A 57,671-nucleotide genomic window follows, 5' to 3' on the forward strand; every position below is an offset into this window, starting at 1 on the left:
TCAGCTTGCTTCAAGATACTCATGATCAAGCTGTCTGAATACTTAGATGTTTTCATAGAAAATCTCCTTAAATCAAGGTTATTCGATTTTCTACTTTTAAACTCAATTATTTTTAGGGAGGATTACCATTGCTTTTGAGTTATGCGCTTACGATCTCTTTTATAAACAAAAAAAACATTCATTAAAATTCAAATGAATGTTTTTCATATCTTGAAGCGATTATAGGTGTGCTGTTATTCAAAAACTGTTTAGAACTTATCTAAATTCACCACAACAGCCACGCCGATACAAAATAAAGCTACATACACGGTAAACCAAATAATCATGTGCTTAAATGCTTTGTCTGAAATACTGCTATCGGCATATTTCTGTGGTTTGCGTGAGTTATCTTCTTGCATATCGACTCCAATCTAGCCAGATTATGGGGATATACAGATTATGTAAAATTCTAAAGCATTGCTGTAGATACAAAATATTTATTAAAAACTATAACAGTTGATTTTAGATACATGCCAATCTGTTATAAAAAAAGAAATTATTTAATGTTTTAAACCTAAAAATAGATCAAAATAAGTAACAGCTGCAAAAAATGCTTGAGTCATACCATGTATAAATCTGAACAATTGGCGTTGAACATTCGGCAACTCATTGAAAATGGTGCATGGAAAGCACATAGCAAGTTACCTTCGTTAAGAGAACAATCACAAATCAGTGGTTATAGCTTAATGACCGTGCTAAACGCTTATCAAGAACTTGAAGCTCAGGGATTGGTTTACGCTAAACAAAAGTCGGGGTTTTATGTCGCAGAACGTCTCAATCAAACTGAACGACCTGTACCAAGCAGTTTGAGTTTAAATGCACATATTCAAATGAACTCTTTGGTCTTTGGCTATTTAAAATCAATTCAGTCTGCAGATGTCAGTCCTTTAGGCTCTGCCTTTCCCAATGCAGAATTACTGTTTAACCCAAAGTTAATGCAAATTTTAGCGCAGCACGCCAAGCGAAAAAGCAGTTATTTTAGCCACGACCACATGCCACCGGGCAATTATGAATTAAGAACCATAATTGCAAATCGCTACTGTTTACAAGGCATACCCACCCATGCAAATGACATTGTCATTACATCTGGCGCATTAGATGCGCTCAATTTGTCATTACAAGCTTTGACCAAACCTGGAGATTTTATTCTATTACAAGAAACTATTTTTTATGGTGCATGGCAAGCGGCTGAACGTCTTGGTTTACAGGTGATTACCATTCCAGAACACCCTGTTTCAGGTTTCGATTTAGACTCATTTGAACAAGCCTTAAAACAATACCCAATTAAAGTCTGCTGGTTGATGTTGAATATTCATAACCCTATTGGCTTTAGTGTCAGAGATGAAATTAAGCAACGTATTGCGAGTTTGCTTGAAGAATATCAAGTGTATTTAATTGAAGATGATGTCTATCAAGAATTGTATTACGGTACGCAAAAACCACTGCCCATGAAGTATTTTGACCGACAACAACGCGTACTGCATTGCGCTTCTTTTTCTAAAACTTTGGGTTCTGCTGTGCGGGTCGGTTGGGTTTATGCAGGTCAATTTTCCAATGCTATTCAGCATTTGCAACTCATGAGCACGGTTTCTGCAAGTCCCTTACTGCAAAATACTTTGGTGGATTTTCTTTCGCATCATCATTATGAAAAACATTTGCGTCAATTACGCAAACAATTGGAAAAACATAAAAAAGTGTTTTATCAGCAATTGAAACAGCGCTTAAACCCAGCTTGTAAAATTCACTACTATTCTAGTGGTTACTTTTTATGGATTGAACTGCCTGCATATATAGATGGCTATACGATTTATCAGCAATTGATTCAAAATAAGATTGGCATTGCGCCAAGTCAGTTGTTCCGTTCTGAACAGGTCAGCCAGAACTTTATTCGTTTAAACTGTTCTTTTGCTTGGAACAGTGATATTGCGACTGCACTGGATGTTTTGTCTGCGGTAATACAGCAACACATCACCCAATATACTCATGCCTAAAATTACAGAGCCGATCACCCGACAATAAAAAAGAGCTGAGTTTTGGCTCAGCTCTTTTGTGATTGACAGGGCTATTTTAGAAGTTATAAATTGCGACTGCATTGATTCGGTTATCTTCACCTGTTTTACTACCATTAACAGCTTCTAAAGCAGTACGTTCACCATAGACATACTCTAGACCAAAGCTTAATGGTTTACGCGGGCTATAGAAAATATTTGCCCAGCCTTGCCATAATTCTTTGTTAGCACGAGTCGCATCAGATTGCGTTGAATCTTTTGGAAAAGAGTTTTTCAAAATATTAGTATAACTTTGATTTTCATCAAAACTCATATAACCATAGCCAAGTGTGCCGTGTATTTTATCGCTGAATTTTTGAGTTATACCCACCATAATTGAATCAAATTCACTTTGAATAAGATCACCATTTGCTTGAGCAACTACGCCTCTGTTTGTAAATGACACAAAGCTGCTATCACCTTTAACATGGTAATAATCTGCTTTAAGGGTTGTGCCAGGGACAACTTCATATTTTACACCTACGCCCACACCCCATGCCATTTCTTCTTCAGAATTAACACGTTTTTCATGGCCCATAGCACGAACACTAACATTTAAATTATCTGCAAATTGATGATTTAAACGTGCTGTTAATGCAGGTAAACGCTGGCTAATTGTGGCATCTTTAGGGTCTTCAGCAGCCACCACCAAATTAGTTTGTGGACTAAATTTTGTAGTATGACGTACCTGAGGTGTACGTTTTACTGCACCACCTACAAATGCCAAAGCATCAATGGTTTCTGGCATATAGTCTGGAATGGCAAAGTTTGACCAAGTTTGACCAATTAACCAGTTGCCATAATTTAAGTAAGCATGACGAATACGTAAATTATCAAAATTTGAACCGCCCAAGAAATCGACTTCAATTTTACCTTTTAGATCTTGATCGCCCACTGGGCTTTTAAAATCCAAACCTAAACGTGTAGCAGAAAGCGTTGATCTTAAACGATCACTACTTTCATTATTGCCTTCTAACGCCACTGCATTAATGTGGTTATATGGCAAATCTCGGCTACTGCCCTCAACCTGATAAGACGCATCTAAACGCACATTACCATATAAGTTGAACTCAGCACCTTTGGCTGTTTTCAGAATTGGACTCGGGCTTGCTGAACTGCGTTGTACATTGGCAATTGCACTTGCTGTTTGCGCATTTTGTACTTTTTGCTGTTCTATCAGACCACGTAAAGCTTGAACTTCCTGTCTTAGTTGCTCAATTTCCGTTTGCTGTTGGGTCTGCGCCTGAGCTGCAACACTCATACCACCCATACTCAATGCAATCATGCTCATCATGAGCGTGCGCTGCATTGTTGGTCGAACCGTTGTAGATTGAAAATTAAAAGATTGGGTTAATGTTTTCGCGTTCATCCTAAACTCGCTTGTTATTGTGCCATCAAATTCTAGCAACAGATCACCATCGCTTACGATGGCGATCTATATCATTGATGACTGTAGATTAATGGAAAGGTAAAGAAATTATTGGGTTGCTTTTTGTGCGACTGGATTGCTTTCTACAGCAGGCTCCGCAGCGGCTTTAGCTTCTACAGACGTTTTTAAATTCACCATGAAGATTGCTAAGGCAGCAATTACACCTGGAATCGCAATAGCAAAGAAGTTCATTTGGTGCGGTAAATTCATGGTTAATAGTGCACCTGTGAGTACTGGCCCAACGATTGCACCGATGCGACCAATACCTGACGCCCAGCCCATACCTGTAGAACGTACAGTAGATGGGTAATATTGTGCGACGAAAGTATAAAGTAAGATTTGTGAACCAATGGTTGCTGCCCCAGCAACTGCAATTAAGGTGTACAACACAATTTGTGGACTGTTAAAGCCAAGCAGAATTAATGCTGCTGCACCACAGATAAACATAATGGTGAGTACTTTTTTGATATGGAAGCGGTCAGCCAATGCACCACCACCAATTGCGCCAATCATGCCACCAATATTCAGTGCGAATAAGAAGATCATACTTGCACCCAATGAATAACCCGCTTGGATCATTAATTTTGGTAACCAGCTGCCCAAAGCATAAACCATTAACAAGCACATGAAGAATGCGATCCAGAACATGAACGTACTGAACATACGGCCTTGCTGGAACAATGCTTTTACAGGTGCTTCATCGCCTTTAGTCACTTCATTCAGTACAAACTCAGTGTCACCATTTAATTGTTGGCTTGGTGAAATTTTTTGCACAATACTACGGGTTTGCTCAATTTCTTTCTTGTTGGTCAAATACATGAGTGACTCAGGCAAGAATTTCCAAATTAATGGTAAAGCCACCAATGGAATAATTGCGATGTAAAACATGATTTTCCAACCAAACTCTGGCACTAACCATGCACCCAACAATGCTGAAGTCATACCGCCAATGGCATAACCACTAAACATCAGCGCAACCAAAGTACTACGAATACGCTTTGGCGCATATTCTGTCATAAGGGCCACAACGTTTGGCATTACACCGCCAATACCAAGCCCAGCAAGGAAACGTAAAATACCAAATTCAACTGGATTACTTGCAAACGCACCTAAGAATGTAAAGCCACTGAAAATAGCCACACAGATCATGATGGTCTTTTTACGACCTAACTTGTCCGATAAGGTACCGAAGGTCATGGCACCAAACATCATGCCAAACAATGCCGTACTGGCCAGTAAACCTGCTTGTACTGCACTGAGCGCCCACTCTTGCATCAGTAGTGGTAATGCAACCCCATAAATGACCAAGTCGTAACCGTCAAAAATAATGATCATCAAACACCAAAACAATACGCCCCAATGGAATGGCGTGAACTTGGCCTCGTCAATCAAGGTATTAATATTAATTTTATTGCTTTGCATCTTGCTTCACCTCCTAATTGTGAAGTCCGTTACTCCAACTCAGATGCACACAATGAATAATAAGTTAAAATTTGTCCAAAACTGAATAGGCATAGATACATACCTAAAAAGTCTATAGTTTTGTAAGATATTGATTTTAAAATAGATAAAAATAACAAGGCGAAAAAAATACTGTAATGTGATGCTTAAAAAAGTTTTTTCAGGCAATTCACATAACAGTATTTTGTTAAAAATATCTGTGCTTTTATATAAAAAATATAGTTATAAATATTTGTTTTATATGGCTTTACTAGAATACATTGCGATCATAAGCAAATGCTTCCAAATCATAAACTTGATAAATGCAGTCAAACAAAGATCGAATGTCTTCACTTTCATCCATATTACGAATTGCCATAAACACAGGACTTACAGCCGAGTCATCTAATAAAGGTATAAAGTGCAAATGTGCCAAATGAATATTTTGTGCGCTTTCTGGCACGATACACAAGCCCTCACCTGCAGCAACAAAACCCAACGCCAATTGTAATTCACGCACTTCACGAATTTTGCGAGGTTCTAAACCATACTCAGAAAACACGCCACGAATTTGGGTAGAGAAGTTTGGCTTGTTGTGATTTGGATATAAAAATAGTTGTTGATCAACAACATCCGCCAAATATACACCTTCTTTTTGTGCCGCAAATGGGTGGCTCGAATGTACTGCAACCATCAAGCGTTCTTCACGTAATAAGATACGTTTAACTGCAGGATCAGAAATTCTTAAGCGTCCAAATCCAACATCTATGCGCCCTTCTTTAAGTGCCTGAATTTGGTCATTGGTGGTCATTTCCACCATTTCTATTTTTAAATGCGGATGCTGCTGCTTAAACAAATACACAATTCTTGACAATAATCCGAACAATAAAGAACCAACGAAGCCAATAGTCACAGTACGACCAGCAATACCGACACGTTTTGTCATCGACTTGATTTCTTCCGCATTAGACAAAAGTTTAACGGCATGTTGGTAAAAGAATTGGCCTGCTTCGGTGGTCTTAAGCGGTCTACTTCCACGCTCAAATAGTTGAATTCCAAGCTCTTGTTCTAAATTTTGGATCTGTCTGCTCAAAGGTGGTTGAGCAATAAAGAGTTTTTCTGCTGCCTTGGTGAAACTTTGCTCTTCTACAACAGCAACAAAATAACGTAAATGTCTGAGTTCCATAGCTCAAAATACCTTTTAAGTATAAAAAAATGCATATTTGATCTTCGACCAATGCAATTTATTCTTTTAAGGTATATCACATAACTGTAATAAAGCAATGATATGAAGGGCAAACCATGTATAAGTCAGTAGAAACTTTGCTGGTGGAAATACCAACCATCCGTCCACACAAGATGGCGGTTGCAACCATGCAAACCCAAACCCTTGTATTAGTCAAAATCACCACTGAAGATGGTTTTGTTGGCTGGGGCGAAGCAACCACGATTGGCGGCTTGGGCTATGGTGAAGAAAGCCCAGAAAGCGTAAAAACCAATATCGAAACATATTTCGCATCATTGCTAAAAACTTTAGCTGGCTTGAATGTTGCGCAAACTTTACAGGTCATTAAAAAGAATATCAATGGCAACCGTTTCGCGAAATGTGCCATTCAAACTGCTTTATTAGATATTCAAGCGCAGCGCTTAAACCAACCTTTAAGTGAAATTTTAGATGGTCGCCTACGCAACTCGGTTCCTGTGTTATGGGTACTTGCATCTGGCGATACAGAAAAAGACATCGCTGAAGCACAAAAAATGATTGCGGCTAAACGCCACAACACATTCAAGCTCAAAATCGGTTCACGCCCAGTAGAGCAAGATGTAGAACACGTATTGGCAATCAAACAAGCATTGGGTAAAGACGTTTCTATTCGTGTAGACGTAAACCGTGCTTGGTCAGAACTTGAAGCAATTAAAGGCATCCAGCTTTTACAAGATGGTGGTGTCGATTTAATTGAACAACCATGTGCAATTGACAACATTGATGCCATGGAGCGTTTAACACGTAAATTTGATATTGCCATCATGGCAGATGAATCATTGATGGGCCCACAAAGCGCTTATCAATTGGCAAAACGTAATGCTGCATCTGTATTTGCAGTTAAAGTTGCCCAATCTGCGGGTCTAATCGAAGGTTGTGAAGTTGCAACAATTGCACAGTTGGCAGGCATCGACCTATATGGCGGCACAATGCTTGAAGGCCCTGTCGGCACGATTGCATCTGCGCATGTGTTCTCGACCTTCCAGAATTTAGCTTATGGCACAGAATTATTTGGTCCGTTATTGCTGACCGAAGAAATTTTAAAAACTCCACTTCAGTACCAAGACTTTGAATTACACCTTCCAACAGGTGCAGGTTTAGGTATTGAGTTGGATGAAGACAAAATTGACAACTTGCGTCGTCAGTAATTAGGAGAAACCCATGCTTTTCCACGTACGTATGGATGTAAACATTCCATTGGATATGCCAGCAGAAACTGCTAACGAAATTAAAGCCGTTGAAAAAGCATATTCGCAGGAATTACAGCGTCAAGGTAAATGGCGTCATATTTGGCGTATTACTGGCCAGTATTCAAACATCAGTATTTTTGATGTTGAGAGCAATGAAGAACTGCACAACATTCTGCAAGGTCTTCCGCTCTACCCTTACATGAATATTGAAGTGATGGCATTGAACCGCCACCCTTCATCAATTCGTGAAGATGACACCTGATTTAATTCGGAAACTGGAGTAAGCACCTTACTCCAGCACCAAAGTAAACATTTAGCAAACCAAGTAAACAAGGAAAGTGGCAGCCAATTATCTCGTTTTTAGTCCAGAGATATTCGCCACCAAAGCACACCTCCAAGGAGAATGAAAATGAATCGCCAAGAAATTGATGCATTAGTTAAGCAAATGAACGTTGATACAGCGACAGGCCCTGTAGATGAACGTGTACAACAAGTTGTTGTGCGTTTATTGGGTGACCTTTTCCAAGCGATCGAAGATCTTGATATTTCTCAGTCAGAACTGTGGAAAGGTCTGGAATACTTTACTGATGCCGGTCAAGCGAACGAATTAGGTTTATTGGCTGCAGGTTTGGGTCTGGAACACTACCTAGACTTACGTGCTGATGAAGCGGATGCTAAAGCAGGCATTACTGGCGGTACGCCACGTACGATTGAAGGTCCACTTTATGTCTCTGGCGCACCTGAAACAGTAAGCTTTGCGCGTATGGACGATGGTTCTGAAGAAGGCAAAATCCCGACGCTGATCATTGAAGGTACAGTGACTGATACTGACGGCAACCGTGTTGAAGGTGCTAAAGTTGAAATCTGGCATGCCAACAGCCTGGGCAACTACTCATTCTTTGACAAGTCACAGTCTGACTTTAACCTGCGTCGCAGCATCATTACCGCTGCCGATGGTCAATATACTGCATTGACGACAATGCCAGTGGGTTATGGCTGCCCTCCAGAAGGTACAACTCAGTTTGTACTGGACAAGCTAGGCCGTCACGGTAACCGTCCATCGCACGTACATTACTTCGTATCTGCACCGGGTTACCGCAAGCTGACTACTCAATTCAATATTGAAGGCGACCAATACCTGTGGGATGACTTTGCATTCGCGACTCGTGAAGGTCTGGTGGCAACTGCGGTTGACGTGACTGATGAAGCTGAAATTGCAAAACGTGGTCTGAAAGGTCCTTTCAAACACATCCAGTTCAACATTGTTCTTCAGAAAGATCAAGCTGGCGTTCCTTCTACTGAAGTTGAACGTCGCCGCGCAAGCGCATAATTTGAAATGGAATCGGGATGTGGTCGTTGCCCCATCCCGATGACTGCCCTCCTTGGAAAGTCGGAGAAAGGACATGCCTCGTATTCCTGTTATCAATACTAGCCACTTAGACCGTATTGACGAATTATTGGTTGATGATTTTGAATCTGGTGAATTTAAATTACACCGTTCAGTATTCACAGACCAAGCCCTGTTTGACCTAGAAATGAAATACATTTTTGAAGGCAACTGGGTTTATTTGGCACATGAAAGCCAAATTCCAAACAACAATGACTACTACACCACTTACATTGGTCGTCAGCCAATCATCATTGCGCGTAACCGCAATGGCGAATTGAATGCCATGATCAACTCGTGTTCACACCGTGGTGCACAATTATGTCGTTACAAGCGTGGTAACAAAGCAACTTATACTTGCCCATTCCACGGTTGGACTTTCAACAACTCTGGTAAGTTGTTAAAAGTTAAAGACCCAGCAGATGCAGGTTATTCAGATTGCTTTAACAAAGACGGTTCACACGACTTGAAAAAAGTTGCCCGCTTTGAAAGCTATAAAGGTTTCTTGTTTGGTAGCTTAAACCCAGATGTTCCTTCTTTAGAAGAATACCTAGGCGAAGCGACTAAAATCATTGACATGATTGTGGGTCAATCTCAACAAGGTCTTGAAGTTTTACGTGGTTCTTCGACTTACACCTATGAAGGTAACTGGAAGTTAACTGCTGAAAACGGTGCCGATGGTTACCACGTGTCTGCAGTACACTGGAACTACGCTGCAACAACTCAGCAACGTAAAGAAAAAGAAGCTGGCGATAACATCCGTGCAATGAGCGCAGGTTCATGGGGCAAACAAGGCGGTGGTTCTTACGGCTTTGAAAATGGTCACATGCTCCTTTGGACTCAATGGGCTAACCCAGAAGACCGTCCTAACTTTGCCAAGAAAGATGAATACACCGAGCAATTCGGTGAAGCAATGGCGAAATGGATGATCGAGCGTTCACGTAACTTGTGTATCTATCCAAACGTGTACTTCATGGATCAGTTCGGTTCACAAATTCGTGTGTTACGTCCTCTTTCTGTCGATAAGACTGAAGTGACGATTTACTGTATCGCACCTGTAGGTGAAGAGCCAGAAGCACGCGCACGCCGTATTCGTCAGTACGAAGACTTCTTTAACGCATCAGGTATGGCTACACCAGACGATCTTGAAGAATTCCGTGCATGTCAAGTTGGCTACGCAGGTATCGCACTTGAGTGGAACGATATGTGCCGTGGTTCTAAGCATTGGATCCAAGGTCCAGACGATGCTGCAAACGAAATCGGTTTAAAACCAAAACTTTCAGGTATTAAAACTGAAGACGAAGGTTTATATCTTTCACAGCACCAACATTGGTTAGATCTAATCAAAAAAGGTATTGCGACTGAAAAAGAAATTGCTGCATCTACTGAAGGAGAAAACGCATGAGCGCGATTACTTTAGAAAATATTGCTCAATTCCTTTATCAAGAAGCTCGCTTCTTAGATGATGAGCAATGGGATGAGTGGTTACAGTGCTACGCTCCTACTGCTTCTTTCTGGATGCCAGCTTGGGATGACGATGACCGTTTAACTCAAGATCCACAGTCTGAAATCTCTTTGATTTACTATCCAGACCGTCAAGGTTTAGAAGACCGTGTGTTCCGTATCAAAACTGAGCGTTCATCTGCAACCATGCCAGATACACGCACAAGCCACAACATCAGCAACATTGAAATTGTTGAACGTGATGGCGATAAAGTCACTGTACGTTTTAACTGGAACACTTTAAGTTTCCGTTACAAAACTAACTACAGCTACTTTGGTATGTCACGCTATGAAATCGATTTTTCTGGCGACAAACCGCAAATTTTAAGCAAGTACGTGGTGCTGAAAAACGATTACATCAACCAAGTAATCGATATCTACCACCTCTAAGACTGTATTCATTTACAGCAAGGTAAAAACCTTTCAGCCAGATGGAATCTTGGCTGAAAGGTCTAGTTTCAAAGATTTATATAGGATATTCAGCCATGTCAAACCACAATGTTGCACTTCAATTTGAAGATGGCGTTACACGTTTTATTTCTGTTACAGATGGTGAAACACTGTCAGACGCAGCTTACCGTCAAAAGATCAATATTCCTTTGGACTGCCGTGACGGTGCATGTGGAACGTGCCGTGCGTTTTGTGAATCAGGTTCGTATGACATGCCTGAAGAAACTTATATTGAAGATGCATTGACACCAGAAGAAGCTGAACAAGGCTACATTCTTGCATGCCAATGTAAACCAACTTCTGACGCAGTATTCCAAATTCAAGCAACTTCTGATGTATGTAAAACTGAAATTCATGCATTTGAAGGTACTTTGGCTCGTGTCGAAAACTTATCTGACTCGACGATTACCTTTGATATTCAGTTAGATGAAGGTCAACCAGACATTCACTTCCTTGCAGGTCAATACGTGAATGTGGGTATTCCTGGTACAACAGAAACCCGTTCATATTCTTTCAGCTCTAAGCCTGGTAACCGCTTAACTGGTTTTGTAGTACGTAACGTACCAAACGGCAAAATGAGCGAATTCTTAAGCCAAAATGCCAAAGCTGGCGACAAAATGACCTTTACGGGTCCATTTGGTAGCTTCTACTTACGTAACGTTGCTCGTCCAGTAGTGATGTTAGCAGGCGGTACAGGTATTGCACCATTCATGTCTATGCTGCAAGTGCTTGAAGAAAAAGGTTCAGAACATCCAATACGTTTAGTATTTGGTGTAACCAATGATTTTGACTTGGTTGCAATTGAAAAATTAAACGAACTTCAAGACAAATTCTCTTGGTTCGAATATCGCACTGTAGTCGCTAACCCAGAATCTGCACATGAGCGTAAGGGTTATGTTACAGGTCATATCGAAAACGAATGGCTTAACGGTGGTGATGTAGACATCTACTTATGTGGTCCAGTACCAATGGTAGAAGCGGTACGCGGTTGGTTAGATGCTGAAGGCGTTAAACCTGCTAGCTTCTTATTTGAAAAATTCTCTGCCAACTAAGTTTGTTAGACATTCAATAAACGCAGTCGGAGAATACAATGAATCGCACAAAAAGATTTGAAAACAAAGTTGTAATCGTGACTGGTGCCGCTCAAGGCATTGGTCGCGGTGTGGCTTTACAAGTGGCGAGTGAAGGTGCCCAAGTGGTTATGGCAGACCTTTCTCCCTATGTAGAAGAAGTGTTGGCCGAAATTGAAGAACACGGTGGCGATGCAGTAACCGTAAAAGCCAACCTTGAAACTTTTGCAGGTGCAGAATCTGTGGTTGCTAAAGCACTTGAAACCTATGGTCGTGTTGATGTGCTCATCAACAACGTAGGCGGTGCAATTTGGATGAAACCTTTTGAAGAATTTTCTGAAGAAGAAATTATCAAAGAAGTGAATCGTTCATTGTTCCCTACTATGTGGTGCTGCCGCGCAGTATTGCCTGAAATGGTGAAAAACCAGAAAGGTACCATTGTAAACGTATCTTCAATTGCAACACGTGGTATTAACCGCGTGCCATATTCGGCGTCTAAAGGTGGTGTAAACGGTTTAACTGCTTCCCTCGCCTTTGAACATGCCAAAGATGGTATTCGTGTCAATGCCATTGCAACTGGCGGTACAGAAGCGCCACCACGTAAAGTGCCACGTAATGCCAACCCACTTTCAGAATCTGAAAAAGAGTGGATGCAACAAGTGGTCGATCAAACCATTGATCGTACCTTCTTGGGTCGCTATGGCACCATTCAGGAACAAGTGAATGCGATTCTGTTCCTTGCTTCTGATGAGTCATCGTACATGACAGGTACCGTTGTACCTGTAGGTGGTGGTGATCAGGGCTAAGCCAAGATCATGACCAACTTCAACAGGATCATTGCTTGACGCAAGGAGGCAAATCGTCAATGAGTCACCTGTTCCAAACTTTAAAAAATGACTGGTCAATTTCAGCCACTGTTGCAGGATTCTTAGCAGTGCTGATCTCCTATTCAGGGCCATTGATCATCTATTTCCAAGCGGCACAGCAAGCCCAAGTTTCCCCAGACATGATGATTTCATGGATTTGGGGAATTTCTATTGGTGCTGCTGTCGCAGGTATCTTTTTGTCCATTAAATACAAAGTGCCTGTGGTCACCGCTTGGTCTGCACCCGGTACCGCATTGCTGGTCACACTGTTTCCCGATATTACCCTGAATGAAGCAGTTGCAGCCTACATCACCTCTGCTGTGGTGATTTTTTTGATTGGAATCACAGGTTATTTTGACAAACTCCTGTCTTGGATTCCGCAAGAAGTCGCAGCAGGCATGATGGCAGGTATTTTGGTTCAATTTGGCTTAGGCTTATTTACTGCAACCGATACCCTGCCATACATTGTATTTGGGATGCTAGCGGTATTTTTATTGGCAAAGCGTTTTAGTCCACGTTATGCCATGATTTGGGTGCTTGCTGCAGGCATTATACTCAGCTTAATGCTCGGTAAAATTAACCCTGTCACCACCAATTTTAGTTTGGCAATTCCACAGTTTATTGCACCTGAATGGACGTGGAATTCAACCTTAAACTTGGCATTACCTTTAATTTTAGTCAGCTTGTCTGGGCAGTTTTTACCGGGTATGGCAATTATTAAAATTAGCGGTTATGACATGCCTGCTAAGCCTATTATTAGTGCGACCAGTATCGCTTCTCTTGCCGTTGCGTGTGTGGGAGGAATTACCATTGTACTTGCCTCTATTACTGCAGCATTATGCTTAGGTAAAGATGCGCACGAACTGAAAGAAAAGCGATATATTGCAGGTGTTGCAAACGGTATTTTCTATATTTTAGGTGGGTTATTTGCGGGTAGCATCGTCATGCTATTTAGCCTATTGCCCAAAGAACTGATTGCAGCTTTGGCTGGACTTGCACTTTTGGGTGCAATTGCCACCAATATTTCAGTTGCAATGAGTAAAGAATCACAGCGTGATGCAGCCCTCATCACCTTTTTAGCAACTGCCTCTGGCATGCAGTTTTTAGGGCTAAGTTCTGTATTTTGGGGCATCTGTATTGGTTTGATCGCACATTGGGTATTAACCAAACGCGACAACTCAGCAGCACCCCTACCTTCAACTCAAAGTTCCAAAAGTTAATGGACAGGCAATTGTCTAGGACACATTATGATTGATAAAAGTCAAACTTCTTTAACAGAAGTCCTTTCGCAAATTAAAGATGGTTCAACCATCATGATTGGTGGTTTTGGTACCGCAGGTCAGCCAGCGGAACTCATTGATGGTTTGATTGAACTTGGCATCAAAGATTTAATTATTGTAAACAACAACGCAGGTAATGGTGACTACGGTTTAGCGAAACTGCTAAAAGCTGGCGCGGTACGTAAAATTATCTGTTCATTCCCACGTCAGTCTGACTCTTGGGTATTTGATGAACTTTACCGCGCAGGCAAAATCGAGCTTGAACTGGTGCCGCAAGGTAACTTGGCATGCCGTATTCAGGCTGCAGGTATGGGTCTAGGTCCAATCTATACCCCTACAGGTTTTGGTACTTTACTTGCAGAAGGCAAACCAACCTTAAATTATGAAGGTAAAGACTACGTACTAGAAAACCCAATCCGCGCAGACTTTGCTTTAATTAAAGCACAGCAAGGCGACCGTTGGGGTAACTTGGTGTACCGTAAATCTGCACGTAACTTTGGCCCAATCATGGCGATGGCTGCCGATGTGACAATTGCACAGGTTTCTGAAGTGGTTGAGTTAGGCGCGTTAGATCCTGAACACATCATCACTCCGGGTATTTTCGTTCAGCACGTTGTTGCCGTTGGCGCAAAACAACCTGAACAATCTGCATAACTGTCACGTGAAGGAGAACATCATGAGCTATACCAAATTAACACGTGATCAAATCGCTGAACGTGTGGCACAAGACATTCCAGACGGTGCTTATGTCAACCTCGGCATTGGCTTACCAACTAAAATTTCAAACTACCTGCCTTCAGACAAAGACGTATTCTTACACTCTGAAAACGGTTTATTGGCTTTCGGTCCACCACCTCCTGCAGGTGAAGAAGACCCTGAGTTAATCAACGCAGGTAAAGAATTCGTGACCATGCTAACAGGCGGCTCATTCTTCCATCATGGTGACTCTTTTGCCATGATGCGTGGCGGTCACTTAGACATCGCAGTATTGGGTGCATTCCAAGTGGCTGAAAATGGCGACTTGGCAAACTGGCACACAGGTGCGCCAGATGCGATTCCTGCTGTTGGTGGCGCAATGGACTTAGCCGTTGGTGCGAAAAAAGTCTTTATCACAACCGATCACGTCACCAAAAAAGGTGAACCAAAAATCGTGGCTGAATTGACTTACCCAGCAACTGGCTTGAAATGTGTAGACCGCATTTACACTGACTTATGTGTGATTGACGTAACTCCTGAAGACATGAAAGTTCTTGAAAAAGTTGAAGGCTTGAGCTTTGAAGAATTACAGTCATTGACTGGTGCAAAGCTGATTGATGCGACTCAGGCTTAATCGTCTTTAAATATAATTTTTAATCCCCCTAAATCCCCCTTTTTCAAAGGGGGACTTCCATCAAGTAATTTTGGGTGGGAATCTCCTCCCTTTTTTAAAGGGAGGTTGGGAGAGATTAAGATATTTGGAAAATAAAATATGAAAAACGCATATATCGTCGATGCCATCCGTACCCCATTTGGTCGTTATGCAGGTGGTTTAGCTCCAGTCCGTGCTGATGACTTAGGCGCATTACCGATCAAAGCACTTATGCAACGCAATCCATCTGTAAACTGGGAACAAGTTGATGACGTGATTTACGGCTGTGCCAACCAAGCAGGTGAAGACAACCGTAACGTGGGTCGTATGTCTGCACTTTTAGCAGGTTTACCGTACCAAGTGCCAGCAACCACTGTAAACCGTTTATGTGGTTCATCGCTAGACGCAATTGCAATGGCCGCACGTGCAATTAAAGCAGGTGAAGCAAACCTGATTATTGCAGGTGGTGTTGAATCAATGAGCCGCGCTCCATTTGTGATGGGTAAATCAGAATCTGCTTATGGTCGTAGTCAAAAAATTGAAGACACCACAATGGGCTGGCGTTTCATTAACCCGAAACTCAAAGAAATGTACGGCGTAGAAACTATGCCGCAAACTGCTGAAAATGTAGCGGAACAGTTCAATATTAACCGTGCCGATCAAGACTTGTTTGCTCTAACCAGCCAACAACGTACTGCTGCTGCACAAGCACGCGGTTTCTTTGACAAAGAAATTATTGCAGTAGAAATTCCACAACGTAAAGGCGAGCCTGTCGTTGTTGCTGCAGACGAACATCCACGTGCATCAACCACAGCCGAAGCATTGGCAAAATTAAAGCCAGTGGTAAAAGCAGACGGTACTGTGACTGCAGGTAACGCGTCAGGTATTAACGATGGTGCGGCTGCCCTACTGATTGCTTCTGAAGAAGCGGTTGCACAACACGGCTTAAAACCACGTGCCAAAATCATTGCTTCAACTGTTGTTGGTGTTGAACCACGTATTATGGGCTTTGGTCCTGCGCCTGCAATCAAAAAATTGTTGGCACAAACAGGTTTGACCATTGAACAAATGGACGTGATTGAACTGAACGAAGCCTTTGCTGCACAAGCATTAGCATGTACTCGTGACTTAGGCATTGAAGATGGTTCAGAGAAAGTCAATCCAAACGGTGGTGCAATTGCTTTAGGTCACCCACTTGGTGCATCTGGTGCGCGTTTAGTCACTACAGCACTGAACCAACTTGAACAAACTGGCGGTAAATACGGTTTATGTTCAATGTGTATTGGTGTTGGTCAAGGTATTGCTTTGATTATTGAACGTGTTTAATCCTCATTAAAAGTTCCCCTTTCATAAAGGGGGATTTAGGGGGATTTATAAGATTAAGGATTTAAAAAAAAATGCCAACTTTTACCTCAAATGATGCGCAAATCAATTACCAAACTTTTGGTGATGCTACAAAACCTGCACTGATTTTTTCAAACTCGCTGGGTACAAACTTCAAAATGTGGCAAGCACAGATTGATTTTTTCCAGCAAGACTTTTTTGTAATTTGCTACGACACACGTGGTCACGGTGCATCATCAGCTCCGCAAGGTCCATATAGCATTGATCAATTGGGTCAAGATGTTGTAAATCTACTCGATCACTTAAATGTTGAAAAAGCGGCATTCTGTGGTATTTCTATGGGCGGTTTAACAGGTCAATGGTTAGCGATTCATCGCCCTGAACGTTTTAATCAGGTGGTGGTGTGTAATACTGCGGCAAAAATTGGTCAAGAACAGGCTTGGAATGACCGTGCCGCATTGGTACGTGAACAAGGTTTACAACCGATTGCTTCGACTGCAGCATCACGCTGGTTTACTGAACCCTTTATCCAAAGCAACGCGACAGTGGTCAACAATCTTCAAAACGACTTGGCAGCTGGCAGCGCCGAAGGTTATGCGAGCTGTTGCGAAGCTTTGGCTAAAGCGGATGTACGTGAACAACTTAAAGACATCACTGTGCCTGTTTTAGTGGTTGCAGGTCAGCAAGACCCTGTGACAACAGTTGTCGATGGTCAATTTATGGTTGAACGTATTGCCAATAGCCAATTGTTTGAAATCAATGCATCGCACATTTCTAACGTAGAATTGCCAAATGAATTTAACCAAGCAGTGAAGCAGTTTATCCAAGCATAAAACTTCATTGTTATTGTTAATAAGTTAAAAGTTAAAAAAATAGAGTTCTTTCGAGAACTCTATTTTTTATAGATGAATCTGCAGTTAGACGAGCTGGACTTAAACTAACTCCACCGCAATCGCTGTGGCTTCACCACCGCCAATACATAAAGATGCCACGCCTTTTTTCGCGCCTATACGTTGCAATGCATGAATGAGCGTCACAATAATACGTGAACCTGAAGAACCTAGAGGATGCCCCAAAGCACATGCACCACCCTGAATATTCACTTTGGCAGGGTCTAAATCAAAAGCATCTATCGCAAGCATGGTTACCATGGCAAAGGCTTCATTAATTTCCCACAAATCTACATCGGCAACCGACCACCCTGCTTTATCTAGCACTTTTTGAATCGCCCCTACAGGAGCAAGAGTAAACTCAGAAGGATGTTGTGAATGTGTCGCGTATGCCACAACTTTTGCAAGCGGTTTTAAGCCACGCTCTGCCGCAACCACATCTGATGTAATCACCAGAGCAGATGCGCCATCTGAAATAGAGCTGGCATTGGCGGCTGTAATCGTGCCATCTTTTTTAAATGCGGGACGCAAACTGCTAATTTTATCGACTTTGGCATTTAACGGTTGTTCATCCTGATCGACAATCACATCACCTTTACGTGAATGAACAGTGACAGGCACGATTTCATTTTTAAAATAACCGTTTTGAATGGCTTCTACCGCGCGGTTTAAAGAGCGAATTGCGTATTCATCCTGCTGCTCACGGGTATAGTTTTTCTTGTCTGCCATGTCTTGCGCCAGCACGCCCATCGACAAGCCTGTTTCAGCATCTTCTAAACCTTCCTGAAACATGTGGTCTGTGACTTTGCCGTGTCCCATACGGAAACCTGCACGTGCTTTATCTAGCAAATACGGCGCATTCGACATAGATTCCATACCGCCAGCGACCACAATCTGCGCTGAACCTGCCTGAATAGCATCGGCTGCCTGCATAACAGCTTTCATGCCAGAGCCACAAATTTTATTGATGGTGGTTGCACCTGTACTATCGGGTAAACCCGCTTGACGCATCGCCTGACGTGCAGGGCCTTGCTTCAAACCTGCAGGCAATACACAACCAAAAATTACTTCATCAATGTCAGTCCCACTTAAACCTGCACGTGCAACTGCGTGTTGAATTGCAACCGCGCCTAAATCGGGTGCTGTACAACTTGCCAGTGAACCTTGAAAGCCGCCCATTGCGGTACGTACAGCATCTACAATTACAATCATTTTTAGTCCCTTATTACCGTCTTTTTAAAGTGATTACCGTAAAAGCCATGCTTTTTAAAATTACAAATAACATCCCTGTGAGTTAGCAAGTAATTCACGTTAAATGTAAATCAAAAGATGAGCATTGCAATCTCGCAAAGTGCTGAATTGCTATGCTTGATTGATCTTAGACTTTTAGGCCTTGCTTATGAAAAATAGAATAAAAGTTTTAGAAATCCAATTTTATTTCACTAAAATGACCTGTTTGGTTCAGTTTTATTGACAACCGATTTGGCTTATGGATTGTGCTATTTTTCACATGATATTTTTTAAATTCATTGGTTCACTGATGAACATACGTTAAAACTTACCTTTTCAAGACCTTGGTGCTATTTTCAAGTTGCTCAAACTGCACTAGACTCCAACATGCTTAATTGGTTGTAATTGGAATATTGATTGATGACGACTCTACGCCAAGAAAATTTCCGACGTCGTAAAGAGAAAATTTTGGCAATGGCTGAGGTTTTATTACTGGAAAATCATAATGATATTACATTAAGTGAGTTGGCTGCAGAGTTAGATATTGCCAAAGGCACAATTTATAAATATTTCAAAAGTAAAAATCAGCTCTATTTAGAGTTAATTATTTTAAATGAACAGCGTTTATTGGATATTTCCAAACAGTATCACCATAACTTTCAAACTTATGTTTCGCAGTACATGCTGTATAACATGCTTAATTCCAACCGTACGATTTTGCTGCACTCGATTGAAGAACGCTTAACCAATAATGAACGTAAACTAAATGAATTGTTTGAACAGTTATACGATATTCGTGAGCAGCGTATTTTAGAAATTAAGGACATCACCCAAGCCTATTTAGAGTCCTTTAACAGCGCGATGTCGATCCGTGATTATCTGTCTTATATTTGGACAGTAACTTATGGTGCGTCGTTATTACTCAATTCTACCCATTATCAAAAAGCTATTGGGTCACGTGAACGCTTAATCAAGCTATATATTAATCAAGCACTGATGACGCCAGATAAAGTATCTGCGATTGTTTGATTTTTACATAGTTAGCTTCGTTGGATTCATTGCTGATCCCGCTAAATATTAGCGTCTAAGTAGAAAGAAATTTGCTTTTCAGAACGTATTAACTCACCTCATAAATTTATTCTCTAAATAAAAAATCCCAAAGTTCAAACTTTGGGATTTTTCAAATTCTTTTGACTGTCTAAAGACACATCATTCTGCACTAATATCTTCAAATAATACTGAAGATAAATAACGCTCACCACTGTCAGGTAAAATCACCACAATATTTTTACCTGCATTTTCAGGACGTGCCGCCAATTTTGCAGCAGCAGCCATTGCTGCACCACTTGAAATACCGACTAAAATACCTTCTTGGGTTGCTGTTTTACGCGCCCAGTCAATTGCTTCAGCACTTTCAATCGCAATCACTTCATCCACCAAATCTAAATCTAGGTTTTTTGGAATAAAGTTAGCGCCAATCCCCTGAATTTTATGTGGTGCAGGCGTAATGGCTTCACCACGCTTGGCCTGAGCGATAATTGGAGATTCAGCAGGCTCGACTGCAACAGTATGCAATGCCTGACCTTTTACCTTTTTGAAATAACGCGAAATACCAGAAATCGTACCGCCTGTACCTACACCTGCAACAAGAATATCGACCTTGCCGCCTGTTGCTGCCCAAATTTCTGGGCCTGTGGTTTCTTCATGAATTTGCGGATTGGCAGGGTTATTAAACTGCTGCGGCAAATAATAAGTTTCAGGATGTTCGGTTGCCAAACGCTCTGCTTCATCCACCGCGCCTTTCATACCTTTTGCAGGCTCAGTCAGCACCAAATTTGCACCCAACGCTTTCAACACCTTACGGCGCTCAATACTCATGCTTGCAGGCATCGTTAGTGTAATCTCATAACCTTTTGCTGCAGCTACAAATGCCAAAGCGATTCCTGTATTACCGCTGGTCGGTTCTACAATATGCATACCTGCTTTTAACACGCCACGTCTTTCAGCATCGGCAATTAAAGCAGCACCAATACGGCATTTCACAGAAAATGCAGGGTTACGGCTTTCCACTTTGGCTAAAACCGTTGCATCGCCAGAAATTAAACGGTTAATGCGTACCAATGGCGTGTTACCAATCGCTTCTGCATTATTGCTATATACGGCAATCCCTAAATTTGCTGGTGTTGAAAAAGCTGCATCTGTGGTCATGATTATTCCCTAAGTTATATCTATATAAACAAAATTTAAATTATCATACCTTTTTATAAAATTTTTGCCGATGTTTCACGAAAATTGTTTTATACAAAAATATGATTAGCTTTCAACAAAATGCGAATTAGAATAAAGAGATGACGACCTCAGTTTAATTGTCGATTTTCTCGGCACTTGGGTTTGAAATTCGCTATTTATTTTTTGACAATAGCAACACATAACAAAATGTAGGGAATGCAATGTCTAATAAACGTTACAGTCAGCTTTATCGTAATTTCACTAAAAAAATCTTAGATAAGATTGTGACGCCACAAGTATTAGGCACGACTGCAGAATTAGAACATCGTGTTGCACAAAGCTCTGAAAAAACACAATTTTGTTATGTGCTGCAAGATGCCTCTCTCAGCAATACCGTATTGATTGATCAGCAGACGCAATCTCGTGGTTTACCTTCTGTGTATGCGCCTTTAAACATTGCCGAGCATCAGGAAGACGATTCCATTTTGGTCTTGCGTGAGAAAAACCCACAGCACAGTGCTTATCACTACTCTGCTAAATTGATTCGACTCATTGAAACCTTAGAGCAACATCCTGAACATGATGTGTTGTTAGTTCCCGTAACTGTACTTTGGGGACGTTCACCCGAATACGAAGACTCTTGGTTTAAAGCATTATTTGCCGATGCATGGTCTACGCCAAACAAGCTTAAACAAACCATTAATATTTCGCTCTATTCACGTGATAACTACATCGAGTTTCATAAAGCAATTTCCTTACGTCAGCTTATTGAACAAGCCACACAACAACAACCACACTTATCGCCTGCGCACTTTATTGAGCAACATCTGGAACACAATTTTAATCAACACAAAGAAGCGATTTTAGGCCCAGACTTATCTGACCGCCGTAATTTGATTCATGCGTTGATGAAAAGTGAAGCAGTACAACAAGCTATTCGTAAAGAAAGTATCGAACAAAAAGTCAGTATGTTTGAAGCAGAAAACCGTGCTAAAAGCTATTTAACTGAAATTGTATCGGACTTTTCTTATTCGACTTTGCGTTTTGCTGAACTGGCACTGACCAAGCTTTGGACACAGCTCTATGATGGCATTGAAGTGCATCACTTTGACACGGTACGCGAACTCGCCAAAGACTATGAAATCGTCTATACCCCTTGTCATCGTAGCCACATCGACTATTTGTTGCTGTCTTATGTGATTTTTAATCGTGGCTTGATGGTGCCGCATATTGCAGCAGGTATTAATTTAAATTTACCAATTGTGGGTCAATTAATGCGTGGTGCAGGTGCGTATTTTATTCGCCGTACTTTCAGCGGCAATGAATTATACACCTCGGTATTTAAAGAATATATACACAGTTTATTGTCACGCAACACCCCACTCGAATACTTCATTGAAGGTGGACGCTCACGTACAGGTTTATTGTTACCGCCGAAAAAAGGCATGTTGTCGATGACCATTCAAAGCCATTTACGCGGAGCAACCAAACCAATTGCATTTATTCCAACGTATTTTGGTTATGAAAAACTGATTGAAGGCACATCTTATTTAAATGAATTAAACGGCAAACCGAAAGAAGCCGAATCTTTATGGGGTATTTTAAACTCTGCCCGTAAAATTGAAAAAGTCTTTGGTCAGGTCTATGTCAACTTTGGCGAACCTGTATTTTTAGATGATGTTTTAACTGCCAACCAAGCACGCGATGTAAAACTGAACATAAATGATGAACTACCGACCTCTGTGATTCACACGGTAGATCATACTGCGCATGCAATCTTGGAAAATATCAATAAAGCGGTGGTGATTAACCCAATCGCCCTCATCTCTCTGATTTTATTAAATGCCGATCAACATGCATTGAAACAAGATGAGCTGCTCGCCCGAATTGAACAATATCGACGTTTGCTCAAACAATTGTGCTACGACCCACGTATGATTATTACGGGTTTAAATCCACAAGAAATTATTGAATATGCGCTAAAACTTAAACAAGTTGAGCGTTATAACCAAGATGGTGTAGAACAGATTCGAGTCGCAGAAAGCCAAAAAATCTTATTGAGCTATTTTAGCAATAATATTTTGCACTGCTTTATTTTGCCTGCGTGTGTAGCATTAATTGTGCAGCAGTTTAATGAACAAAATTTAGCATTATCATGCGCAGATTTAATGCAAAAACTGCAGGCGATTTATCCATATTTGAAGCAAGAGTTTTTCTTGGCATGGACGGCGCAAGAACTTTCTCAAGAAATCGAAAAAATTGTGGCGTACTTTATTCAGCAAAATTGGGTTACAGAAGCAAATCTGCAATTACAGCCGAACCCAGCTACACAGCATGAACTCTATGCCTTAGCTGAACTGGCAAAACCAAGTTTAAATAATTTCGTATTGATTCAAGGGCTTTTGCAGCGTTATAGCGCACACATCCCTTTAAATCTGAAAGTTTTGGAAAAAATGACCAAAACCGTATTACAACGCGCTGCAGATTCTGCACAATTTAAGTCTGCATATTATTTTGATAGTGCCACCTTAAAAAGTTTTATCAGCAGTTTAGATCAGCAAGCCTTGTTGCAACACAATGCTGCGCAGATAAGCCTAGATGATACTTTTAGTGCCAAAATGTCTGAATACTTTGCTTGGTATAACCCAGAAATTCACGAGTTATTAGCTGCATCGAGTGAATTTAGTGAGAAAGAATTAAAAAGTTTTGAACAGGTGAAAAAATAGGTTTTATTGTAACTCAGCCACTTTTTTATCAATTTTTTGATTAGAATATCAGCCCATTATTTATGATTGGCTGATATCTTTTCTTAAATGATACTTGTTCTCATATATAAATAATGATTTATGTTATATAATTTATCTTCCACTCCCGCCTAATATATATTGGGTTAGCTGTAAATTAAGAGAATAAAACAATGAACGATGGTCTTGAAATCACATCAATGCGTGAATCTGCGGATACCGTTGTTGGAATTTTAAAATCTTTGGCGAATAGTGACCGTCTTTTAATTCTTTGTCATTTATCTCAACAAGAATTAAACGTATCGCAAATTGAAGAAATAACTCAAATTCATCAGCCTACTTTATCGCAACAATTAATGATGCTGCGTAAAAGTGATGTGGTGAATACCCGCCGTGATGGCAAGCAAATTTTTTATTCAATTAAAGATGAAAAAATGGTGCAGGTACTTAATACCCTCTATGCACTTTATTGCCCGCAGGTCTAAATGATAATGCCTGTATTATCAGGCATCACCATAAAACTTGAATACTCTCCTGCTATTTCAAAGACTTCTTAGCATTTTTTGTTCATAATATATCTAAATTTATGATTTAGATTTCAGTATGTCAGATTTCAATTCACGTTTGGCTCGTGTACTACCTGCTTGGCAATGGCTGCGAAAATACAATGCAGAAACATTGAAATCTGATCTGCTGTCTGCGTTTATTGTCATTGCCATGTTGGTACCTCAAGGAATGGCCTATGCCATGCTTGCAGGTTTGCCTCCTGTCATGGGTTTATACGCGAGCGTGATCCCCATGATCATGTACGCCTTGGTTGGTGGCAGCCCAACCTTGTCCATTGGCCCAGTCGCCATTATTTCCATGATGACCTTTGCGACGCTCAATCCATTATTTGAAGTCGGCTCGGCAGCTTATATTCAAGCAGCCTGTTTACTTGCTGTGATGGTCGGCATTATTTCGCTACTTTTAGGGATTTTTCGCTTCGGTTTTTTAATTCAACTCATTAGCCATCCTGTTATTAAAAGCTTCATTATTGCCTCTGCATTAATGATTGCGATTGGACAGCTTAAATTTGTGTTAGACATCCCCCTTAAAGCCAATAACTTACCTGAGTTCTTATACAGCTTTTGGAAATATGTGGGACAAACCCATTTTTATAGCGTGCTCTTGGGTGTTGCTGCCATTTTATTTCTAATTTATGCCCCTAAAATCATCAACAGTAATGCCATTCGTGAGCGTGTTCGAGGTAGCGGCTTTATCTTAAAAGCCTTGCCATTGGTATTGGTGATCGGTTCAATTGCTTTGGTTTATTCATTGCATTTGCAACAAATCGGCATTAAAACAGTCGGAGAAATTCCTTCAGGATTTCCGCCTATTCAATTCCCTGAATGGAATGCACAACTTGTTCTACAACTCCTTCCTGGCGCAGCCATGATTGCCATGATCAGTTTTGTGGAATCTCTGTCTATTGCGCAAGCCACCGCCTTACAACAACGTAGTCACTTAAATAGCAATCAGGAACTGATTGCACTCGGTTTAGCCAATTTTGGCGCAGGTGTTAGCTCCTCTTTTCCCGTCACAGGCAGTTTGTCGCGTACCGTGGTCAATGCCGATGCAGGTGCAAAAACACCAATGGCAGGTGTATTTACCTCCATCGTGATTGTTATTGTCAGTTTATACTTCACGGGATTTTTCCAAGACTTACCACTGGCTGTTTTGGCTGCAACCATTATTGTTTCAATTTGGAAACTGGTCGAGTTCCAATCTTTTAAAGAAACTTGGCGTTATTCCAAAGCCGATGGTCTGGCCATGTGGGTGACGTTCTTTGGTGTTGTATTCATTGATATTTCGACAGGTTTAATTATTGGGATTGTGTCCACCTTTATTCTAATGTTGTGGCGTATTAGCCGACCACATATTGCGGTAATTGGTTTACTTGAAGGCACACAACATTTTCGTAATATTCAGCGGCATCAAGTGCGTACCGCGCCACACGTGCTATCCATGCGAATTGATGAAAATCTAACCTTTTTAAATGCCAATACTTTAAAAGGCTTTTTTATTAATCAAGTCAGCCAAAACCCTCAGTTAAAGCATGTAGTGGTGAATTGTTCGAGTATTAGCAGTATTGATTTAAGCGCACTCGAAATGCTGGAAGATTTAAATCTTGAACTAAAAAAATTGAATATTTGTCTGCATTTTTCTGAAATTAAAGGCCCGGTAATGGACAAATTACAACACTCAAAACTTTTGCAGCATTTAAATGGAAAAGTTTTTTTTTCACATTATTTAGCCATGCAAGAGCTTGCGCCTGAACTGACTTAAAGATCAAGAAATTGATCTTTAATTTTATCTTTAAAACTGGATGTTCAACACACATACTTTTTGATCAATGAGTACTTTTATCTTGCTGAAATTTAAACAGTTTAATAAATATCACTTTTAAAAATATAGACTTAACTTTTAAATCAAAATTATTTTTAAGCACATGGATATTTCAGTATAAAATAGCCGCTTTTCTTTTACCTTATTTTCGTATGTTTTCAGCTTTTTTGCGTTTGAGTTTAGTCTCCCGAATTATGATTGCAATTGTACTCGGTGTGGCTGTTGCAATTTTATTTCCAGAATCTGCGCCTTATTTAAGCCTTTTGGGTGATTTATTTATTAAAGCCCTAAAGTCTGTTGCGCCAATTTTAGTCTTTATTTTGGTCATGGCATCCATTGCCAATTTTAAAATTGGAAGTAGCAATGCTTATATCAAACCGATTATGCTGATGTATGCGATTGGTATGTTCTTGGCTGCGCTCAGTGCGGTCATTGCAAGCTCACTTTTCCCAAGTACATTATTTTTAGATGTTGCAACACAGTCAGAATTAACCCCGCCGGGCAGTCTTGCTGAAATTTTGAATAATCTTTTACTTAGTTTTGTTGCTAACCCTGTAGTTGCCATTGCCGAAGCCAACTTTATTGGTATTTTGGCTTGGGCTGTGGCTTTAGGGATTGCCTTCCGCCATGCTACAGAGTCCACCAAAGCATTGTTGAATGATGCAGCCAATGCAGTCAATCGCGTTATTCGCTTGGTGATTAACTTTGCGCCTTTCGGTATTTTTGGCTTGGTTGCCGTGACATTTGCCGATGCAGGCTTGAGCACCTTAGCCAGTTATGCTCAATTATTGGCAGTCTTGTTAGGTACGATGTTCTTTGTCGCGTTGGTCATCAACCCAATCATGGTGGCATTTGTGACCCGCAGCAATCCTTATCCTTTAGTTTTTCAATGCTTACGCGAAAGTGGCATTACTGCTTTCTTTACCCGTAGTTCTGCAGCCAATATCCCTGTCAATTTAGACTTAGCCAAGCGTTTAGGCGTACAGGAATCAACCGCGAGTGTTGCAATTCCGTTAGGTGCAGTAATTAACATGGCAGGCGCATCGGTCACCATTACCGTTTTGACCTTAGCTGCGGTAAATACTTTAGGAATTTCTGTCGATTTTAGCACCATGCTGATTTTATCTGTGGTTGCAACGGTGTCGGCCTGTGGTGCTTCAGGCGTTGCGGGCGGCTCGTTACTGCTGATTCCTGTAGCGTGTGGCTTATTTGGTATTTCTTCAGATATTGCCATGCAAGTTGTTGCAATTGGTATGGTCATTAGCGTATTGCAAGATTCAACCGAAACTGCACTTAACTCATCTACCGATGTGCTATTTACTACTGCGGTTGACCGTGGTTTGAGTTAAGATACAATGCGTTAGGAAACTTACGCAATCATCCATTATGCCTTTTCAAACTTTACCCCTTTGGGTGCAATTTGGTGCTTTTTTTCTAGCCGTCAATGCTGGAATTATTAACGTACTCGGATTGGTGACCGTATTGCACCAGTCCGTTTCGCACATGACTGGTAACGTTAGTATCTTGGCGATGGCGCTAATCGACTGGAAACCAGAAGCCATGATTTTCTTGTTTCTGGTGATTTTGTGCTATGTGATTGGCTCATTTTATAGCGGCGTCATTTTAGGAAATAGCAATTTTCGCTTAGGGCGTCGTTATGGTTTGCCCATGAGTTTGGTGGCATTTTTTATTTTAATCTGCTGGGCATTATTGCCTTATTTCCCACGTTATGCCCTGCTTTGGGCATCGGTTGCCATGGGCATACAAAATGCCATGATCAGCTACTATAAAGGCACCATCATCCGCACCACACATTTATCTGGGGTATTGACCGATTTAGGCTTAGCTCTCGGTTATCGAGTGCGGGGCTTACAAGTTGAAAAAAGGCGTATTGTTTTACACCTACTGATTTTAATTGGTTTCTTTGTGGGTGGATTACTCGCTGCAGCCATTTATCCTACATTTAAACTGAATTCTTTTCTGGTACCTGCAGGACTCAGCCTAAGTTTGAGTTTGGTGTATTGGATTATTTATTTTCGCTATCGACATCTTCAACATTAAGTTTCGGAAATTATCATGGTTAAAAATGCACTACAGGCACAATTGCTCAAAGCGGGTTTAGTGGATAATAAAAAAGCAAAAAAACTGTCTAAACAAACCTTACACGAACAGCGCACAGGTGAAAGTAAAGATGCTGAAGTGAAAGCCAAAATTGCACAGGCACAGCAAGAAAAACTCGCCAAAGACCAAGCTATTGAGCAAGAAAAGAAAGCCGCTTTACAGGAAAAAGAACTGAAAGCAGCAATTATGCAAATGATTCAGCAGCATAAAATTCGTGATACCGATGGTGAAGTGGCTTATCAGTTTTTAGATGGCAAGATTAAAAAAGTGTATATCAATCAACAAATTTACAATGCACTCGTGGCAGGTAGTTTGGTGATTGCCAAAGAAAATGACAGTTATGCGTTCCTGCCTAAAGCTTTAGCTGAACGTATTAATAGCAAAATGGAAGGCTTTATTATTGTCAATAATGCCGAGAAAAATGAAGCCACGACAGATGAAGAAGATCCATACGCAGCCTATGTGATTCCAGATGATTTAATGTGGTAGATCACGCAAGTATTTATGCTAGGTATCTATTCAAAGCCAGTATCTGTACTGGCTTTTTTATTATGACTGCAACTTGATTGAAAACTTTCAGTAAAAACAAATAATTGAAATGTAGCAAAAAGTTACTCAGCCTTCAAATTTAAACTTTAGTCGATACACTATCTAACAATTTCATACATCAATGAAGAATTAAGGTGAATTGCAGGCCAAAATTCTAAGTGCCGTGCAGACGAAAATCAGCAACCTTAAAGCGAGGACCTTTTGCAAGAATTTAATTTTATTCAAAATATTCAGGAATGGTATAACCAATACCCTTGGTTAGAAATGCTGACCTCACTCAGTATTGTGATTCTACTGGCAATTTTAGCCAACTTTATTGCCAAGCAAATTGTAGTGCGCGGGATTCGCAAACTGATTTCTAAAATGACCTTTGCCAATAGTGAAATTATTTCACAGCATAGTGTCATCCGACGTATTGCCAACATTGTCCCAGCTGTCGTGATTATGAACGGCATCACCACCGTACCGCATTTGTCAGATAAAGTAGAAAGCTTTGTGCAAATGGGTGCGCAAGCCTTTATATTCCTGACCATTGCATTGGCAATTTCTGAATTTTTAAATATTTTTAACCTGTTCTATCAACGCAACCCTAAGTCACGCAACAAGCCAATTAAGGGCTATTTGCAGTTAGTTAAACTCATTATTTATGTGGTCTGTGCCCTCATGATTTTAGGCACTTTCCTGAAAAAAGATGTGTTTACCTTACTCGCAGGTTTTGGTGCGATGGCTGCTGTTTTGATGTTGGTTTTCCAAAATACCATTTTATCTCTAGTGGCTTCGGTACAAATTTCTTCCTACGATATGGTACGGATTGGTGACTGGATTGAAATGCCTTCTTTAAATGCCGATGGTGATGTCATTGATATGTCATTACATACAGTCACCGTGCAAAACTGGGATAAAACCCTGACCACTATTCCAACCAATAAACTCATTACCGATACCTTTAAAAACTGGCGTGGCATGCAGGAAGCTGGTGCCCGACGTATTAAACGTGCCATTTTAATTGATCAAAGTTCTGTGCACTTTATGACTGAACATGAACAAAGCAAACTTAAAGAGTTTTTGTTATTGGATCAATATTTACATAGCAAAAATGAAGAAATTGAGCAGTTTAATCAGCAGTTAGCAAATCAATCACAATACAACCAACGCCGTTTAACCAATTTAGGGACTTTCCGCGCCTATGTTGAGTTTTATCTGAAACAGCATCCTGGCATTAATCAATCTCAGTCATTGATTATTCGTCAACTACAGCCAAGCAGTGAAGGTTTACCACTAGAAATTTATGCCTTTACCAAAACCACTGCATGGAAAGAATATGAAAGTATTCAATCCGATATTTTTGATCATTTGCTGGCAATTATTCCGGAGTTTGGCTTAAAAGTGTATCAAGCCCCATCAGGTTCAGATTTAAAGCAAATTGGCGCACCATTTAAAGCAAGCTCTGCCAAAAGTCTAAATCCTTTAGAAATTGACGAGGCATAATTATGGATTTATTGCTGAGCCATGTGTCGCAAAATGCTTGCATGGCTCAGTAGCCGTTTTTATTTTCAGCAAGACGATAAAATTTTCATTAAATTAAAATGCACTCGTACACTCGTATATGAATAAGAGAAAATAAAGTCTTATTTGTAAGAGCTTTGTTGAAACAAATATCTAACACTATGTTTTAATTATATTTAAATTTCCTCAAACCTTTAAATCACAGCTTGCTCCAAATTTATGTAATAAGGTCATTGCCGGTTGAAAAAGTCTAATGATTCTAAGAATTCACCTAACTTTTCAACTCACTAAAATGTGTCGCTCTTGTTAATTGATTCTGGATTCGAAAAATGATCATCAATAATTCGTCTAATGAAAGATTGAAATTCACTACTTTTGTGCTTTAGCGCTCTAGATGATCAATACACGCGCTACAGGATGAGGGGTACGAGTTTATAAAAGATCTCTAATAGACCAAATAATGAAAAGTTTAAGGCAGGACGCGGTACAACGTCGCAAAACATTGTTCTGCTTTTTCATTACTACAGAAATTAATGGTGTGCGCATTTTTCCATTTTACAAAATATTGTGAAATGTCCCCTGTTTGGTCTTCCTGATATCCAGAACAATCCACTTCATTATTGTCATATTTAACTTGCAAAATTAAAGCCGGTAACGAATTTGCAGGGTCTTGTGAAGGTTGATAATCATATACACCTGCAGACCATTCTTGACCGCTTTTAATCACCACATCGCTATTACTTTTAAAGTTGTAATATTCAATACATTTACGATTATTTGGGATTTGCATGCCCCACAGCCCCACAATTTCTGGACGGGTCACCACACGAAATTTATTGGTCGTTTCTGCTGCTACTGGCGTTAACTTGGCTGAATCTATTGTTGTATTTTCATTCGCAATCGCGCAGACAGAACATAAGCTTAAAACTGTGGTTAGATATATTTTTTTCATACATTTATTTAAAGATATAAACCGTTTAGACAACTTAGCATATTTTTAATCCAAATCTGCAAGCAAAAACATAACACAACAATTTTATTTAACAAAAGTGTGACTCAGTTTACATTTAATCGACTTTGTAGGTAATGGTTATTTGATATGATCGCGTTTCTGTTGTGAGTGTCACACTCATTCAAGTTTTTTTCTTAATTATCAACCCATTGCAAAAGTGAGTTTAGTACTTGCAAAACTTTAGCATACCGCAAACTATATCTTCGACTCAAAAGCAAATATTTGCCTTTGGGCTGCTTGCCGTTGTGGTATTTTTTGCTTGTTTATTGGGTATTTTTACTCCCCCGCTTAGCTACTTTTCGTTTTTTTGGCCAAGCAACGCCCTCTTGTTGGGGCTACTCATTCGCTTTCCATCTTTAAAAAGTTTTGGTGGAATTTTGGGTGCTTTTTTTGGCTATATGGGCGCCGATTTGGTCACAGACAATACTTTCCTGATGACGCTAGGTTTAACGCTTTCAAACTTTGTTGCTGTTTTTAGTGGGTTGTTTTTCTTTAATTTTGCCCGCGCTAAACTTCCAGCGAGCAATAATAATGTGTCAGAGCTATATCCACATATTATTGCTGTAACTTTAGGCTGTTTCTTTGGGGCTTTATTTGCCATTCTTCTGCTGCCAAATTTGCCGCACACCTTTATGTTAAAAGAAAATCGTTGGATTGATTTTTTTACTTGGTGGTCTGGTGAAATTTTAAATGCGGTAATTGTCTTACCTTTAATTTTGGCTGCCCCAGGCTGGTCTAAATTCAAAAAACTTATAAATAATCAATATGCTAAAGAAACTCAAATTCAGGATATCTTGCCCTTTTTTGCATTACTGATCTCTATCGCCTGCACCCATATTTTTTATGGACCAGGTGCATTGTTGTATCCATTGGCTGCATTAATTTGGGCAGCTGCCAGCTATCAACTTTTTAATTTGGCACTGATTAATAGCTTGGTCTGTTTAACTCTGTATCACAGCGTCACAGGCTTGTTTATAGATCAAGTGAATTCGAGTTATTTAACCACCATTATTTCTATTCGTGTGGGTTTAATTATTTTAGGTCTTGCCACGTTAATTTTATGTGTGATTAGCCAAAACCGAAATCAGTTGTATAGAGAAGTATTGTATTTGGCAAATCATGACAGTTTAACCGAAACACTGAACCGCCGTAGTTTTACTCAGTTAAGTGAAAAAGCTTTAAAGCATAAAAACAATCATTCATTGTCTTTAATTATGTTAGATATCGACGATTTTAAAAAAATGAATGATCAATATGGGCATTATGTCGGTGACCGTGCTTTGCAACATCTCTCTAACATCGTTAAAAGCAATTTACGTGATCACGATTTATTTTGTCGCATTGGTGGTGAAGAGTTCATTATTTTGCTGAACAATAATAACTTAAATAAAACTCAACGCATTGCAGAACGTATTCGTATGTGTATTGAACATCAAGCGTTAAATTTAGAAAACCTTGAACCCATTCATTTTACAGTAAGCATGGGCGTGTCACATACACACTTACCCACCAATCTCCCTTTACAAGATTTAATTATTCAGGCAGATCAGGCGCTATATCAGGCAAAAATGCAAGGTCGTAATCGGGTCATTCTTGCTTCTTAAACAAAAATAGCATACAACATCAATTTGACAATACAGATTTTCAGGATTGAAATGAAACTTGCAGAATACCTCCAATATGATGCTTTAGGCTTGGCAGAGCTCGTTGCCAAAAAGGATGTTCAGGCCTCAGAATTATTAGATATTGCGTTACAACATGCTGAACAAACCAATCCACAATTAAATGCCATTATTATTCCTATGCATGAACATGCACGGCAGCGCACACAAACAAAATTAACAGGCCCATTTGCAGGTGTGCCCTTTTTAGTCAAAGACTTATTTCAACAATATGCAGGCTATCCGACTTCATTTGGTTGTCAGGGTTTAAAACGTGCGCATCATCTTGCAGAACAAAATGCAGAAATTGTAAATCGTTGGGAAAATAGCGGAATCGTTACCTTTGGACGTACCAACACGCCTGAATTTGGGATTAAAGGGATAACCGAGCCAGATGCTTGGGGTGCATGTAAAAATCCATGGAATTTGAAACACAATAGTGGTGGTTCTTCTGGTGGTTCTGCGTCTGCAGTTGCGGCAGGTATTGTGCCGATTGCAGGGGCAAGTGATGGCGGTGGTTCAATTCGTATTCCTGCGTCTTACTGTGGTTTGTTTGGTTTAAAACCAAGTCGTGGACGCACCCCGTGGGGGCCACAACTCAGTGAAGCCATGCATGGTGCAGCGATGCAACATATTTTAAGTAAAAGTGTACGTGACAGTGCGGCAATGCTCGATGCAACGCATGGCGCAGATGGTCATTCACTTTTCAAAATTGAAGCTCCTGAACGCAGTTATTTAGATGCAATTCAGCAAGCGCCAAAAAAATTAAGAATCGCATATTCGACCCAATCTCCGATTGGTACAGCTGTTTCACAAGATGCGATCAATGCCATTCAAAAAACCGTACAGCTTTTAGAATCTTTAGGGCATGAAGTTGTTGAAGACCGTCCGGCTATTGATGGTATGCAATTGGCCAAAGATTTTATTACCACATGGTTTAGCCAATTTGCTTATTTAATTGCTGAAATTCAAACTCGCCTGCCAAATCATTCCGATAATTTTGAGCTCGACTCTTTGGCTTTGGCTGCCTTTGGCGCAAAAACCACGTCAGTAGATTACATTCGTAATTTGAATAATTGGGGGGTATATGTCGCGCAAATGAATCAATTCTTTGAGCGTTATGATTTATACCTCATCCCTGCAACTGCCTCAGTTGCACCAAAAAATGGCGAAGTTAAAACTCCTGCATGGCAAAAACCAATTTTAAAAACACTATTACATGCAGGTAAAGCACATTGGTTAGCGCAAGGTAAATTGGTCGATCGCATTGTCAAAGAAAACCTAAAATGGGTGCCATTTACTCAACTTGCCAATATTACTGGGCTGCCAGCAATGTCTGTGCCATTGTATTGGAATAAAGATAACTTACCATTGGGTTCGCAGTTTATTGCGCCTTTTGCACGTGAAGATGTGCTTTTACAACTGGCCGCACAACTTGAAACGGCTCAACCGTGGTGGCATCAATACGCTAAAATCCGTATTTGATGTAGCAATGAGTAAGAAGCAAGCAAACTATGCTAATCCAACGTTGCTTGCTTCTATTTTTGATAAAAGAACGCTATTACCAACTAGGCTTTGGTATCACTCGACATTGACTGCGATTCTAATTGCTTTGGCAATCCCCAAATAAAACACAGACCAACGAGTGTAGATAATCCTGCAAAAATAAAAATCCATTCGCCTGAAACAATATCCCAATAATGCCCTGCCAAAATACTCCCCAGTGCAACACCTAAACCCCACATGGTACTGTAAAGTGCTTGCCCACGACCTTGTTGCCCTGCAGAAAAGTTTTGAAAAATCACCCGCATGGCAATGATATGAAATAATCCAAAACTAAAGGCATGGATGCTTTGTGCAAAAAAATGTGCAAAAAATATGGATGGAAATAAACCAACTATCACCCAACGTAAGCCTGTTAAAATTAAACATACGGCAACCAGTGAACGCCAAGACCAACGCTTTAAAAACAAACTCGCATAGGCAAACATAATGATTTCAGCAACCACCCCGACAGACCATAATAAACCGATCTGACTTGTGCTAAATCCTGCCTGACTTAAAAAATTACTATAAAAACTATAAAATGGTGCATGCGAAAACAGCAAAATCAATTCAATAATAAAAAATGAATGGACCACTGGGCGCTTTAAAATGGGCAATAAGGGTTCAAGTTGTTTTTGTGCAATGGGTGCGGTGCTTGGTTCTTGAATACTGAATGACCATAGAAATGCCAGTAAAGAAATACTGAGTAGCAACATCGGTAACATGGAGATTGGTATAATTTCTAAAATAGCACCTATGCCAAAAACCCCGACAATAAAACCTATAGAGCCCCATTTACGCACTTTGCCATAGAGTTCCGCACGTTTCTCGCCCAACCAAAACAAAGTCACGCCTTCAAATTGTGCCAAAATTGCGTTTTGGAAAAAGCTAAAAATTAGCATGAGTAATGCAACAGACTGAAAGCTATTCGGAACAATAAAAATCAGTAACCAAATACTGGCTTCCATCCAAGTTGCGATGCGCACCAAAAGCATCCGTTTGCCTGATTTATCGGCAATCCATCCCCAAATAAAAGGCGCGAAAAAGCGCGTTAAAATGGCAATGGAAGATAAAACACCAATTTCCTGATAATTAAAGCCTTGATCTTCTAAGTACAGGCTCCAAAAAGGCAAAAACGTCCCAACAATTGCATAGTAGAAAAAGTAGAATCCACCTAAACGTGTCGATATATTCAAGGCTTGCATCAATGTATATTTCCTTGATTTTTCAAACACATAAATAAGTGCATTTCTAACCTGATCTAAAATTTTAAGACAACCGATATATTAACACTGTAGTACTTTAATTTTGAGTGATTGGCTGATTAAAACGAAAAACCCTGAAAATCAGATCAAATTTTCAGGGTAATATTGAGAAAATTTCTTAAAATTGTTTAGCCGCAAGAAGCTTGTAGAATAATTTTAGTTTTCGGATCGACCACTACAGTGACGCGATTCATACGATAATCCATTGTTACAGGCTGACCTGGTGTAACCATTCTCACAATTTCAGCTCGGGTAAGCGCTTTAATTTGTGTTTCAGTCAAACCTGTTTTACCAACTAACTGCGCAGCAGATTCTGGGACACAATTTTGCATGGTCTGTGGCACCTGAGTTTGTTCATTGATAGGCTGATTACTACACGCAGCTAAAGTTGCCACACTTAAAACAGCCAAAACACTATATAACTTTTTCATGTTGATACTCGTTTTTAATTTCTTCAAACCAACTCAAAATAACATAACTGATTAAATATGCAGTAAATTTACTGAATAAAACTGTGATGATAGTTTTATTGATCAAAATAAATTAGATGTAAGTTTGGATTAAGTTTAATTCTCAATCACACTTAAACTCAGTTTCATCCAATCAATTGCATGTTGGCGACGCTCTTCTAAAGCATTCCATAGCGTATCTTGCGATAATATAGAATATTCCCCTTCGCGGCAGCTAAGTTCAGGCGCATTTTCATAGTCCTCAAGCCATTGTTCACTTTGATAATAGGCCTGTAATTCTTGCCAGAGCTTTTCTGCAGCTTGCCATTTTTGCTGCGCTTCTCGCATCTGTCGATGTAAATCATGCCATTGCTCATATTGTTGCTGTAAAACCTGAGCATCGTACATTTTATTTTTACTCATAGCTGAAATTCAAAAATTAAGATGACATGAGCGTACAATAATTCAAGATCAAGGAATGTGAGTGTATGTAGGTTTTATTTAAAGAAACATATATTGCTATATTTTTTTGCATTAATTTTTAAAGAAGACAATTCCTGATTTATTTAGTCAACTTTAGCTTCATTACTTTCAGTAAAATTTAGTATAAAAGTGTAATTCCATCTTTTTATCAAAAGTTAAAGTCATTAGTATAAGTTTGCTTCAATTTTTTAGAAAAGGTACAAAAATGAAATATATTTTAGGGGCAACATTACTTGCATTCGGTTTAATGGGATGTAACTCAAATTTAAATAATGAAGTGAGCCAAGAAAAAGTACAAAGTAATGCACCTGCAGAAACACAAGTTATTTATTTTAATGGCCCACAAGATTTAACCATTGAATTAAAATCTTCAGATAATTTTGAAACTGCAGAAATGGTAGATAATTCAGACACAGTTTATCATTTAAAACGTGCTGTATCTGGTAGCGGTATTTTACTGAGCAATGATGATGGTGTATCTATTCACTTTAAAGGTGGTGAAGGAGTACTTGAGTTAGTCAAAGATCAGCCTATTAATATTACTGAATTTAAAAAATAGATTTTTTGCTGATTTTAGGCATACATAAGGACGAAAGTAATAATACTATTGGTAATTACATAGTCGAAGGCACCAAGCCATCAACTAAAGATAAAGTTATTAATGTTGAAACACAATATTATGAAAATCCAGGACATCATGACTTGAAAGATGGAAATATGCCTTATAACTCTACTAAAGCAATAATTACTGACAATCATGTAAAATTATGGGAAAACAGTGTAAAAATTGATAGTGATCCAAAAATAGATGGGCAATTGAAAATAAAGATGGGAAGGTCATTTATCATAGGTTTCAAGATGATGGTAATGGCAATTTCCATTGGAATGGTTCGACAAAAGGTATTACGTCCTCAGGAAAGGAACGAAATATCAAGATTTCTGATGTCCCTTCTGACTTGATAAAAATGGTAGATAGCAAATGAATAGAATTGGAAACGATCAAGTTTTTATAGAGTTTGATGGAAATTATCAGAATAGTAATTTCATCCCATTGCGTTTATGTATTGAGGGGGAGTATCTAGGAACTTTAGACTCTCCTACTTATGTGACTAGCTTTATAAATTCACTAAAAAACTTACTAAATGATAATTACTATTATAGCAATGTGATAAATGATGAAAATTGTAAAAAATTTTTCTATCCTAAAGGTTTATTATCTGAGAATTACAGAATCACTTTAGAAGAAACCTTTGATGATTTCAGTAAAAGGGCAGCAAGGAATAATAATACTATTTATTTTACTTGGTTTTTATATGAAGATCATTTTTTTGAATACAAAGATAACATTGTAAATAAGGTAATTTTTTCTAAATGTAAAAGTCTAGATTTACTCAATTTAATAGATGATTTTCTTGAAGTAATTAATTAAGGGGCTGTAGTCGATAAGGCTAAATACCCACCAAAATTAGGAGATGACAACAGCACTCAATGGACTTTCAGCAGCGATTAGTACAGGGATGGTAACGGTTGCGAAGAAAGGTGGTGGTATTGTTATTGATACTGCTAAAAGTACTAAACGTATTTTAGAGCCTGTAAATTATTTTGTGTAAGTTCGATTTTTTAATCGATCATCGAACGTAATCGTAAATCAGTTCATCGCTAAATGATATAAGTAGCGCTGTTGTGCAATATTGGCATTTGAATACTTTTTATGAGGTTCATTCTTCTTGTAATTCTATTACTGAATAAACCCTAAGTGGCCGACTTGGAATAGGAATGAGTGGTAGGGAACGAATAGGAATAGGTGGTAGGTTTATGCAGGAATATGCACCTTATTTTAATCTTTATAATAAAGGTCACTTTTGTACATAAAAATAATGACTTATCTTAATAAATACTGCGCTAGTCTAAATTTTAGACAAAAAAAATCCCACATGGGAATGTGGGAAAACTAAGAAACTACAGCTATGTTTCGTTCATTTATTTTATCGTCATCTGACCGACAAACAGTGGCATAAAATTACTTTTTTAAGTCTATTTTTCACCTTTAACATATCCCATTGGATCCGCATCGAAGTATACGATTTACACCTAGATTATTATTTCCGATCTAACTCTACTAGACCCTGTCTTGCTTCTGTAATGATCAGCTGAATTTCTTCATTTTGCTTTCTCTTTTGTTCAAAATACACATAAATGCCTAGAGAAAATCCCACAGCTAAAATGATCAGCGTCATCATGATAATTGCATTATGATTCATTATATTTAGCCCCTTTAAACTTCCTCACTATTGTGAGATGCAAGGACTATACACAGCAATAACAAAAATGCTCAATTCCAATAAAGAAAATACACTGTTTTTTTTAATTTTATCTAAGAAAAACACTTTATTATTTAACAATATAATAAAAACCAAAATGTAACACGCATTCAAAAAATACGTTAAAATTCAATTATATTTTGTTCTATCTGTCATGATTATATTTTTAAGATATTTTAATTAATTTTCTCTCTATCTCAATTATCAGTCTGTTTAAATAAAAATTGATCTAAAAAACATAAGCTTATTTAAGCCATTACAGCCCGTTTGAAAAATGCTAATCTACAAAAATACCAACACAAATATGTGACGTAGTTAGCATTTTTAATCAATTCTTCAATTTTTTCTTGTGATGTGAAATACAATTTTTTGCATCCAGTGACTAAAAAAACACCAACTTCGATACGCTCCACTGATGCTCAATCATTCTGCTGTTATATTGAAGCTCTGACTAATCTAGATTGAAATGACTTTAAATCACCAAAACTCTGACAATGATGGTTTGATGCTCCTCATTTTCCTCAATCAGTTGTAAACGCTTTTGTTCTTTACTCACGACTTTAAAGCGCAAGTTTTGATATTCAATAATGCTTGGAATTTGGTCAAAATATTGTGCATCAGCATCAATTTCATCCTCAAATAATGATGTACCAAGTTGATAGTCCAAACTTTTTAAAACGATATATTTCACCGTTGTTTTCATCACAGCATCCTTTTTATTACTTTTTGCTTTACTTTTATTTGTATCACCGTTCATGCCACGATTAAACCTATAATTGTAAATTTTGCTGTATTTATAGGCAGTTAAATCGTGAACATTCTTATTTTAGCATTTTACTTTTTGATGTTTTTTCGCACAAGTCGACAAAATTCAGTACACTTGAGCAACTTATTCTATTCACTTGCAGATTTATCATGCTCAAACAATGCTGTGCCATACTTGAACAACGCCAACAGACTGTGGCTTTTATTGAAAGTGCCAGCTCAGGTTACTTATGTAGTCAGTTTTCTATTTATAAAAATAGCGGTGCCAATATTTTACTTGGTGGATTAGTCAGTTACGACCCAAGCATTAAACGTGAGATTTTGCATGTGAATAGTGACTTAATTGCCACCTATACCGCTGAATCCGCAGAAGTCACACAAGCCATGGCAGTTCAAGGCAAAAAACTATTTCAACATGCTGATTTTATTGTGGCATGCACAGGGTTACTGAAACCAGGCGGCAGTGCCACACCAGAAAAACCTGTAGGGACATTTTTTATCGCCATTCATTATCAGCAGCAAACTTTTCAGTACAAATATTTTTTAGATGGCAATCCATTACAACGACTAGAACAGCTCACTCTGTTAGTCGCTCAAGACCTGATTGATCTAATGCAAGATACAAACACTTGTACTGCACCCTGAAGTAAACCTATCTTTTTAAGTCTCTATAAAAATTCTCATGACTGCCCAATTTTAAAAGATAGAGTGTCATGATTTCGTCATCACTCACAGAGTAAGCCAGTAGCACAAGCTGTTTGTCCATTTTAAATTTATAAACAAATACTCCTGCTAAATCCCCCACTTTAGCTTCTCCGATATCAGGATTATTCCAAACGGTTATTACGGCATTATCAACATCTTTTTTCTGCTGCTTGGTTAGTTTTTTCACTGTCCGTTCAAATAAGGGAGTTTGTTGTATATTCATTGAACTCAACCAAAGCTATATGGTGTTGTATTCCCTGCTTTGACATGCGCCATACTAAGCAACAAATCTGCTATATCTTGAAAAGTTAAATCGGGATTGTCTTGTGCGATTTTTCCAATTTTAGCCCAGTACTCAATTTGTTTAGTTGCACTTCTACTTTCAGCCATCCCGTAAATCTTTGCTGATTCAACAATATCGCTGTCGATTTTAACTGCTACATGTGACATTGCTTTTTCCTCATATTAGTTATGGAATAAATTTTAGCCAATCATGCAACCATTTACAACCTTAAGAAACAAAATACAACAACCTTCTTTTATGATCAAATATTTAAAAATGCGCTATCGTACGCCCGATCTTTTTTAATTCTCTAACGCTTCAATAATTACTCATTGTATTTTTGACTACCCTCATCCAAACCTCAAAAAAAATAAGGTTCCATTGCTTAACAATGAAACCTTATCTTCAGCCTAAACTGCTGCATCACATGATGTTCATGCACGGTACAGCTTTTTAGACAACCAATTAAGCAGCCGAACGCTCTGCAATTGGTACAACTTTACGCAATTCTGGGCCTGTATAATCTGCACTTGGGCGGATAATACGGTTATCTGCACGCTGTTCCATCACGTGTGCTGCCCAACCTGTTACACGGCTCATCACAAAGATTGGTGTAAATAGTTTGGTCGCAATACCCATAAAGTGATACGCAGACGCATGGAAGAAGTCAGCATTACAGAATAATTTCTTCTCACGCCACATCACTTCTTCACAACGCACCGATACAGGATAAAGTACTGTATCACCTACATCTTGCGCTAAACGCTCAGACCAGATTTTGATGATGCCGTTACGTGGATCATTGTCTTTATAAATCGCATGACCAAAGCCCATGATCTTTTCTTTACGTTCCAACTTGCCTAGCATTTCACGTTCAGCTTCTTCTGGCGATGTCCAATTTTCAATCATTTCCATCGCTGCTTCATTCGCGCCACCGTGTAATGGGCCACGTAATGAACCAATCGCGCCTGTAATACATGAATGCATGTCAGACAAAGTTGATGCGCAAACACGTGCTGTAAATGTTGATGCGTTGAACTCATGCTCTGCATACAAAATTAATGACACATTCATGACTTGTTCATGCAATTCATTTGGTTTTTCACCACGTAATAAATGCAGGAATTGTGCGCCAATTGAATCATCATCCGTATTTTCTTCAATACGTACGCCATCGTGGCTATAACGATACCAGTAGCAAATAATAGCTGGCAAAGTCGCCAAGATGCGGTCTGCTACATCTTGTTGCTGTTCAAATGACTGTTCGGTTTCTAAGTTACCTAGCATTGAAACACCTGTACGCATCACATCCATTGGGTGTGAATCTGCAGGAATACGCTCAAGCACTTCTTTGAGTGCTTGAGGCAATGCACGTAAAGATTTCAATTTTGCTTTATAGGCAGCCAATTGCTCTGAAGTCGGCAATTCACCAAAGAAAATCAAGTATGCAACTTCTTCAAACTGACAGTTTTCTGCCAAGTCTTGCACATCATAACCACGGTAAGTTAAGCCTGCGCCACTTTTACCAACAGTTGAGAGTGAGGTTTTACCTGCCACTTGTCCACGCAATCCTGCGCCTGTGAGTACTTTTCCTTCAGCCATTTTTTTAATTCTCCTGTTTGAACAGCTTGTCTAATGTATTTTCAAAAGTATGATAATCAAGGAATTCGTATAATTCTTTACGTTGTTGCATTTTGTCTAAGACATTCACTTGCGTGCCATCTTTACGAATGGATTGCATCACTTCAAGTGCTGCTTTTTGCATAGCACGAGTTGGTGAAAGTGGATACAACACCATGCGAATGCCCTGCTCAGCCAATTCTTCAGTGGTGTAATAAGGGGTATCACCAAACTCGGTAATGTTTGCCAATACAGGTACACCTACGGCATCACATACAGTTTTATACATGGTAATATCAGTCATAGCTTCTGCAAAAATTGCATCTGCACCCGCTTCCACACATGCGCAAGCACGGTCAATAACCGCCTGTAAACCTTCTTTTTGCAAGGCATCAGTACGTGCCATGACTACAAAGTTTGAATCGGTTTTCGCATCAACAGCCGCTTTAATACGATCAACCATTTCTTGCTGGGTTACAATTTCTTTGTTTGGACGATGTCCACAACGCTTTTGTGCAACCTGATCTTCAATATGAACTGCAGCAGCACCCGCAGCAATCATTTGTTTAATACTGCGGGCAATATTGAATGCACCGCCCCAACCTGTGTCAATATCCACCAATAATGGTGTATCAACACGCTCAGTAATACGACGTACATCTTCCAAGACGTTGTCTAAACTGGTCATGCCCAAGTCAGGTAAACCGTAAGAATAGTTGGCAACACCTGCACCAGATAAATAAATGGCTTTATAGCCCACTTGTTTTGCCATCATGGCAGCATAAGCATTTACCGTGCCGATAATTTGTAATGGCTTTTCGACTTCCAAGGCTTGTCTGAATCTTAAGCCCGCAGATGTTTGTTCTGTCATCTTCCTTTCCGCTTTTCTTACTATATTTTTCGAGATTCGAGTATATCGAGAATGCGAGATCACGCCATGGCTTTTTAGAATCTATACTCTAAAACTTTAGTCAAATAATTTTCAAATTTATTGCACAATAAATTTTCGTGATGTTGGTTATTCTTTATTTTTGATAAACACAGCTTTTTAGTACACTAAATGAGCAAAATTTAAACTATTTTCTAAAAATATGGCTTTTTCAGCTCAAATCATGCCATGTGCAAGTACACTTCGACACAGCACGCTGTACATATATTTGTTATAATGACAATCTCCCTTCTATTTAATTGATGATTTTTTACTCAATATGCACGAACTCGCCCATTTCGATCCTTTAGGTAAAGATATACCACCAACCAAGCGTGGTCATGAGCGATGTGTAGCGTTATTAGTCAGTGCAACTGAGCTATTTTTAGAGCGTGGTTACGATGCCGTATCCTTAGATGATATTGTGCAACACGCAGGCGGTTCTAAAGCGTCGATCTATAAATACTTTGGCAATAAAGAAGGGTTATTCAAAGCTATTTGTGATTATCGCCGTGATAAATTTTTTCAGGATATTCACATTCCCTTTGAACAAATTGATTCAAATTTACGTGGTTATTTGATTCAAACCTTATTGAATTTTTATCATCATATTTTGGAACCAGAAAATGCAGCCTTTATGCGTCTGGTATTAGAGCAAAGTCAGCGCAATCCTGATATTGCCTTACACATACATGAGCGCGGCCCTTTGCATGTGCAACTTTGTATTGCCAAAGTATTGGAACATGCCAGTCAGCAAGGTTTAATTTGCTGTGAACAGCCTATTTATTCTGCACAACTGTATTTCGGTATTTTAAGAAATTTTGAATGGCGTATCATCATGGGTATTCCAAAACAAGAAACAGAACAAGAAACAACCAATTATGTAAGTTATTGTGTAGATCGCTTTCTAGACGCTCATCAAAAAGCTTAGTTTTTTGCAATTTCTGCATCCTATAGTATATTAGCCGATTCCCTTTTTCACTTAACCAACCAACAACTAATTGTTGTTTTTTCTCATTCAGCAATTATTGTGGAGTAACGAATGGCTCTACGTCACTTTCTAACATTACGCGATTTATCGACTTTAGAACTGAATCAAATTTTGCAACGCGCCATTGAGCTTAAGCGTAAACAGCATAACAATGAAGTTTTCCAGCCTTTTCCTGGCAAAGTCATGGGTATGATTTTTGAAAAATCCAGCACCCGAACCCGTGTATCGTTTGAAGCTGGCATGAGTCAGTTTGGTGGTAGCGCGATCTTCTTATCATCACGTGACACACAATTAGGTCGCGGTGAGCCAATTGAAGATTCTGCACGCGTCATTTCAAGTATGCTTGACATTGTGATGATTCGTACCTTTGGTCACGACATTGTAGAACGCTTTGCTTCTTACTCTAAAGTTCCTGTGATCAATGCCTTAACTGACGATCATCACCCATGCCAACTCCTTGCAGACATGCAAACCTATGTTGAACACCGTGGTTCAATTGAAGGTAAAACTGTGGCGTGGATTGGTGATGGCAACAATATGTGTAACTCATATATTGAAGCAGCACACATGTGGGGCTTTAATTTAAAAATTGCGACACCGAAAGGTTATGAGCCAGAACAGCGCTTCCTGTCTGAATTTGCACACTGCGTAGAATTGGTCGATTCTGCTGAGGATGCAGCAGTGAATGCTGATCTGATTGTGACCGATGTTTGGGCAAGCATGGGACAGGAAGAAGAACAAAAAATTCGTGAAAAAGCGTTTGCAGACTATCAAGTGAATGAACGCCTGATGGATTTAGCACATCCTGATTGTTTATTTATGCACTGCTTACCTGCGCACCGTGGTGAAGAAATTTCTGAAAATATGCTCGATCACAAAAATGCTGTAGTGTGGGATGAAGCAGAAAATCGCTTACATGCTCAAAAAGCATTGGTTGAGTTTTTATTGAATGAAAATCTTAAAAAAGACTAAGCTTTAAAACCCGTCTTAAATATTCGCAAAACTTTGATGAGTTTTGTTACAAACAGCACCAAAAGGTGCTGTTTTTTTATTTGGCTCGCTATAATCTTGAGTTATGGTCTATTTTTCTAAAATTTCTAAAAGAGCCTAGATGAACAATATGATTTATAAAACACTTGCTACAATTACGCTGTGCACCACTACACTGATCGCGAGTGCTTCACTCTATGCCAAAGCCAGTGAATTAGATCAATATTTAGTCCAACAAAAGATTTTAAGTGCAGATTATAAAATTCAAAATGTTGCTGCATTAAATGAAATTTTAGATGTCATTAGTGATGAAGATTCTCGTACTATGCCTTATCAGGTCGATCAAAATACAGTGATTGAACAAAGTACGGCGACAGACAAACAAATCAATATTCGTGGCATGATTATTTCACCTGACTTCAGGCAGTTTGTAGAAAGTACGGGTTATAACAATGTCAAAAATATGATTAAACAAAACTTAATTCATAATTGTGAATCTATTTTTGAGCATCAGTTCCAACGGGTAAATCCCTATGTATTGAACTTAAAACTCAGTGCAGAAAAAACCCAGTTTAATGTGCAATTGGCAAATAGCGAGTGCCAATTTAAAGCAGACTGAACTGTATTTAAAACTAAAACAACCTCAGCTTTAAGATTTAATGCCTAAGGTTTAATGCGTAAACCCAAATATAACCTAACGTATTAAACCTTGCGGTTGTAAAATAATGATCAATGCGCCTAAAACTACTATCATTCCACCGAACATATCCCAACGTGTTAAATTGACTTGATCTACATACTTTAACCAAATCAAGGCTGTACAAATATAAATACCACCATAAGCCGCATAAATTCGCCCCGATGCCGCAGGATGTAGAGTCAATAACCACACAAAAGCCGCTAAGGCTAAAATTGTTGGCAGCCATAACCACTGTGATTTCCCCTGATTTAAAATCAAATAAGGAAAATAACAGCCTAATATTTCCATAACTGCCGTAACAAAAAACAAGAACGTTGTGCTGGCAATTTTAGTGATCTGAAAATCCATAAATCCTGTGTGGTCTCTCTTTTAGCAGTAACGATTCAAGTTCACGCATCTGCGAATTCATAAAAAATAACCCATGTTCAACATGGGTTATTTTCAAAATTCAAATAAGGATTGATTAGGCTGGTTCAGCCGTTTGATCTTCAAAGACTTCAAGTTTCAAACCGACTGCCTTACCGTTCTCTTTCTTCACAGAAACAGCCACATTACCGCCCTGTTCTGCAAGTTCACCAAACAGAATCATTTCTGCCAATGGCTTTTTCAAGTGTTCCTGAATCAGACGTTGCATTGGACGTGCGCCCATTAAGCGATCATATCCATGCTCAGCCATCCATTCACGCGCATCTTGATCAACCTCAAGAATGACTTTTTTATCATCCAACTGCGCTTGTAATTCAGTCAAGAATTTATCCACTACATTTTCAATTACTGTAGTAGGTAAAGCTTTAAATTGAATGACCCCATCCAAACGGTTACGGAACTCAGGTGAGAAGGCTTTTTTCATCGCTTCTTGGTTGTCATTACTGTTGTCTTGATCCATGAAACCAATGCTCACGCGGGAAATACTTTCCGCACCAATATTAGTGGTCAGAACCAAAATCACATTACGGAAGTCTGATTTACGACCATTATTATCGGTCAATGAACCATGATCCATAATTTGCAGCAATAGGTTAAATACATCAGGATGCGCTTTTTCAATTTCATCCAACAACAACACACAATGCGGATTTTTATGAATCGCATCGGTGAGTAAGCCACCCTGATCAAAACCGACATAGCCTGGAGGTGCACCAATTAAACGTGAAACGGCATGGCGCTCCATGTACTCAGACATATCAAAGCGAACCAATTCCACACCCAACAGTTTTGCCAACTGCTTGGTAACTTCGGTTTTACCAACGCCTGTCGGGCCAGCAAATACAAAACTACCCACTGGTTTGTCTGGTGTTTTTAAACCAGCACGTGACAGTTTAATTGCTGATGCTAACGCTTCAATAGCTTCATCTTGACCAAAGACCACACGTTTTAAATCACGCTCAAGATGTTCAAGTACAGTCTTGTCATCTTTCGATACGGTTTTAGGTGGAATACGTGCAATTTTAGAGACGATATCTTCAATGTTTTCTACTGTGATTAAAGTATCATCTTGCTCAGCTCTTAAACGGCGCTGCGCACCTGCTTCATCAATCACATCAATGGCTTTGTCTGGCAAGAAACGGTCATTGATAAATTTGGCCGATAACTCTACCGCAGACACCAATGCTTTATCATCATATTTAACATGGTGAAATTCTTCAAATTTCGATTTTAAACCACGTAAAATATCAATCGTTTCTGAAATTGAAGGCTCATTCACATCAATTTTTTGGAAACGGCGTGAAAGTGCATGGTCTTTTTCAAATACCTGACGATATTCTTGGAATGTCGTCGAGCCAATGCAACGCAAAGTACCATTTGCCAACGCAGGTTTAATTAAATTTGATGCATCCATAGTGCTGCCCATGCTTGAGCCTGCACCAATAATCATGTGGATTTCGTCAATAAATAAAATGGCATCAGGTTTCTTTTTCAAGGCATTTAACAGTTGTTTTAAACGCTTTTCAAAGTCACCACGGTATTTTGTACCCGCTACCAACGCACCGATATCCAAACTATATACTTCGGCATTTTCGAGTGGTTTTGGCGCTTTACCATTCACAATCAGCCACGCCAGACCTTCGGCAATAGAGGTTTTACCCACGCCTGGATCACCCACCAACAATGGGTTGTTCTTACGACGACGGCATAGAATTTGTGCAGCACGCTCAATTTCTTTTTCACGCCCAATTAACGGATCGGTTTTACCCTTTTGCGCTTCAGTATTCAAATTTAGCGTGTAAAGCTCTAACGGGCCAGCATTGGCAGAGCTTGAACTTTCGCTATCTAATTCTTCAACCTCTTCTTCCGCTTGCGTTTCGTCTTTACGTGTACCGTGCGATAAGTATTGCGTTAAGGTCAAACGGTTAATTTGATGACGCTTGAGTAGATACACGGCAAATGAATCACGTTCAGAGTACATTGCCACTAAAATATCTGCGCCTTCAACCGTACGGTCACCACCGCTAGATTGCACATGGAAAATACCACGCTGCAAAATGCGGTCAAAACTTTCGGTCGGGTGCGGCGCCTGATCGTTATTTTCAGCAAGTTTAGGGGTATGTTGTTCTACATATTCTTCGAGTTCTTTACGCAGCACAATAACATCTGCACCACACGCCTTGAGTGCATTGACTGCCGAATCATTGTCTAATAAAGCCAATAATAAATGTTCAACCGTTAGAAACTCGTGTCTCTTTTGACGAGCCATGCTAACAGCCAAACGTAGTGATACTTCTAATTGACGACTGAGCATGTAACCCCCTTAATCTTTAGGCTCAATCTGACAAAGTAATGGATGACCTTGTGATCGAGCGTAATTATTGACTTGGTTCGCTTTCGTTTCCGCAATATCCCGCGGATAGACCCCTGCGACACCTTTTCCTTCATAGTGTACAGTTAGCATTACTTGAGTCGCTTGGTCAAGATTCATTGCAAAGTATTGTTGTAAAATTTCAATTACAAAGTCCATTGGGGTGTAATCATCGTTCATTAAAACGACAACATATAAAGGTGGGCGTTTTAATTGTGGCGGCGCAGTTTGTACCGCAATATCACCATCATCTTCATGTCCTGCATCATCCACACTTAAACGCGGGGTTAAATGCCAATCGACATAGCCAGATTGATGAAAAGTGGTTTTAATTTCATTTAAACAGATGGATCTTTTTTGGGTTCGCATAAGTTTTACATATCACACATTATTGAGCGCTAGCTTCTGCTTGTGGAATTTCAGAAATAAAGGCAGAATCTGCCTCCACGGCTTTGCCTTTGCTCCAACTGAAGCGTTTAATCACAGGAGTTGCGCCATTTAAACGGACTTCAATAAAGTCTGGATTAAAGCCTTTAGGCATGCTCCAGCGCCCTGTTAAACGCTCATAATTATCAAAATTAAAATTGCTGTCTTCCATCGGAACAACCAGCACTTCTGTGCCTTGAATTAAACGCAGTTCTACCGTACCACTTGCACGTCGCTTGTTTGGACTCACTTGTACCAAATCGACCTGATATTCATAATCATTGTCTGGTAATGGTTTCACCCCAAGATTTTGCACGGTCAGGCTTAAACCACCACGTTGACGCAAAACTTCACGATAAATCGCACTCATGCCTTCAGTACGTTGCTTATCTTCAGTTGCTTGAGTGAAAGCTTGATACAAATCATTGGAGTTACTGACCGCAACATCGCGTTCTTGAACCGCAGCATTTAAGCTCTTATTCAGACTTTCCAAACGCGTTTTTTGTTCTTGCACCACTTCAACCAGTTGTTCTGCATCGGCATCGTAACCAACCACAGTTAAGCCCTGACGATGCCCGACTGAATAGCCCAAAAAGCCACTACCTAAAATTAAAATGGCAGCACCAATTGCCAAAGGCGCATTGCTTTCAAGAAATGGCTTTTTTTCTGGCGGTGTAGATGAGGGTGTCATGCTTGAATTCGACTGTGACGTGGTTTCTGTATCGGTGTTATGCATCGTCATCTCTTGTTTTGATTCATTCAAAACACACATTTAAATCGAAATCTAAATGTGTGTGAAGTTGAAAAACGTGTTCTTATGGTAATAAACCAATCACCTCAAGTCCTGCATGTTCTGCAAAACCAAACATGAGGTTCATATTTTGTACTGCTTGCCCTGCTGCACCTTTCACCAAGTTATCTTGTGCCACCAAAAGTACTAATTTTTTCGGTTGTGGCTTATACAATGCGATACGCAACTGGTTAGCGCCACGTACTGAGCGTGTTTCTGGTGAACTGTTGGCTGGCATGACATCTACAAACTGTTCATTGGCATAAAACTGCTCATACAGGCTTTGTAAATCTGCTGCATCACCTGCATCAGTTAAATCTACATAAATGGTGCTGAGCATACCGCGAATCATAGGTACTAAATGCGGTACAAACACAATGTGATTAAACACATCTTTTTGACCCGAAATATTTTCCAATGCTTCTACAATTTCTGGATGATGACGATGCCCCGCAACGCCATAAGCCTTAAAGTTGTCGGCATTTTCAGAGTAAATCATGCCCAAACTGGCTTTACGCCCTGCACCAGATACACCCGATTTTGCATCAATAATAATACTTTCAGGTTTCACTAAAGCTTCAGCTTGTTTAAATAATGGCGCTAAACCAAGTTGCACTGTGGTTGGATAACACCCTGGGTTACCAATCACCTGTGCTTGTTTAATTTGTTCCCGGTTGAGTTCAGACAAGCCATAAACTGAATCTTTTAAAATGTCTGGGCAAGCATGTTGCATGCCATACCATTTTTCAAACTGTGCTAAATCTTGCAAACGGAAGTCTGCTGCTAAATCGACCACTTTGGTGTTGGCTGCAACAAGCTCCGCAGCATGTTGCATTGCAACGCCGTGCGGTGTAGCAAAGAACACCACATCACACTGTTTTAATTCTTCGATGTTTAAATCTGAGTAGCACAGGTCTGTGTGTCCACGCAGGCTTGGGAACATATCATCTACACGGCGACCCGCTTCTGTACGTGAAGTCAGTACATTTACTTTCACATTTGGGTGTCGTAGCAAAAGACGCAATAATTCAACGCCTGTATAACCTGTACCACCGACAATACCAACTGAAATCACGTGCATTACCTCAATTCAAAAGCATGTTTAAGCTAACGCTATAGTATGACAGGAAGTTTTGGTTTTCTGAACTGTTTTACTAGGGTTTTGGGGCTTTTCTTTATTCTGTTGATTTTATAAAAGATGATTTGGATTGTAGTCAATACGTGCAACACCTTTGCATTGTAGTCTTATCATGTGGGTGTTGGCTTTTTTATTGATACCACCACCAAGGCAAAGACGTTGTTTTTAACTGCTTGCGATGCTGCAAATAGTGCGCATCATGCCGTTGTACTTCAACCCAAAATGCAGGACTATGATCAAAATGTCGTGTATGCGCCAACTCATGCACAGCAACATATCGCACAATTTGTTCAGGAAACAACACCAAGGCGCTATTGAGCATAATATGCTGTTGCGTACTGCAACTGCCCCAACGGGTTTTCGGTTGACGAATTGCGCACTGTTTAAATGGCAAAGCAATTTCATGACTGACTGTTTGCAAATATATCGGCAACATTTGTTTGGCATAAGCAATAACAAAGGCTTTTAAATATGCCGCAGGTTGGCGGTCACTAACCCATAGGCAATGCTGTTTTAAATCTAAAATAAAACTGTGTTTTTGTGTTTGATAATGAATATTTAAAGGCTCAGGCAAATTAAAAAGTGATAACTGATTTGGCAATTCACGCTGCACAAGTCCTTGCTGTGCTTGCTGTTTATGCCAAGTTTCAATCATCCACTGTTCAGATTGTTGCAAAAAATCCTGAATTTGTCGCTGAGTGCAATATTTCGGCACAGTTAAGCGAATTTGATTCGGCTCGACACGTAACCGTAAACGTGTTGCTTTTGCATGTGGTGTAATTTGAATTTCAGGTAAGTCGGATAATGTCATTGTTGTTCTTTTATTAAATCCTCCCCGACCCTCCTTTAATAAAGGAGGGAGAAAAGCCCCCTATTAAAAACAAGGGGCTTGGGAGACGAATTAAACCGCAGTACGTTCTTCAATGCCGTTATTGGTCGCTACAATTGCAATATCAGCTTTATTGATGGCAAAAATACCATTGGTCACAACACCCGGAATATCATTCAAGGTTTTTTCTAATTCCAACGCATTTAAAATATTTAAATTATAAATATCTAAAATCACGTTACCGTTATCAGTCACCACACCTTCACGGTAAGCAGGATCGCCACCTAAAGCCACAATTTTGCGTGCTACCGCAGAACGAGCCATTGGAATCACCTCAATTGGCAATGGAAACTCACGTCCTAATTGCTCTACCCATTTTGAATCATCGACAATACAGATAAACTTACGTGCAATAGAAGCCACAATTTTTTCACGGGTCAACGCTGCACCGCCGCCTTTAATCATGTGCATGTGACGGTCAATTTCATCTGCACCATCAACATAAGCATCTAAACTGCCCACAGAGTTCATATCGACCACTTCAATACCAAGTTTCTTTAAGCGCTCCGCAGTCGCTTCAGAACTTGCCACAGCTGCTTCTAATTGTAATTCAGGCAATAAATCAATCAGGAAATTCACTGTACTGCCTGTACCTACCCCCAAAATCCCGCCTTTAGGCAAATGTTTTAATGCTGCTTTGGCAGCCGCTTGCTTCTTTTCATCTTGGGTAGCATACAGACTCATGACTTCACTCAACTATTTTTGACATTTGTTGCCGATTTTACAGCGCAAATGTGCAGGGGTTTGTTACAATAACCCCCTATTTTAAACTGTTAGATGGAAGATTAACATGCTGTCTCGTTTGGTTCGACAAATTTTACAAGCAACGGTCTACGATGTTGCAATCGAAACCCCACTCGACGCAGCGCCACGAATTAGTGAAAAACTGAACAATAACATTCGCTTTAAACGTGAAGACTTACAACCTGTATTCTCTTTTAAATTGCGTGGTGCGTATAACCGTATTAGCCAATTACCCAAAGACCAACTTGAACGTGGTGTAATTACTGCCTCTGCAGGCAACCATGCGCAAGGTGTAGCATTGTCTGGGCAAAAACTGGGCATTCGCGCCATTATCGTTATGCCTAAAACCACGCCAGATATTAAAGTACAAGCGGTAAAACGCTTGGGTGGCGAAGTGGTATTACATGGTGACTCATTTGATGTTGCCAACAAATATGCAATTCAACGTGCCCAAGATGAAGGCATGACTTTTATTCCACCGTATGACGATGAATTGGTCATGGCAGGTCAAGGTACGATTGCCAATGAAATTTTGCGTCAATGGCGCGATGTCGAATATGTTTTCGTTGCTGTTGGTGGTGGCGGTTTAATTGCAGGTGTTGCAGCCTACTTGGGCGATGTCGCACCGCATGTCAAAGTCATTCCTGTAGAATATGATGAATCGGCTTGCTTAAAAGCGGCTTTTGAAGCCAATGAACGGGTTATTTTGCCGCAAGTGGGTTTATTTGCCGATGGTACTGCTGTCGCACAAATTGGTGAGAAACCGTTTGAAGTTTTACAACTACAAAAATCAGATCAATCAGGCCCAATTGTTGAGCGCGATGTAGTTTTGGTGAATACCGATGAAATCTGTGCGGCAATTAAAGACACCTTTGATGAAAACCGCAGCATTGTAGAACCTTCAGGTGCAATGGCTTTGGCAGGCATCAAAAAATATGTCGAGCAACACCAATTGCAAAATAAAAATATTGTGTCAATTGTCTGTGGCGCAAACATGAACTTTGACCGTTTACGCTATATTGCGGAACGTACTGAACTCGGTGAACATAAAGAAGCAATTTTTGCCGTGACCATTCCAGAAGAAAAAGGTGCGTTCCTTAACTTCTGCCGTGCGCTGCAAGGTCGTAATATCACCGAGTTTAACTACCGCGCCAGCGATGCCACTGCTGCACAAGTCTTTGTCGGCATCAGCTTAAAATCTGGTGAAAAAGAACGCCACGACATTTATGAGTTACTCAAAACCCAGTACGATGTTGATGATTTGTCGGATGATGAAGTAGCAAAACTACACATTCGTTATTTGGTCGGTGGTCATGCCGATATTGAAAATGAACGTCTATTCCGTGTGGAATTTCCAGAGCGTCCGGGTGCATTACTGACTTTCTTGGAGCGCTTAGGCCCAACCCATAACATCACCCTGTTCCATTACCGTAACCACGGTGCAGCGGAAGGTCGTGTATTGGTCGGTTTAGAAGCTTCGGATGCCAAACAGAACCCAGATGGTTTAATTGAAACTTTGGAAAAGATCACTTATCCATACCAAGAGATTACTAATAACTTGGGTTATCAGCGTTTCTTAAAATAACCGATCACACATCTCAATAAGTGCAAAAAACCGCTGATTTCAGCGGTTTTTTAGTCATATTGCTACAGTATAGAGCCCTAAAATATTTTAGAATATTGGAAGAATAATATAATTTTTCAGGATGATGCTATGACACAATTTGCTGTCATTGGTTTAGGTAGCTTTGGTGCAACTGTGGCGACACAATTGGTCAAACTCAACCATGATGTCATTGGGATTGATAGCAATAAAAAGTTTGTAGAAAACATTGCCGATCAAATTACCCATGCGGTGATTGCCGATGCAACCGATGAACACGTTTTGGAAGAACTGAATATTCAAAATTGTGATGCAGTGGTGGTCGCCATTGGTGAAGATATTGAAGCCAGTATTTTGTGTGTCTTAAATTTAAAGAATTTGGGTATTTCTAAAATTTACGTTAAAGCCAAAAGTAAAGCGCACACCATGATTTTGACCCACTTGGGCGTAAGTAAAATTATTCACCCTGAAGAAGATATGGGCGTTCGCATCGCGCAATCGCTGAGTTATCCGATGGTGAGTCGTTATATGAGCCTAAACGACAACCACTATATTGTAAAAGTAAAAATTAAAGACAACTTGCATGGCACGCGCATTCATAGTCTGATGTCACATGCACCCGAGGTTAAACTTTTACTGTTTAAACGTGCCGAAACGATTTTCTATACGCTTGAATCCAATTTAATGCTACAAACAGATGATATTTTGGTGGTTGAAGGACAACTTGAACCATTAAAACGCTTATCTAAACAATTTAAGTCAGAATGAAAAAAACAGCGAAACAACCAATCAAAACTGTCAATTTAAGCCCACCCAGTCTTTTGGCACTGGGCTTTTTAAGCTTTATTAGCATTGGCACAATCTTGCTGAAACTGCCCATTTCCCATCATGGCGAGATGAGTTGGATTAATGCCTTATTTACTGCTACATCTGCAGTGACGATCACTGGATTGTCTGTAGTGAATATTGGCGATGCTTATACCGTATTTGGGCAAATGGTCATTATGTTGTTGTTACAATGTGGTGGCTTAGGTTTTATGACTTTTGCGATTTTAGCGGTTTTAAGTTTGTCATCCAAAATTGGTTTAAAACAACAAATCATGGCGCAAGACACCATTGGGCAAACCAACCTGTCTAAAGTGTCGATGACCATTAAAAGCGTGTTGCTCTACTCATTGTTTTTTGAAGGGATTGGCACGGTTATTTTAACCTTGGCATGGATGCAGGATTATCCATTTAGCGATGCATTTTTCTATGCGGCTTTCTATAGTGTTTCAGCCTTTAACAATGGTGGATTTTCATTATTTCCCAATAGCTTAATGAGTTTTGCAGATCAATACCTGATTACCTTAACTATTAGTATGCTGTATATCATTGGCGGTATTGGTTTTGTGGTACTCATGGATATTAAACGTGCCAAACGCTGGAAAAAACTCTCACCCAATAGCAAGCTGATTTTATCGACCATTGCTGGTTTAAACTTTGTGGCCTTTCTGCTGATTTGGGCGATTGAAGCCAATAATCCACATACCCTTGCAGCCATGAGTATTGGCGATCAAGCCCTCAATGCATGGTTTCACGCTACCGTTCCTCGCTCATCAGGCTTTAATAGTCTAGATGTCGCAAGTATGCAAAATAGCTCGACCTTGCTCACCATGCTTCTGATGTTTATTGGTGGTGGTTCGCTCAGTACCGCAGGCGGTATTAAAGTTGGCACATTTATTATTGTCATTTTAAGTGTGATCAGTTTTTTAAGACGTTCAGATGAGGTGCGTGTGTTTAATCATGCTGTACCTGAACGTACCACCTTTAAAGCTTTGGCGGTGATCAGCATCACAGGTATGTTAATTTGCCTCGGTTTGTTTAGCTTACTTGCCCTTGAACCGAAACTGAATTTTTTAGACCTGTTGTTTGAGGCTGTATCTGCAGCGTGCACGGTGGGTTTATCCCGTGGTGTTACAGGTGAATTACAACCTGCCAGCTTAATTATTTTAATGTTGTTGATGTTTGCAGGTCGTTTAGGGCCGCTGACTTTGGCTTATTTAATCGCCACACCACAAAAAAGCCGACTTAAACATCCAACCGCAGATATTCAAGTTGGATAAAAGCTGGATACGATCCGACTTCAAAAACAAACGCCAATCTTCAAAATTGGCGTTTTATATTCAGCGAGCAATAATGAGAAATCAATCTTAATCTACTTAAAACCAATTCATTAAAGACACACCCAAACCAACATAGGTGGCGCGGTGGTTATAATCAATCAGGCTTTCACCATAACCATCAAACAATTGGAAATGACCGCGTAATTTTCCACTGATTGGGAAAACCCAGTCAAACTGTGCTGCACCGTGCGCGTCATCACCGCCTTTTAAGCTATGACGAAGCATCAAAGAAAAGTCATGCTCTTTCCAGCGATAAAATGCCAACATATCGCCACGCCCGATATAATTTTTAATTTCAGGGTTATTGTCATCGCTGCGGTCTTCTTCAATGCGATACCACGGACGTAACATCAAGGCAAAATTGTCTTTTTCAAAACCTAAATTAAAAATCACCCGATTCCAACTGCGTGATAATGGATCAGAACGACCATTGGATTGATGGTTCAACGTCACACCCAATAAACGACCATGCAGCCCCATAAGTGTATAGTTGGTGCGGAACATCAAACTGGCTTCAGGCTCATAATTGGTTTCACGAAATGGACGTGACTCATCACCATTATAAACCTGCCAACGTGATGACTGGGTATAACCTAGCCACACATCACCGTTATCACCCAACAGATTTTCTACCGCTTTGGTTTTTAAAGACAGCTGAAATTTGGTTTCCATTGAGGTCAGGTTTTGCTCCTTACCCACGGGAACGGTATTTTGCTCATTCAAGCTTTGTGGACGTTCATTTTTATCGGACGTCCAAAAAGTAGGCATCAAATACACAGGTTGATAAGCACGTAAATTCCATGTGCCTAATTTGCTATCGGGTGAAAGCTCCCAGCGCTTATCCAGTAAAGATACATTCGGATCAAGCTTTGGTACATCAAATGAAAATAAATTGCTTACGCTTACTGCAATTTTTTCTGTCACCGTTTCGGGTTCAGGCGCTAGTGCCTGAGCAGCTTGACGTTCGCTAATCAGCGCTGTTTTTTCTGCTTCAGGAATTTTAAACAGAGCATCGTAACACACCAAACGATCAGCATTTGACTCTAAAGCCACACAGGCTTCAGGTGTTGCAGGTGCAACTAAGCT

Annotated in this window: 57 protein-coding genes and 1 pseudogene (1 of these 58 running past the window's edge); 34 read left to right on the forward strand and 24 right to left on the reverse strand. The window is 39.8% G+C overall.

Annotated features, from left to right (window positions below; all coding sequences use genetic code 11):
- Nucleotides 1-248: 248 nt before the first annotated feature.
- A complete protein-coding gene (locus FTU39_RS02955; protein WP_004973540.1) occupies nt 249-398 on the reverse strand; it encodes a hypothetical protein in 150 nt (49 codons plus the stop codon).
- Between the two features lie 207 nt (nt 399-605).
- On the opposite strand from FTU39_RS02955, the gene FTU39_RS02960 reads away from it, so the two are divergent.
- A complete protein-coding gene (locus FTU39_RS02960) occupies nt 606-2,030 on the forward strand; it encodes a PLP-dependent aminotransferase family protein (RefSeq protein ID WP_096901620.1) in 1,425 nt (474 codons plus the stop codon).
- Between the two features lie 76 nt (nt 2,031-2,106).
- On the opposite strand, the gene FTU39_RS02965 is transcribed toward FTU39_RS02960, so the two are convergent.
- The 3 genes from FTU39_RS02965 to FTU39_RS02975 all read right to left on the reverse strand — a co-directional run bounded on the left by FTU39_RS02965 (nt 2,107) and on the right by FTU39_RS02975 (nt 6,142).
- A complete protein-coding gene (locus FTU39_RS02965; protein WP_257224387.1) occupies nt 2,107-3,456 on the reverse strand; it encodes a DcaP family trimeric outer membrane transporter in 1,350 nt (449 codons plus the stop codon).
- Nucleotides 3,457-3,564: 108 nt separating this feature from the next.
- Nucleotides 3,565-4,938 (reverse strand): MFS transporter, encoded by a 1,374-nt coding sequence (locus tag FTU39_RS02970; RefSeq protein WP_154320738.1) that lies wholly within the window; start codon nt 4,936-4,938, stop codon nt 3,565-3,567.
- Nucleotides 4,939-5,227: 289 nt separating this feature from the next.
- Nucleotides 5,228-6,142 (reverse strand): LysR family transcriptional regulator, encoded by a 915-nt coding sequence (locus FTU39_RS02975; protein ID WP_180051709.1) that lies wholly within the window; start codon nt 6,140-6,142, stop codon nt 5,228-5,230.
- A 116-nt stretch (nt 6,143-6,258) separates the two neighbouring features.
- Here FTU39_RS02975 and FTU39_RS02980 point away from each other — a divergent pair, with 116 nt between their 5' ends.
- From FTU39_RS02980 to pcaD, 12 genes are all read left to right on the forward strand, one after another.
- On the forward strand, nt 6,259-7,368 hold the full coding sequence (locus FTU39_RS02980) for a muconate/chloromuconate family cycloisomerase (RefSeq protein ID WP_180051710.1): 1,110 nt from the start codon (nt 6,259-6,261) through the stop codon (nt 7,366-7,368).
- Between the two features lie 13 nt (nt 7,369-7,381).
- Nucleotides 7,382-7,672 carry a muconolactone Delta-isomerase gene (catC, locus tag FTU39_RS02985; protein WP_096901615.1) on the forward strand — a complete coding sequence of 97 codons (291 nt, stop codon included), beginning with the start codon at nt 7,382-7,384 and terminating at the stop codon, nt 7,670-7,672.
- Nucleotides 7,673-7,819: 147 nt separating this feature from the next.
- Nucleotides 7,820-8,740: a catechol 1,2-dioxygenase gene (gene catA, locus FTU39_RS02990; protein WP_004973528.1), complete on the forward strand. Its 921-nt coding sequence runs from the start codon at nt 7,820-7,822 to the stop codon at nt 8,738-8,740.
- A gap of 73 nt (nt 8,741-8,813) precedes the next feature.
- Complete coding sequence (benA, locus tag FTU39_RS02995; protein ID WP_096901613.1) at nt 8,814-10,202, forward strand: benzoate 1,2-dioxygenase large subunit; 1,389 nt, start codon at nt 8,814-8,816, stop codon at nt 10,200-10,202.
- Entirely contained in the window at nt 10,199-10,690 is a 492-nt protein-coding gene (benB, locus tag FTU39_RS03000; protein WP_096901612.1) for a benzoate 1,2-dioxygenase small subunit, read from the forward strand. The genes benA and benB overlap by 4 nt, the downstream gene beginning before the upstream one ends.
- Nucleotides 10,691-10,785: 95 nt before the next feature.
- Nucleotides 10,786-11,802, forward strand: coding sequence for a benzoate 1,2-dioxygenase electron transfer component BenC (gene benC, locus FTU39_RS03005; protein ID WP_154320735.1), 1,017 nt, complete (start codon nt 10,786-10,788; stop codon nt 11,800-11,802).
- Between the two features lie 38 nt (nt 11,803-11,840).
- The gene (gene benD, locus FTU39_RS03010) at nt 11,841-12,626 is read left to right on the forward strand and encodes a benzoate diol dehydrogenase BenD (protein ID WP_004973522.1); all 786 of its coding nucleotides are present in this window, start codon (nt 11,841-11,843) and stop codon (nt 12,624-12,626) included.
- Between the two features lie 59 nt (nt 12,627-12,685).
- Nucleotides 12,686-13,906, forward strand: coding sequence for a benzoate/H(+) symporter BenE (gene benE / locus FTU39_RS03015; protein ID WP_180051711.1), 1,221 nt, complete (start codon nt 12,686-12,688; stop codon nt 13,904-13,906).
- Between the two features lie 27 nt (nt 13,907-13,933).
- Nucleotides 13,934-14,620, forward strand: coding sequence for a 3-oxoacid CoA-transferase subunit A (locus tag FTU39_RS03020; RefSeq protein WP_104851986.1), 687 nt, complete (start codon nt 13,934-13,936; stop codon nt 14,618-14,620).
- A 22-nt stretch (nt 14,621-14,642) separates the two neighbouring features.
- On the forward strand, nt 14,643-15,296 hold the full coding sequence (locus FTU39_RS03025) for a 3-oxoacid CoA-transferase subunit B (RefSeq protein ID WP_180051712.1): 654 nt from the start codon (nt 14,643-14,645) through the stop codon (nt 15,294-15,296).
- 138 nt (nt 15,297-15,434) lie between these two features.
- The gene (pcaF, locus tag FTU39_RS03030; RefSeq protein WP_070155120.1) at nt 15,435-16,640 is read left to right on the forward strand and encodes a 3-oxoadipyl-CoA thiolase; all 1,206 of its coding nucleotides are present in this window, start codon (nt 15,435-15,437) and stop codon (nt 16,638-16,640) included.
- 71 nt (nt 16,641-16,711) lie between these two features.
- The gene (gene pcaD, locus FTU39_RS03035; protein WP_096901607.1) at nt 16,712-17,491 is read left to right on the forward strand and encodes a 3-oxoadipate enol-lactonase; all 780 of its coding nucleotides are present in this window, start codon (nt 16,712-16,714) and stop codon (nt 17,489-17,491) included.
- A 99-nt stretch (nt 17,492-17,590) separates the two neighbouring features.
- On the opposite strand, the gene FTU39_RS03040 is transcribed toward pcaD, so the two are convergent.
- Nucleotides 17,591-18,760 (reverse strand): thiolase family protein, encoded by a 1,170-nt coding sequence (locus FTU39_RS03040; RefSeq protein ID WP_096901606.1) that lies wholly within the window; start codon nt 18,758-18,760, stop codon nt 17,591-17,593.
- 438 nt (nt 18,761-19,198) lie between these two features.
- On the opposite strand from FTU39_RS03040, the gene FTU39_RS03045 reads away from it, so the two are divergent.
- Entirely contained in the window at nt 19,199-19,807 is a 609-nt protein-coding gene (locus FTU39_RS03045; protein ID WP_004973506.1) for a TetR/AcrR family transcriptional regulator, read from the forward strand.
- Nucleotides 19,808-19,987: 180 nt separating this feature from the next.
- On the opposite strand, the gene cysK is transcribed toward FTU39_RS03045, so the two are convergent.
- Nucleotides 19,988-20,986 carry a cysteine synthase A gene (gene cysK / locus FTU39_RS03050; protein WP_096901605.1) on the reverse strand — a complete coding sequence of 333 codons (999 nt, stop codon included), beginning with the start codon at nt 20,984-20,986 and terminating at the stop codon, nt 19,988-19,990.
- A 242-nt stretch (nt 20,987-21,228) separates the two neighbouring features.
- Between cysK and plsB the strand changes: the two genes are divergently transcribed.
- The 7 genes from plsB to FTU39_RS03085 all read left to right on the forward strand — a co-directional run bounded on the left by plsB (nt 21,229) and on the right by FTU39_RS03085 (nt 30,297).
- Nucleotides 21,229-23,733, forward strand: a complete 2,505-nt coding sequence (gene plsB, locus FTU39_RS03055; protein WP_180051713.1) for a glycerol-3-phosphate 1-O-acyltransferase PlsB — start codon at nt 21,229-21,231, stop codon at nt 23,731-23,733.
- A gap of 191 nt (nt 23,734-23,924) precedes the next feature.
- The gene (locus tag FTU39_RS03060) at nt 23,925-24,236 is read left to right on the forward strand and encodes a metalloregulator ArsR/SmtB family transcription factor (protein WP_004973501.1); all 312 of its coding nucleotides are present in this window, start codon (nt 23,925-23,927) and stop codon (nt 24,234-24,236) included.
- Between the two features lie 118 nt (nt 24,237-24,354).
- Nucleotides 24,355-26,079, forward strand: coding sequence for a SulP family inorganic anion transporter (locus FTU39_RS03065; protein ID WP_136143917.1), 1,725 nt, complete (start codon nt 24,355-24,357; stop codon nt 26,077-26,079).
- 212 nt (nt 26,080-26,291) lie between these two features.
- Nucleotides 26,292-27,488 (forward strand): serine/threonine transporter SstT, encoded by a 1,197-nt coding sequence (gene sstT / locus FTU39_RS03070; protein WP_180051714.1) that lies wholly within the window; start codon nt 26,292-26,294, stop codon nt 27,486-27,488.
- 37 nt (nt 27,489-27,525) lie between these two features.
- Complete coding sequence (locus tag FTU39_RS03075; protein ID WP_131261946.1) at nt 27,526-28,200, forward strand: YoaK family protein; 675 nt, start codon at nt 27,526-27,528, stop codon at nt 28,198-28,200.
- 15 nt (nt 28,201-28,215) lie between these two features.
- Nucleotides 28,216-28,749: a DUF2058 domain-containing protein gene (locus tag FTU39_RS03080; protein ID WP_004973493.1), complete on the forward strand. Its 534-nt coding sequence runs from the start codon at nt 28,216-28,218 to the stop codon at nt 28,747-28,749.
- Between the two features lie 261 nt (nt 28,750-29,010).
- Nucleotides 29,011-30,297 (forward strand): mechanosensitive ion channel family protein, encoded by a 1,287-nt coding sequence (locus FTU39_RS03085; RefSeq protein ID WP_180051715.1) that lies wholly within the window; start codon nt 29,011-29,013, stop codon nt 30,295-30,297.
- Nucleotides 30,298-30,784: 487 nt separating this feature from the next.
- Here the strand turns inward: FTU39_RS03085 and FTU39_RS03090 are convergent, their stop codons facing one another.
- Nucleotides 30,785-31,267: a hypothetical protein gene (locus FTU39_RS03090; RefSeq protein WP_004973490.1), complete on the reverse strand. Its 483-nt coding sequence runs from the start codon at nt 31,265-31,267 to the stop codon at nt 30,785-30,787.
- A 386-nt stretch (nt 31,268-31,653) separates the two neighbouring features.
- Between FTU39_RS03090 and FTU39_RS03095 the strand changes: the two genes are divergently transcribed.
- Together FTU39_RS03095 and FTU39_RS03100 are read left to right on the forward strand one after the other, a co-directional pair.
- Nucleotides 31,654-32,931 carry a GGDEF domain-containing protein gene (locus FTU39_RS03095; protein ID WP_225555836.1) on the forward strand — a complete coding sequence of 426 codons (1,278 nt, stop codon included), beginning with the start codon at nt 31,654-31,656 and terminating at the stop codon, nt 32,929-32,931.
- Between the two features lie 51 nt (nt 32,932-32,982).
- The gene (locus FTU39_RS03100) at nt 32,983-34,473 is read left to right on the forward strand and encodes an amidase (protein WP_180051716.1); all 1,491 of its coding nucleotides are present in this window, start codon (nt 32,983-32,985) and stop codon (nt 34,471-34,473) included.
- 83 nt (nt 34,474-34,556) lie between these two features.
- On the opposite strand, the gene FTU39_RS03105 is transcribed toward FTU39_RS03100, so the two are convergent.
- The 3 genes and pseudogenes from FTU39_RS03105 to FTU39_RS03115 form a co-directional block, all read right to left on the reverse strand.
- Nucleotides 34,557-35,738: an MFS transporter gene (locus FTU39_RS03105; protein ID WP_180051745.1), complete on the reverse strand. Its 1,182-nt coding sequence runs from the start codon at nt 35,736-35,738 to the stop codon at nt 34,557-34,559.
- A 188-nt stretch (nt 35,739-35,926) separates the two neighbouring features.
- Nucleotides 35,927-36,127, reverse strand: a pseudogene (locus FTU39_RS03110) (I78 family peptidase inhibitor); the annotation flags it as partial.
- Between the two features lie 237 nt (nt 36,128-36,364).
- A complete protein-coding gene (locus FTU39_RS03115) occupies nt 36,365-36,670 on the reverse strand; it encodes a DUF4298 domain-containing protein (RefSeq protein WP_154320729.1) in 306 nt (101 codons plus the stop codon).
- 265 nt (nt 36,671-36,935) lie between these two features.
- On the opposite strand from FTU39_RS03115, the gene FTU39_RS03120 reads away from it, so the two are divergent.
- From FTU39_RS03120 to FTU39_RS03135, 4 genes are read left to right on the forward strand one after another with little or no spacing between them, the layout of a single operon-like run.
- Entirely contained in the window at nt 36,936-37,289 is a 354-nt protein-coding gene (locus tag FTU39_RS03120) for a hypothetical protein (protein WP_004973479.1), read from the forward strand.
- Between the two features lie 5 nt (nt 37,290-37,294).
- The gene (locus tag FTU39_RS03125) at nt 37,295-37,690 is read left to right on the forward strand and encodes a hypothetical protein (RefSeq protein ID WP_180051717.1); all 396 of its coding nucleotides are present in this window, start codon (nt 37,295-37,297) and stop codon (nt 37,688-37,690) included.
- Between the two features lie 19 nt (nt 37,691-37,709).
- A complete protein-coding gene (locus FTU39_RS03130; protein ID WP_096901592.1) occupies nt 37,710-38,159 on the forward strand; it encodes a hypothetical protein in 450 nt (149 codons plus the stop codon).
- A gap of 43 nt (nt 38,160-38,202) precedes the next feature.
- Nucleotides 38,203-38,340 (forward strand): hypothetical protein, encoded by a 138-nt coding sequence (locus FTU39_RS03135; protein ID WP_158660382.1) that lies wholly within the window; start codon nt 38,203-38,205, stop codon nt 38,338-38,340.
- Between the two features lie 489 nt (nt 38,341-38,829).
- On the opposite strand, the gene FTU39_RS03140 is transcribed toward FTU39_RS03135, so the two are convergent.
- On the reverse strand, nt 38,830-38,991 hold the full coding sequence (locus tag FTU39_RS03140) for a hypothetical protein (protein WP_004973471.1): 162 nt from the start codon (nt 38,989-38,991) through the stop codon (nt 38,830-38,832).
- 532 nt (nt 38,992-39,523) lie between these two features.
- The gene (locus FTU39_RS03145; protein ID WP_026438431.1) at nt 39,524-39,754 is read right to left on the reverse strand and encodes a hypothetical protein; all 231 of its coding nucleotides are present in this window, start codon (nt 39,752-39,754) and stop codon (nt 39,524-39,526) included.
- A 212-nt stretch (nt 39,755-39,966) separates the two neighbouring features.
- On the opposite strand from FTU39_RS03145, the gene FTU39_RS03150 reads away from it, so the two are divergent.
- Nucleotides 39,967-40,461 (forward strand): CinA family protein, encoded by a 495-nt coding sequence (locus tag FTU39_RS03150; RefSeq protein WP_096901591.1) that lies wholly within the window; start codon nt 39,967-39,969, stop codon nt 40,459-40,461.
- A 7-nt stretch (nt 40,462-40,468) separates the two neighbouring features.
- On the opposite strand, the gene FTU39_RS03155 is transcribed toward FTU39_RS03150, so the two are convergent.
- The 4 genes from FTU39_RS03155 to prpB all read right to left on the reverse strand — a co-directional run bounded on the left by FTU39_RS03155 (nt 40,469) and on the right by prpB (nt 43,295).
- The gene (locus FTU39_RS03155; RefSeq protein WP_004973465.1) at nt 40,469-40,744 is read right to left on the reverse strand and encodes a type II toxin-antitoxin system RelE/ParE family toxin; all 276 of its coding nucleotides are present in this window, start codon (nt 40,742-40,744) and stop codon (nt 40,469-40,471) included.
- 5 nt (nt 40,745-40,749) lie between these two features.
- Nucleotides 40,750-40,971: a hypothetical protein gene (locus FTU39_RS03160; RefSeq protein WP_004973462.1), complete on the reverse strand. Its 222-nt coding sequence runs from the start codon at nt 40,969-40,971 to the stop codon at nt 40,750-40,752.
- A 298-nt stretch (nt 40,972-41,269) separates the two neighbouring features.
- Entirely contained in the window at nt 41,270-42,406 is a 1,137-nt protein-coding gene (prpC, locus tag FTU39_RS03165) for a 2-methylcitrate synthase (protein ID WP_004973461.1), read from the reverse strand.
- Nucleotides 42,407-42,410: 4 nt separating this feature from the next.
- Entirely contained in the window at nt 42,411-43,295 is an 885-nt protein-coding gene (gene prpB, locus FTU39_RS03170) for a methylisocitrate lyase (RefSeq protein ID WP_004973459.1), read from the reverse strand.
- A gap of 337 nt (nt 43,296-43,632) precedes the next feature.
- Between prpB and FTU39_RS03175 the strand changes: the two genes are divergently transcribed.
- From FTU39_RS03175 to FTU39_RS03185, 3 genes are all read left to right on the forward strand, one after another.
- On the forward strand, nt 43,633-44,283 hold the full coding sequence (locus tag FTU39_RS03175; RefSeq protein WP_180051718.1) for a TetR/AcrR family transcriptional regulator: 651 nt from the start codon (nt 43,633-43,635) through the stop codon (nt 44,281-44,283).
- A gap of 111 nt (nt 44,284-44,394) precedes the next feature.
- Nucleotides 44,395-45,315, forward strand: coding sequence for an ornithine carbamoyltransferase (gene argF, locus FTU39_RS03180; RefSeq protein ID WP_004973455.1), 921 nt, complete (start codon nt 44,395-44,397; stop codon nt 45,313-45,315).
- 139 nt (nt 45,316-45,454) lie between these two features.
- Nucleotides 45,455-45,952 carry a hypothetical protein gene (locus tag FTU39_RS03185; RefSeq protein WP_167846032.1) on the forward strand — a complete coding sequence of 166 codons (498 nt, stop codon included), beginning with the start codon at nt 45,455-45,457 and terminating at the stop codon, nt 45,950-45,952.
- A 75-nt stretch (nt 45,953-46,027) separates the two neighbouring features.
- Here the strand turns inward: FTU39_RS03185 and FTU39_RS03190 are convergent, their stop codons facing one another.
- The 7 genes from FTU39_RS03190 to rpiA form a co-directional block, all read right to left on the reverse strand.
- Nucleotides 46,028-46,381, reverse strand: coding sequence for a YnfA family protein (locus FTU39_RS03190; RefSeq protein ID WP_004973443.1), 354 nt, complete (start codon nt 46,379-46,381; stop codon nt 46,028-46,030).
- 115 nt (nt 46,382-46,496) lie between these two features.
- Entirely contained in the window at nt 46,497-48,773 is a 2,277-nt protein-coding gene (clpA, locus tag FTU39_RS03195) for an ATP-dependent Clp protease ATP-binding subunit ClpA (RefSeq protein ID WP_004973441.1), read from the reverse strand.
- 9 nt (nt 48,774-48,782) lie between these two features.
- Nucleotides 48,783-49,199 (reverse strand): ATP-dependent Clp protease adapter ClpS, encoded by a 417-nt coding sequence (gene clpS, locus FTU39_RS03200; RefSeq protein WP_004973438.1) that lies wholly within the window; start codon nt 49,197-49,199, stop codon nt 48,783-48,785.
- Between the two features lie 19 nt (nt 49,200-49,218).
- Complete coding sequence (locus tag FTU39_RS03205; RefSeq protein WP_180051719.1) at nt 49,219-49,992, reverse strand: DUF6776 family protein; 774 nt, start codon at nt 49,990-49,992, stop codon at nt 49,219-49,221.
- A 79-nt stretch (nt 49,993-50,071) separates the two neighbouring features.
- On the reverse strand, nt 50,072-51,127 hold the full coding sequence (gene argC, locus FTU39_RS03210; RefSeq protein ID WP_171287379.1) for an N-acetyl-gamma-glutamyl-phosphate reductase: 1,056 nt from the start codon (nt 51,125-51,127) through the stop codon (nt 50,072-50,074).
- A 187-nt stretch (nt 51,128-51,314) separates the two neighbouring features.
- Nucleotides 51,315-51,995, reverse strand: a complete 681-nt coding sequence (locus tag FTU39_RS03215) for a M48 family metallopeptidase (protein ID WP_179988618.1) — start codon at nt 51,993-51,995, stop codon at nt 51,315-51,317.
- 90 nt (nt 51,996-52,085) lie between these two features.
- Entirely contained in the window at nt 52,086-52,757 is a 672-nt protein-coding gene (rpiA, locus tag FTU39_RS03220; protein WP_004973429.1) for a ribose-5-phosphate isomerase RpiA, read from the reverse strand.
- Nucleotides 52,758-52,863: 106 nt separating this feature from the next.
- On the opposite strand from rpiA, the gene ilvA reads away from it, so the two are divergent.
- From ilvA to FTU39_RS03235, 3 genes are all read left to right on the forward strand, one after another.
- On the forward strand, nt 52,864-54,402 hold the full coding sequence (gene ilvA / locus FTU39_RS03225; RefSeq protein ID WP_019837302.1) for a threonine ammonia-lyase, biosynthetic: 1,539 nt from the start codon (nt 52,864-52,866) through the stop codon (nt 54,400-54,402).
- 129 nt (nt 54,403-54,531) lie between these two features.
- Nucleotides 54,532-55,188 carry a TrkA family potassium uptake protein gene (locus FTU39_RS03230; protein WP_096901585.1) on the forward strand — a complete coding sequence of 219 codons (657 nt, stop codon included), beginning with the start codon at nt 54,532-54,534 and terminating at the stop codon, nt 55,186-55,188.
- Nucleotides 55,185-56,525, forward strand: a complete 1,341-nt coding sequence (locus FTU39_RS03235; protein ID WP_004973423.1) for a TrkH family potassium uptake protein — start codon at nt 55,185-55,187, stop codon at nt 56,523-56,525. The genes FTU39_RS03230 and FTU39_RS03235 overlap by 4 nt, the downstream gene beginning before the upstream one ends.
- Nucleotides 56,526-56,621: 96 nt before the next feature.
- Here the strand turns inward: FTU39_RS03235 and FTU39_RS03240 are convergent, their stop codons facing one another.
- Nucleotides 56,622-57,671: the 3' portion of a phospholipase A gene (locus tag FTU39_RS03240; protein ID WP_180051720.1), read on the reverse strand. It continues 99 nt past the right edge of the window; the window shows 1,050 of its 1,149 coding nt (coding positions 100-1,149); the start codon falls outside the window, past its right edge — the gene reads right to left on this strand; it ends in the stop codon at nt 56,622-56,624.

It is taken from the genome of Acinetobacter sp. YH12099, assembly GCF_013419195.1.
Taxonomy (GTDB): Bacteria; Pseudomonadota; Gammaproteobacteria; order Pseudomonadales; family Moraxellaceae; genus Acinetobacter; species Acinetobacter towneri.

Coding starts and splice junctions, on each gene's coding strand:
- FTU39_RS02955 (WP_004973540.1), bottom strand. CDS start 398: ATGCAAGAAGATAACTCACGCAAACCACAGAAATATGCCGATAGCAGT.
- FTU39_RS02960 (WP_096901620.1), top strand. CDS start 606: ATGTATAAATCTGAACAATTGGCGTTGAACATTCGGCAACTCATTGAA.
- FTU39_RS02965 (WP_257224387.1), bottom strand. CDS start 3,456: ATGAACGCGAAAACATTAACCCAATCTTTTAATTTTCAATCTACAACG.
- FTU39_RS02970 (WP_154320738.1), bottom strand. CDS start 4,938: ATGCAAAGCAATAAAATTAATATTAATACCTTGATTGACGAGGCCAAG.
- FTU39_RS02975 (WP_180051709.1), bottom strand. CDS start 6,142: ATGGAACTCAGACATTTACGTTATTTTGTTGCTGTTGTAGAAGAGCAA.
- FTU39_RS02980 (WP_180051710.1), top strand. CDS start 6,259: ATGTATAAGTCAGTAGAAACTTTGCTGGTGGAAATACCAACCATCCGT.
- catC (WP_096901615.1), top strand. CDS start 7,382: ATGCTTTTCCACGTACGTATGGATGTAAACATTCCATTGGATATGCCA.
- catA (WP_004973528.1), top strand. CDS start 7,820: ATGAATCGCCAAGAAATTGATGCATTAGTTAAGCAAATGAACGTTGAT.
- benA (WP_096901613.1), top strand. CDS start 8,814: ATGCCTCGTATTCCTGTTATCAATACTAGCCACTTAGACCGTATTGAC.
- benB (WP_096901612.1), top strand. CDS start 10,199: ATGAGCGCGATTACTTTAGAAAATATTGCTCAATTCCTTTATCAAGAA.
- benC (WP_154320735.1), top strand. CDS start 10,786: ATGTCAAACCACAATGTTGCACTTCAATTTGAAGATGGCGTTACACGT.
- benD (WP_004973522.1), top strand. CDS start 11,841: ATGAATCGCACAAAAAGATTTGAAAACAAAGTTGTAATCGTGACTGGT.
- benE (WP_180051711.1), top strand. CDS start 12,686: ATGAGTCACCTGTTCCAAACTTTAAAAAATGACTGGTCAATTTCAGCC.
- FTU39_RS03020 (WP_104851986.1), top strand. CDS start 13,934: ATGATTGATAAAAGTCAAACTTCTTTAACAGAAGTCCTTTCGCAAATT.
- FTU39_RS03025 (WP_180051712.1), top strand. CDS start 14,643: ATGAGCTATACCAAATTAACACGTGATCAAATCGCTGAACGTGTGGCA.
- pcaF (WP_070155120.1), top strand. CDS start 15,435: ATGAAAAACGCATATATCGTCGATGCCATCCGTACCCCATTTGGTCGT.
- pcaD (WP_096901607.1), top strand. CDS start 16,712: ATGCCAACTTTTACCTCAAATGATGCGCAAATCAATTACCAAACTTTT.
- FTU39_RS03040 (WP_096901606.1), bottom strand. CDS start 18,760: ATGATTGTAATTGTAGATGCTGTACGTACCGCAATGGGCGGCTTTCAA.
- FTU39_RS03045 (WP_004973506.1), top strand. CDS start 19,199: ATGACGACTCTACGCCAAGAAAATTTCCGACGTCGTAAAGAGAAAATT.
- cysK (WP_096901605.1), bottom strand. CDS start 20,986: ATGACCACAGATGCAGCTTTTTCAACACCAGCAAATTTAGGGATTGCC.
- plsB (WP_180051713.1), top strand. CDS start 21,229: ATGTCTAATAAACGTTACAGTCAGCTTTATCGTAATTTCACTAAAAAA.
- FTU39_RS03060 (WP_004973501.1), top strand. CDS start 23,925: ATGAACGATGGTCTTGAAATCACATCAATGCGTGAATCTGCGGATACC.
- FTU39_RS03065 (WP_136143917.1), top strand. CDS start 24,355: ATGTCAGATTTCAATTCACGTTTGGCTCGTGTACTACCTGCTTGGCAA.
- sstT (WP_180051714.1), top strand. CDS start 26,292: ATGTTTTCAGCTTTTTTGCGTTTGAGTTTAGTCTCCCGAATTATGATT.
- FTU39_RS03075 (WP_131261946.1), top strand. CDS start 27,526: ATGCCTTTTCAAACTTTACCCCTTTGGGTGCAATTTGGTGCTTTTTTT.
- FTU39_RS03080 (WP_004973493.1), top strand. CDS start 28,216: ATGGTTAAAAATGCACTACAGGCACAATTGCTCAAAGCGGGTTTAGTG.
- FTU39_RS03090 (WP_004973490.1), bottom strand. CDS start 31,267: ATGAAAAAAATATATCTAACCACAGTTTTAAGCTTATGTTCTGTCTGC.
- FTU39_RS03100 (WP_180051716.1), top strand. CDS start 32,983: ATGAAACTTGCAGAATACCTCCAATATGATGCTTTAGGCTTGGCAGAG.
- FTU39_RS03105 (WP_180051745.1), bottom strand. CDS start 35,738: ATGCAAGCCTTGAATATATCGACACGTTTAGGTGGATTCTACTTTTTC.
- FTU39_RS03115 (WP_154320729.1), bottom strand. CDS start 36,670: ATGAGTAAAAATAAAATGTACGATGCTCAGGTTTTACAGCAACAATAT.
- FTU39_RS03120 (WP_004973479.1), top strand. CDS start 36,936: ATGAAATATATTTTAGGGGCAACATTACTTGCATTCGGTTTAATGGGA.
- FTU39_RS03130 (WP_096901592.1), top strand. CDS start 37,710: ATGAATAGAATTGGAAACGATCAAGTTTTTATAGAGTTTGATGGAAAT.
- FTU39_RS03135 (WP_158660382.1), top strand. CDS start 38,203: ATGACAACAGCACTCAATGGACTTTCAGCAGCGATTAGTACAGGGATG.
- FTU39_RS03140 (WP_004973471.1), bottom strand. CDS start 38,991: ATGAATCATAATGCAATTATCATGATGACGCTGATCATTTTAGCTGTG.
- FTU39_RS03145 (WP_026438431.1), bottom strand. CDS start 39,754: ATGAAAACAACGGTGAAATATATCGTTTTAAAAAGTTTGGACTATCAA.
- FTU39_RS03150 (WP_096901591.1), top strand. CDS start 39,967: ATGCTCAAACAATGCTGTGCCATACTTGAACAACGCCAACAGACTGTG.
- FTU39_RS03155 (WP_004973465.1), bottom strand. CDS start 40,744: ATGAATATACAACAAACTCCCTTATTTGAACGGACAGTGAAAAAACTA.
- FTU39_RS03160 (WP_004973462.1), bottom strand. CDS start 40,971: ATGTCACATGTAGCAGTTAAAATCGACAGCGATATTGTTGAATCAGCA.
- prpC (WP_004973461.1), bottom strand. CDS start 42,406: ATGGCTGAAGGAAAAGTACTCACAGGCGCAGGATTGCGTGGACAAGTG.
- prpB (WP_004973459.1), bottom strand. CDS start 43,295: ATGACAGAACAAACATCTGCGGGCTTAAGATTCAGACAAGCCTTGGAA.
- FTU39_RS03175 (WP_180051718.1), top strand. CDS start 43,633: ATGCACGAACTCGCCCATTTCGATCCTTTAGGTAAAGATATACCACCA.
- argF (WP_004973455.1), top strand. CDS start 44,395: ATGGCTCTACGTCACTTTCTAACATTACGCGATTTATCGACTTTAGAA.
- FTU39_RS03185 (WP_167846032.1), top strand. CDS start 45,455: ATGAACAATATGATTTATAAAACACTTGCTACAATTACGCTGTGCACC.
- FTU39_RS03190 (WP_004973443.1), bottom strand. CDS start 46,381: ATGGATTTTCAGATCACTAAAATTGCCAGCACAACGTTCTTGTTTTTT.
- clpA (WP_004973441.1), bottom strand. CDS start 48,773: ATGCTCAGTCGTCAATTAGAAGTATCACTACGTTTGGCTGTTAGCATG.
- clpS (WP_004973438.1), bottom strand. CDS start 49,199: ATGCGAACCCAAAAAAGATCCATCTGTTTAAATGAAATTAAAACCACT.
- FTU39_RS03205 (WP_180051719.1), bottom strand. CDS start 49,992: ATGCATAACACCGATACAGAAACCACGTCACAGTCGAATTCAAGCATG.
- argC (WP_171287379.1), bottom strand. CDS start 51,127: ATGCACGTGATTTCAGTTGGTATTGTCGGTGGTACAGGTTATACAGGC.
- FTU39_RS03215 (WP_179988618.1), bottom strand. CDS start 51,995: ATGACATTATCCGACTTACCTGAAATTCAAATTACACCACATGCAAAA.
- rpiA (WP_004973429.1), bottom strand. CDS start 52,757: ATGAGTCTGTATGCTACCCAAGATGAAAAGAAGCAAGCGGCTGCCAAA.
- ilvA (WP_019837302.1), top strand. CDS start 52,864: ATGCTGTCTCGTTTGGTTCGACAAATTTTACAAGCAACGGTCTACGAT.
- FTU39_RS03230 (WP_096901585.1), top strand. CDS start 54,532: ATGACACAATTTGCTGTCATTGGTTTAGGTAGCTTTGGTGCAACTGTG.
- FTU39_RS03235 (WP_004973423.1), top strand. CDS start 55,185: ATGAAAAAAACAGCGAAACAACCAATCAAAACTGTCAATTTAAGCCCA.